Genomic DNA, 57,671 nt, shown 5'->3' with positions numbered 1-57,671 from the left:
TACGATCTGGTGCTGGCCTCTAACCTGATCGATCGTCTGCGTCAGCCAAAACGTTTCCTGCAGGATGTCACTCCGATGATCCGCGCCGGTGGTTTGCTGGTGCTGTCATCGCCGTATACCTGGCTGGAAGATTTCACGCCGAAAGAGAACTGGCTGGGCGGTGTTCGCGAAAATGGTGAAGCCCTGACAACCTATCAGGCGCTGCAGCGTCTGTTACGTGATGCCTTTGACGAAGTGGCACCGCCGCAGGATGTACCCTTTGTGATCCGCGAAACGGCGCGCAAATTCCAGCACACGCAGGCGCAAGTGACCTTCTGGCGTAAGCGCTAAAAAGCAGGCAGACAACGGCATGGCTGTTGTCTGCACCTTGCCTGCACCGCTAATTTGCTGCACATTCTCCTCTATTCATAGAAGAAGAACTCAACGAGGATGGACAATGGCGGAACACCTTCAGCTGGATAACCTGGATCGCGGCATTCTGAATGCGCTGCTACAGAATGCGCGTACCGCCTATGCCGAGCTCGCCAAGCAGTTCAACGTCAGCCCCGGCACCATTCATGTGCGGGTGGAGAAGATGCGTCAGGCGGGTATTATTTTGGGCACGCGCGTGGAGATCGATCCGCGTCAGCTCGGCTTCGACGTGTGCTGCTTTATCGGCATTATCCTTAAAAGCGCGCGCGATTATCCGGCGGCTCTGAGCAAACTCGACGCGCTGGATGAAGTGGTGGAAGCCTGGTACACCACCGGCCACTACAGCATCTTTATCAAAGTGATGTGCCGATCAATCGATGCCTTGCAACAGGTGTTGATCAATAAGATCCAGACCATCGACGAAATTCAGTCCACCGAAACCCTGATCTCCCTGCAAAACCCGATCATGCGCACCATTAAGCCGTGATCCCTCTCTAATCTGTGCACAAACTTATCCCCAGCAGATCGCGCGTATGGCGCGACTTGCCGCCTGATGCTTTCTACTATTAACCCTGTTTTCCACAGGTGGATCACGGCTTGATCACAGCGTACAATGCTCGCCTTTAGTGCGGGAGAGCATCATGGCCGATATTACGTTAATCAGTGGAAGTACCCTTGGCAGCGCCGAATATGTTGCTGAACATCTGGAAGAAAAACTGCAGGAAGCGGGCTTCTCAACCGAGGTGCTGCATGGCCCAGAGCTGGATGAGCTGCAACCGGAAGGGATTTGGCTGATCGTTACCTCCACGCACGGTGCCGGTGAACTGCCTGATAATTTGCTTCCTTTATATGAAGCACTGCAGGAAACAAAACCGGACCTCTCTGGTTTACGTTATGGCGCAGTCGGCATTGGTAATCATGAATACGATCTTTTCTGCGGCGCGATCAAGCTGCTGGAAGAGCAATTGAACCAACTGGGCGCCAAACGCATTGGCGATCGACTGGAGATCGACGTGCTGGAGCATGAGATCCCGGAAGACGCGGCCGAAGTGTGGGTCGCCACATGGAAAACGCAGATTTAAAACGATCTTTAGTGGCTGGGGATCGGGAAAATAGAATGATCCCCAGTTGATTGCGCTGTTTTTTTACCTTAAACCCGCGATCGACTGTGGATAACATGGCCTGTTTCATGCGTATAACCAGTAGTTATCCAAAGAACAACGCCTGTTTCTTTTTTAGGCTGTGCATAAGTAGCCATTTTGATCCCAGCTTATACGGATCAGGATCACCGATCATTCACAGCTAATGATCCTCGCTAATTTGCTGTTTAGCATGAACTTTTTGGGGTTATCAACAGCCGGATGCGATCCTAATAGTAGATCTAACAGAAAGATCATATAAAAGACTTAAGATCCTTTCTTTTAAACCTCGGGATCCCGCGACTTTCGCCGCCGACATTATTTCAGTAGAATCCACCGCCCAGGGCAACGATCCCTGTCCGAAACACTAACGAGGACCCACTTCATGTTTTATCCAGATCCTTTTGACGTCATCGTAATCGGTGGTGGTCATGCGGGCACAGAGGCCGCGATGGCCGCAGCCCGAATGGGTCAGCAAACCCTGTTACTCACCCATAACATTGATACGCTTGGACAAATGTCCTGTAACCCGGCGATCGGTGGCATCGGGAAAGGACATCTGGTGAAGGAAGTGGATGCCTTAGGCGGTTTGATGGCCACGGCAATTGACCAGGCAGGTATCCAGTTTAGGATACTAAACGCGAGTAAAGGCCCCGCCGTTCGCGCCACTCGCGCTCAGGCTGACCGTGTACTGTATCGCCAGGCGGTACGCACCGCATTAGAGAACCAGCCAAACCTGATGATCTTCCAGCAGGCGGTTGACGATCTGATTGTGGAAAACGATCGTGTCGTCGGTGCTGTGACGCAAATGGGCCTGAAGTTCCGCGCCAAAAACGTGGTGCTGACCGTCGGGACCTTCCTCGATGGCAAAATCCACATCGGCCTGGATAACTACAGCGGTGGCCGTGCAGGCGATCCGCCATCAATCCCATTGGCAAAACGCCTGCGTGCACTGCCGCTGCGAGTAAACCGTCTGAAAACCGGTACGCCGCCACGTATCGACGCACGCTCGATTGATTTTTCGGTGCTGACACCGCAGCACGGTGATAATCCGATGCCGGTGTTCTCGTTCATGGGCAAGGTTTCACAGCATCCACAACAAGTGCCATGCTGGATCACTTACACCAACGAACAGACGCATGACGTGATCCGCAATAACCTCGATCGCAGCCCGATGTATGCCGGGATCATCGAAGGTATTGGTCCACGTTATTGCCCATCGATCGAAGACAAAGTGATGCGTTTTGCCGATCGTAATGCGCACCAGATCTTCCTGGAGCCGGAAGGCCTGACCAGCAACGAGATCTACCCGAATGGTATCTCCACCAGCCTGCCGTTTGACGTACAGATGCAGATTGTACGTTCGATGAAAGGACTGGAAAACGCGAAGATCATCCGTCCGGGTTACGCCATCGAGTATGATTTCTTCGATCCACGCGATCTCAAACCGACGCTGGAAAGCAAATTTATCCACGGTCTGTTCTTTGCCGGCCAGATCAACGGCACCACTGGCTACGAAGAAGCGGCAGCGCAAGGTTTGCTGGCCGGCCTCAACGCAGCACGCGCTTCCGCCGACAAAGAGGGCTGGGCGCCACGTCGCGATCAGGCTTACCTTGGTGTGCTGGTTGATGATTTGTGCACGTTGGGCACGAAAGAGCCGTACCGCATGTTTACATCACGCGCGGAATACCGCCTGATGCTGCGCGAAGACAACGCCGATCTACGTTTGACCGAAGCCGGTCGCGAGCTCGGTCTGGTTGATGATGCCCGCTGGGCGCGCTACAACCAGAAACTGGAGGCGATTGAGCAGGAGCGTCAACGCCTGCGCGATCTGTGGGTGCATCCAAAATCGGATAACGTGGCGGAAGTGAACGCGGTGATCAGTGCGCCTCTCACCAAAGAAGCCAGCGGTGAAGATCTGCTGCGTCGTCCAGAGATGACCTATCCGCTGCTGACGTCACTCGCCAGCTACGGTCCGGCACTGTCAGATGAGCAAGCTGCTGAGCAGGTGGAGATTCAGGTGAAATATGAAGGGTACATTGCGCGTCAGCAGGAAGAGATCGATCGCCAGCTGCGCAATGAAAACACCTTGTTGCCTGTCGAGCTCGACTATCGTCAGGTAAATGGCTTGTCGAATGAAGTGATCGCCAAACTCAACGATCACAAACCGACTTCCATCGGCCAGGCTTCTCGTATTTCGGGCATCACGCCTGCGGCCATCTCAATTCTGCTGATTTACCTGAAAAAACAGGGCTTGCTGCGTAAAAGCGCCTGATCGACTTTGGGGCGAGGCAACTCGCCCCCGTTAATGGAATTCTCGTTGTGATCAACAAACTCTCCTCGCTGCTAAAAGCGGCAAACATTTCCCTTACCGATCAACAAAAACAGCAGTTGGTTGGCTATGTTGAGTTGCTGCATAAGTGGAATAAGGCCTATAACCTGACATCAGTGCGCGACCCGCAGCAGATGCTGGTACGCCATATTCTCGACAGCGTGGTGGTTGAGCCACATTTGCAGGGCGAACGCTTTATTGATGTCGGCACCGGTCCGGGCTTGCCAGGCATTCCGCTGGCCATTGTGCGCCCGCAATCGCATTTCACCTTGCTGGATAGCCTCGGCAAACGCGTGCGATTCCTGCGTCAGGTACAACATGAGTTAGCACTTACTAATGTTACGCCGGTGCAGAGCCGCGTTGAAGAGTATCCGTCTGAGCCGCCATTCGACGGTGTTATCAGTCGTGCATTTGCTTCACTCGAGGATATGCTGACCTGGTGTCATCATCTGCCGGGTCCTGAAGGTCGCTTTTATGCCCTGAAAGGTGTGCGTCCGGATGATGAGATTGCTGCATTACCCGCTGGCTTTACGGTGGAAAAAATTCAACCTCTGCAGGTACCCGAGCTGGATGGTGAACGTCATCTGGTGGTGATTACCCGCCAATAGGCTTTTAAACGGTATGGATTTAAGCTGCTTCATGCCGTTTGTCTTAGTTATTGCCCTGAACGAAAAAGCAGCGATTGAACACTTTTAGGTAAAAGCTTTTATTTCGCAGGGCAGGGTGCGCGAGTTAACATCCCCGGCGGAAATTATCCGAAAATCTCTGTTACATTTAACGAATAATTCACATTTCATTATCACGGAGATCACTTTTTTGGGTGTATTTACCCAACCAAATAATCACTGGTGAAAATATAACTTTGCAATAAATTGGCGTACGTAATATCAGTTTTGCGTTTTTATTGCAGCGCATGATGTCAATAGAGTGTTTTTCTCGAAAATCGAAGTGCGACAGTTAAATAAAAAATCTAAATCTCTGATTTATTAGTGTTTTAGTCGATTTTGAAATTCTATAAATCTTGTCTGAAACAAATTCAGTCAGGCATTCCTTGTTTATTATGTGATCTAAAGCACGCTTTAAAAGCAAGTCGGTCGGGCATTTTCAGACTTAAAGTCAGACATTGCCTGAAGACGATGTTTTGAAAAATAGCCCTTCAGAAAGAAATTTAAATAATTGTTCACCTTTTCGCTACTTACCGATTGAAATCGCAGGTGGCGCCCGTATAATTTGCACGGCTTTTGCTGCTTGACTCAAATGAGTAAAGGCAGTCTTATACGACACGCGACATACCCCGTTCGGGGCAGGAGAGTTCAGCGTCATGTCAGTGTCTCTTTACAGTGTGAAATTAGCCCGGGCCGTGCTGATCATTCAGCTGGTGACCTTTGTCATCATCGGTGCGCTCTTTACCCTGAAAGAGGTTACCTGGGGCGCCTCCGCCATCGCGGGTGGCGTGGCAGCCTGGCTGCCGAACGTGTTGTTTATGTTTTTGGCCTGGCGCCTGCAGGATCAAACGCCTGCGAAAGGACGTGTTGCCTGGAGCTTCGCCCTCGGTGAAGTGTTGAAGGTTTTCACAACCGTCATTTTCCTCGCGGTGGCGTTGGGTGTGTTTGGAGCGGTCTTCTGGCCACTCGCAATCACGTGGTTATCGGTGCTGGTGGTGCAGATCGTCGCTCCGGCTGTAATTAACAACAAAGGGTAAGAGGCATCATGGCTGCTGGAGAAATCTCTACTCCGCAAGAATACATAGGTCACCACCTGAATAACCTTCAGTTGGACCTGCGTACTTTCGAGTTGGTGAATCCGCACGACGCTCCCGCGACGTTCTGGGTATTAAATATCGATTCCATGTTTTTCTCTGTGGTGCTGGGACTGATTTTCCTGGTGTTGTTCCGCAAAGTGGCGAAAAGCGCTACCAGCGGTGTTCCAGGGAAATTACAAGCGGCTATCGAACTGGTTGTCGGCTTCGTTGATAACAACGTGCGCGACATGTACCACGGTAAAAGCAAACTTATCGCCCCGCTGGCTCTGACGATTTTCGTCTGGGTCTTCCTGATGAACTTCATGGATCTGCTGCCTATCGATTTGCTGCCGTTTATCGGCGAGCACTATTTAGGCCTGCCGGCGCTGCGCGTCGTGCCGTCTGCAGACGTGAACATCACGCTGTCTATGGCGCTGGGCGTATTTATTTTGATTCTGTTCTACAGCATCAAAATGAAAGGCATTGGCGGCTTCACCAAAGAGTTGACGCTGCAGCCTTTTAATCACCCGATCTTCATCCCCATTAACCTGATTCTTGAAGGTGTTAGCCTGCTGTCTAAGCCTGTTTCACTGGGTCTGCGACTGTTCGGCAACATGTATGCGGGTGAGTTGATCTTTATCCTGATTGCCGGCTTGCTGCCGTGGTGGTCGCAGTGGTTGTTGAATGTGCCTTGGGCCATTTTCCACATCCTGATCATTTCGCTGCAGGCTTTCATTTTCATGGTCCTCACGATCGTCTATCTGTCGATGGCATCTGAAGAACATTGATTTTTATCTCAACACTTAAGCTTTTAACTGAAACAAACTGGAGACTGTCATGGAAAACCTGAATATGGATCTGCTGTACATGGCTGCCGCTGTGATGATGGGCCTGGCGGCAATCGGTGCTGCGATCGGTATCGGCATCCTCGGAGGTAAATTCCTGGAAGGCGCCGCGCGTCAACCGGATCTGATCCCTCTGCTGCGTACGCAGTTCTTTGTTGTAATGGGTCTGGTGGATGCAATCCCGATGATCGCTGTAGGTCTGGGTCTCTACGTGATGTTTGCTGTCGCTTAAACCTGGTAGCCTTGTTCACTCATGGCACCTGGTGTGATGAGGGACGGATTCTGCCGTTTATCTCTGATAGCGGCAGAGCAAGTTAACTTAATAAGAGGCATTGTGCTGTGAACATTAATGCAACAATCCTCGGCCAGGCCATCGCGTTCATTCTGTTTGTCGCGTTCTGCATGAAGTACGTATGGCCGCCGATTATGGCTGCCATCGAAAAGCGCCAGAAAGAAATTGCTGAAGGCCTTGCTTCTGCTGAGCGCGCGAAGAAAGATTTAGATCTCGCGCAGGCCAATGCGACCGACCAGCTGAAAAAAGCGAAAGAAGACGCTCAGGTCATTATCGAGCAGGCGAACAAACGCCGTGCCCAGATTCTGGACGAAGCGAAAACCGAAGCTGAGACTGAACGTAACCGCATCGTGGCGCAGGCGCAGGCAGAAATTGATGCCGAGCGTTCGCGTGCCCGTGAAGAGCTGCGTAAGCAAGTCGCGTTGCTGGCATTAGCTGGCGCCGAGAAAATCATCGAACGTTCCGTGGATGAAGCTGCTAACAGCGACATCGTTGATAAACTGGTCGCTGAACTGTAAGGAGGGAGGGGCTGATGTCTGATCTGATTACTGTAGCTCGCCCCTACGCCAAAGCAGCTTTTGACTTTGCTGTTGAGCATCAAAGCATCGATCGCTGGCAATCCATGCTGGCGTTTGCCGCAGAAGTGGCTCGCAACGAACAGATCGCAGATCTTCTTTCCGGTGCGCTCGCACCGGAAGCTTTGTCTGCTTCTTTCATTGCAGTTTGTGGCGATCAACTTGATGAAAACGCCCAGAACCTGATTAAGGTAATGGCCGAAAACGGACGTTTGACAGCGCTTCCAGCCGTACTGGCTCAGTACATTCAACTGCGTGACGCTTATGAAGCGACAGCCGAAGTTGATGTGATTTCTGCCAGCACGCTGAGTGACAGTCAGCTGACTAAAATCAGCGTCGCGATGGAAAAACGTCTGTCACGTAAAGTTAAGCTGAATTGCAAAATTGATAAGTCTGTAATGGCAGGTGTGGTTATCCGTGCGGGTGACCTGGTCATTGATGGCAGCGTACGCGGCCGTCTTGATCGTCTGGCAGACGTCTTGCAGTCTTAAGGGGACTGGAGCATATGCAACTGAATTCCACCGAAATCAGCGAACTGATCAAGCAGCGCATTGCTCAGTTCAATGTCGTGAGTGAAGCTCACAACGAAGGTACTATTGTTTCTGTAAGTGACGGTATCATCCGCGTACACGGCCTGGCCGATGTCATGCAGGGTGAGATGATTGCCCTGCCGGGCAACCGTTACGCTATCGCACTGAACCTCGAGCGTGACTCGGTTGGTGCAGTAGTGATGGGCCCGTATGCTGACCTCGCGGAAGGCATGAAAGTAAAATGTACGGGTCGTATTTTAGAAGTTCCAGTTGGCCGTGGCCTGCTGGGCCGTGTGGTGAACACCCTGGGTGCACCGATCGACGGTAAAGGCGCAATCGAAAACGACGGCTTCTCGCCTGTTGAAGTGATTGCACCGGGCGTTATCGACCGTCAGTCTGTAGACCAGCCTGTTCAGACCGGTTACAAATCTGTCGATGCGATGATTCCAATCGGCCGTGGCCAGCGTGAGCTGATCATCGGTGACCGTCAGACCGGTAAAACTGCAATGGCAATCGACGCCATCATCAACCAGCGCGATTCAGGCATCAAGTGTGTCTACGTTGCGATTGGTCAGAAAGCGTCAACCATTTCTAACGTAGTTCGCAAACTAGAAGAGCACGGCGCGCTGGCTAACACCATAGTGGTTGTCGCTTCTGCTTCTGAATCTGCAGCACTGCAGTACCTGTCACCGTACGCCGGTTGTGCAATGGGTGAGTACTTCCGTGACCGCGGTGAAGATGCACTGATCGTGTACGATGACCTGTCTAAGCAGGCTGTTGCTTACCGTCAGATTTCTCTGCTGCTGCGCCGTCCACCAGGTCGTGAAGCATTCCCTGGTGACGTGTTCTATCTCCACTCTCGTCTGCTGGAGCGTGCATCACGCGTTAGCGCTGACTACGTTGAGCGCTTCACCAACGGTGAAGTGAAAGGCCAGACCGGTTCTCTGACCGCACTGCCAATCATCGAAACTCAGGCGGGTGACGTTTCTGCGTTCGTTCCGACCAACGTAATCTCGATTACTGATGGTCAGATCTTCCTGGAATCTAACCTGTTCAACTCCGGTATTCGTCCAGCCGTTAACCCGGGTATTTCGGTATCCCGTGTTGGTGGTGCTGCACAGACTAAGATCATCAAGAAACTGTCCGGTGGTATTCGTACCGCGCTGGCACAGTATCGTGAACTGGCTGCGTTCTCTCAGTTCGCTTCCGATCTGGACGATGCAACGCGTAAACAGCTGAGCCACGGTCAGAAAGTGACCGAGCTGCTGAAACAGAAACAGTATGCGCCGATGTCAGTCGCGCAACAGGGTCTGGTGCTGTTTGCTGCTGAGCGCGGCTATCTGAACGATGTTGAACTGGCGAAAGTCGGCAGCTTCGAAGCCGCTCTGCTGGCGTTCGCGGATCGCGATCACGCTGAGCTGATGGCTGAAATCAACCAAGCGGGTAACTTCAATAACGAAATCGAAGAGAAGCTGAAAGGCCTCCTCGAAACGTTTAAAGCAACCCAGTCCTGGTAATGTCTGGCGGCTTGTCTGAAAAGGCAGGCCGCAAGGCTTTGAGGAGAAGCTAATGGCCGGCGCAAAAGAAATACGTAGTAAGATCGGAAGCGTAAAAAATACGCAGAAGATCACCAAAGCGATGGAAATGGTCGCCGCCTCCAAAATGCGTAAAACGCAGGAACGCATGGCGGCCAGCCGTCCGTATGCAGATACCATGCGCAAAGTGATTGGTCACCTTGCCTTGGGTAATCTGGAATACAAGCACCCTTACCTGGATGAGCGTGACGTTAAGCGCGTCGGCTACCTGGTCGTTTCGACTGACCGCGGGCTTTGTGGTGGTTTGAACATTAACCTGTTCAAAAAATTGCTGGCAGATATGAAAAGCTGGGCGGATAAAGGCGTACAGAGCGATCTGGCTGTTATCGGTTCGAAAGGCAATTCATTCTTCGGCTCTGTAGGTGGCAACATCGTGGCACAAGTCACCGGTATGGGCGATAAGCCTGCACTGTCTGATTTGATCGGCCCGGTAAAAGTGATGTTGCAGGCCTACGATGAAGGTCGCATCGACAAGCTGTATATCGTTGCCAACAAGTTTAATAACACCATGTCTCAGACTCCGACCATTACCCAACTGCTGCCGTTACCGCCAGCGGAAGGTGAAGAAGAGATGAAGGCGAAGACCTGGGATTACCTGTACGAACCCGATCCGAAAGCGCTGCTGGATACTCTGCTGCGTCGTTACGTCGAATCGCAGGTTTATCAGGGTGTGGTGGAAAACCTGGCCAGTGAGCAGGCCGCACGTATGGTTGCAATGAAAGCTGCAACCGACAACGGCGGAAACCTGATCAAAGAGCTGCAGTTGGTTTACAACAAAGCTCGTCAGGCCAGCATCACCCAGGAACTTACCGAGATCGTCTCGGGAGCCTCCGCGGTTTAACCAGGCATATATCCTGTCGCGCGAGCGCGGCTGGGTATTTTCGTATTAGGTAGAGGATTCAAGATGGCAGCTGGAAAGATTGTCCAGATTATCGGCGCCGTAGTTGACGTCGAATTCCCTCAGGACGCGGTACCGCAGGTATACAGCGCTCTCGAGGTGAAAAATGGTGATGCTCGTCTGGTGCTGGAAGTTCAGCAGCAGCTGGGTGGTGGCGTGGTTCGTACCATCGCCATGGGTACTTCTGACGGCCTGAAGCGCGGTCTGGAAGTTACCGACCTGAAAAAACCTATCCAGGTTCCGGTTGGTAAAGCAACCCTCGGCCGTATCATGAACGTATTGGGTGAGCCAATCGACATGAAAGGCGACCTGCAGAATGACGACGGCACTGTAGTAGAGGTTTCCTCTATTCACCGTGCAGCACCTTCGTATGAAGATCAGTCTAACTCGCAGGAACTGCTGGAAACCGGCATCAAGGTTATCGACCTGATGTGTCCGTTCGCTAAGGGCGGTAAAGTCGGTCTGTTCGGTGGTGCGGGCGTAGGTAAAACCGTAAACATGATGGAGCTGATCCGTAACATCGCGGCTGAGCACTCAGGTTATTCGGTATTTGCTGGTGTGGGTGAGCGTACTCGTGAGGGTAACGACTTCTACCACGAAATGACTGACTCCAACGTTATCGATAAAGTAGCGCTGGTGTATGGCCAGATGAACGAGCCGCCGGGTAACCGTCTGCGCGTAGCACTGACCGGTTTGACCATGGCGGAAAAATTCCGTGATGAAGGCCGTGACGTTCTGCTGTTCATCGACAACATCTATCGTTACACCCTGGCCGGTACTGAAGTATCAGCACTGCTGGGTCGTATGCCATCTGCGGTAGGCTATCAGCCAACGCTGGCAGAAGAGATGGGTGTGTTGCAGGAGCGTATTACCTCCACGAAGACCGGTTCAATCACCTCTGTACAGGCCGTTTACGTTCCTGCGGATGACTTGACTGACCCGTCACCAGCAACCACCTTTGCTCACTTAGACTCAACCGTTACGCTGAGCCGTCAGATCGCCTCTCTGGGTATCTACCCAGCCGTTGACCCGCTGGATTCTACCAGCCGTCAGCTGGATCCACTGATCGTGGGTCAGGAGCACTATGACGTTGCGCGTGGCGTGCAGTCTCTGCTGCAGCGTTACCAGGAACTGAAAGACATCATCGCCATCCTGGGTATGGACGAGTTGTCTGAAGAAGACAAACTGTTGGTGGCACGTGCGCGTAAGATTCAGCGCTTCCTGTCTCAGCCGTTCTTCGTTGCTGAAGTCTTCACCGGTTCTCCAGGTAAGTACGTCACCCTGAAAGACACCATCCGTGGCTTCAAAGGCATCATGGAAGGCGAATTCGACCACCTGCCAGAGCAGGCGTTCTACATGGTCGGCGCTATCGAAGAAGCCGTAGAAAAAGCGAAGAAACTGTAATTTAGGTTTCCCAGGAGGAATGGTATGGCTATGACTTATCATCTGGACGTGGTCAGCGCGGAGCAACAAATGTTCTCCGGTCTGGTCGAGCGTATCCAGGTGTCAGGTAGCGAAGGTGAGCTGGGGATTCGTCCTGGCCACGCCCCGCTGCTGACAGCCATCAAGCCTGGTATGATTCACATCGTGAAACAGCACGGCGAAGAGGAGTTTATTTACCTCTCTGGCGGCGTGCTGGAAGTTCAGCCTGGCAGCACCACCGTTCTGGCCGACACCGCGATTCGCGGTGAAGACCTCGACGAAGCGCGCGCGCTGGAAGCGAAACGTAAAGCGGAAGAGCACATGAACAGCAGCCACGGCGACGTGGACTATGCTCAGGCTTCTGCGGAACTGGCGAAAGCCATCGCGAAACTGCGTGTCATCGAGCTGACCAAAAAAGCGATGTAATCAGGCTTTATGCGTCACGAAATGCCAGCCCTTTGGGTTGGCATTTTTTTTGCCCAAAATTTGCCGCCTGGCGCTGACCTCGGCTAATTTCGACCCGAGAAAAATGTAGTAATCTCGGGGCTAAACCTTACACTTTCGAAAGTTGAAGAGAATCAGGATAGTTATGTCTACGAACGCGATGAGTGTGGTGATCTTAGCCGCTGGCAAAGGCACCCGAATGTATTCCGACCTGCCCAAAGTTCTGCATACTCTTGCAGGTAAACCAATGGTTCAGCACGTTATTGATGCCGCAACCGGTTTGGGCGCCCAGCAGATCCATCTGGTTTATGGCCACGGCGGAGATTTACTGCAGTCAACGTTAGCGCATAACGCACTCAACTGGGTGCTGCAGGCAGAGCAACTGGGTACTGGTCATGCGATGCAGCAGGCGGCACCCTTCTTTGCCGATGACGAAGATATTCTGATGCTGTACGGCGACGTGCCGCTGATCTCGCAGGCCAGCTTGCAACGTCTGCGCGACGCGAAACCCGCGGGTGGCATTGGCTTACTCACCGTAGTTCTGGATAACCCCACCGGCTACGGTCGTATCGTGCGTGAAAACGGCACGGTGATCGGCATCATTGAGCAGAAAGATGCCTCGCCAGAACAGCTAAATATTCAGGAAATTAACACCGGCATCCTGATTGCCAACGGTGGCGACCTCAAGCGCTGGCTGGCACAACTTAACAACAACAATGCGCAGGGCGAATTCTATATCACCGATATCATCGCCATGGCGCACCACGAAGGCCGCGTGATCAATGCGGTGCATCCGGCGCGCATCAGCGAAACCGATGGCGTCAACAATCGCCTGCAGCTGGCAACGCTTGAGCGTGTCTACCAAAGCGAGCAGGCAGAAAAGTTACTGCTGGCAGGTGTGATGCTGCGCGATCCGGCGCGTTTCGATCTGCGCGGTGCGTTGCAACACGGCCGCGATGTGGAGATCGACACCAACGTGATCATCCAAGGCAAAGTCACGCTCGGCAACCGCGTCAAAATCGGTGCCGGCTGCATCATCAAAAACAGCGTGATTGCTGACGACTGTGAAATCAGCCCTTATTCGGTGATCGAAGATGCCACGTTAGCCGCTGCTTGTACGGTTGGGCCTTTTGCGCGTCTGCGTCCGGGCAGCGAGTTGGCGGAAGCGGCGCACGTGGGCAACTTTGTAGAGATGAAGAAAGCCACGCTCGGCAAAGGCTCTAAAGCTGGTCATCTCTCTTATCTCGGCGATGCGGAAATTGGCGCGGGCGTGAATATCGGTGCGGGTACCATTACCTGTAACTATGATGGCGCCAACAAATCCAAAACCATCATTGGCGACAACGTGTTTATCGGTTCGGATACCCAGCTGGTGGCACCGGTCAGCGTGGCGAGCGGTGCCACCATCGCCGCGGGCACCACGATAATGAAAGATGTGTTAGCTGCGGATCTGGTCTACAACCGTAAAGAACAGAATCAAAAATCGGGCTGGCAGCGTCCTGTTAAGAAAAAATAAATTTTAAAGGCCGACAATGATCGGCCTGTTAGCAGTGCCATAAAAAAATATCCCCACTCACTACAAGGCTCGGGGAAATCAGGTCGTATGACAACGCAATGGCCGAAAGCCATGAAGTCAGGAAATTACTATGTGTGGAATTGTTGGTGCAGTAGCGCAGCGTGACATCGCAGAAATTCTGCTGGAAGGTTTGCGTCGTCTTGAGTATCGCGGTTATGACTCCGCGGGATTAGCCGTCGTCGATCGTCAGGGCCATATGACGCGCCTGCGTCGTCTGGGTAAAGTGCAGAACCTGGCGGAAGCCGCAGAGCAGCAGCCGCTGATTGGCGGCACCGGTATCGCACACACGCGCTGGGCGACACACGGTGAACCGTCGGAGGCCAATGCGCATCCGCACGTTTCCGAGCACATCATCATCGTGCACAACGGCATCATTGAGAACCATGAGCCGCTGCGCGCGCAGTTGCTTGAGCGCGGCTATCACTTTGCTTCAGAAACCGACACCGAAGTGGTGGCGCATCTGGTTCATTGGGAGCAGAAGCAGGGCGGCACGCTGCGTGAAGTGGTGCTGCGCGTCATTCCGCAGCTGCGCGGTGCGTATGGCATGGTGATCATGGACAGCCGCGATCCTTCGCTGCTGGTGGCGGCGCGTTCCGGTAGCCCGCTGGTGATTGGCCGTGGCGTGGGTGAAAACTTTATTGCTTCCGATCAGCTGGCTCTGCTGCCGGTGACGCGTCGCTTCATCTATCTGGAAGAGGGCGATATTGCCGAGATCAGCCGCCGCGAAGTCACCATTATCGATCGTGACGGTAAAACGGCTAAGCGCGCTGAAATCGAATCGACCGCGCAATACGATGCCGGCGACAAAGGCATCTATCGTCACTACATGCAGAAAGAGATTTACGAGCAGCCGAACGCGATCAAAAACACCATCACCGGTCGTTTTAATCACGGCGAAGTCGATCTCAGCGAGCTGGGCCCGGATGCTGAGAAGCTGTTGAGCCAGGTCGAACATATTCAGATCATTGCCTGCGGTACGTCATACAACTCCGGCATGGTTTCGCGTTACTGGTTTGAGTCGCTGGCTAACCTGCCTTGTGATGTGGAAATTGCTTCAGAATTCCGTTATCGCAAATCTGCAGTGCGTAAAAATAGCCTGCTGATCACGCTGTCACAATCGGGTGAAACCGCCGATACGCTGGCGGCGCTGCGCCTGTCGAAAGAGCTGGGTTATCTCGGTTCGCTGGCCATCTGTAACGTGGCCGGTTCATCGCTGGTGCGTGAATCCGATTTAGCGCTGATGACCAAAGCCGGCACTGAAATTGGCGTGGCATCCACCAAAGCCTTCACCACGCAGCTGGCAGTATTGCTGATGCTGGTGGCGAAACTCGGTCGTCTGCACGGCATGAAAGCCGAAACCGAGCACGAGATTGTGCACGCGCTGCAGGCCTTGCCGAGCCGCATCGAACAGATGCTGGCGCAGGACAAAGTGATCGAAAACCTGGCGGAAGGTTTCTCTGATAAGCATCACGCGCTGTTCCTTGGCCGTGGCGATCAGTATCCGATCGCGATGGAAGGCGCGCTGAAGCTGAAAGAGATCTCCTATATCCACGCCGAAGCCTATGCGGCGGGTGAGCTGAAGCACGGCCCGCTGGCGCTGATTGATGCGGATATGCCAGTGATCGTGGTTGCGCCCAACAACGAACTGCTGGAGAAGCTGAAATCCAATATTGAAGAGGTACGCGCGCGCGGCGGTTTGCTGTATGTGTTTGCCGATCAGGATGCCGGTTTCAGCGACAGCGATGGCATGAAAATCATCTCCCTGCCGCACGTAGAAGAGGTGATTGCACCGATCTTCTACACCGTGCCGTTACAGCTGCTCTCGTACCATGTGGCGCTGATTAAAGGTACCGATGTTGACCAGCCGCGTAACCTGGCGAAATCGGTTACCGTTGAATAATCAGTAACAAGAGTGGGCCCGCAACGGGCCCGCTTCATTTCTGCGCGCTGTCATATAACTGTCACATTTCGTACATTTCACTGTCATCAAACTGTCCTATTTTCCCTCCAGCAGCAATCACTGACTCCTACTAAAAAGGCATTGAGCCTGACTTTTTTGAATCCCCTGGAGGGAACATGACACTGATGCGTAGCACCGTAGCCCGAATCCTCGCCGCCACCTTCGCAGTAAGCGCGGTTTCTGCTTTTGCAGCCACCGATCTGACGGGCGCAGGCGGGACATTCCCGGCGCCGGTTTATGCCAAGTGGGCAGCCGAGTACCAGCAAGCCACCGGTAGCAAAATCAACTATCAGGGTATTGGTTCTTCCGGCGGCGTGAAGCAAATCATCGCGAAAACCGTCGATTTCGGTGCGTCTGATGCGCCAATGAAAGAAGAAGATCTGCAGAAAAACGGGCTGTTCCAGTTCCCTACCGTCATTGGTGGTGTGGTGCTGGCGGTTAACATCCCAGGTGTGAAATCTGGCGAACTGACTCTTGACGGTAAAACCGTGGGCGACATCTACCTCGGCACCATCAAAAAGTGGAACGACCCGGCGATCACTAAACTGAACCCAGGCGTGAAACTGCCAGATTCCAACATCAACGTGGTTCGCCGCGCTGACGGTTCCGGTACTTCCTTCGTCTTCACCAGCTACCTGGCAAAAGTGAACGAAGAGTGGAACAGCAAAATCGGTAAAGGTAACACCGTTAACTGGCCAACCGGTCTGGGCGGTAAAGGTAACGACGGCGTGGCCGCGTTTGTACAGCGTCTGCCGGGTTCAATTGGCTATGTGGAATACGCTTACGCCAAGCAAAACAACCTGACCTACACCAAACTGGTTGATGCCGACGGTAAAGCGGTTGCACCAAGTGAAGAGAGCTTTGCTAACGCCGCGAAAGGCGCAGACTGGAGCAAAACCTTTGCTCAGGATCTGACCTTCCAGAAAGGCAACGATGCATGGCCGATCACCTCAACCACCTTCATCCTGATTTACAAAGATCAGGCGAATGCGGAGAAAGGTAGCGAAGTGCTGAAGTTCTTCGACTGGGCATACAAAGGTGGCAGCAAAACCGCAACCGACCTGGATTACGCCGCGCTGCCAGAAAGCGTAGCTAACCAGATTCGTGCAGCGTGGAAAGCGAACATCAAAGATAGCTCCGGTAAAGCGCTGTACCAGTAACAGATTGACCCGGCCAGCCGAGACGGTTGGCCAACCCCAATGGGCGGCCTGCGTGCCGCCCTGACATCCCCCTGAGAACAGAGAATTCTATGGCTGCCACTAAGCCGACGTTCAAAGCCCCCGGTAAACAAGGCGACATGATTTTCGGCGCGCTGGTGAAGCTATCCGCGCTTATCGTGTTGCTGTTGATGGGCGGCATTATCGTCTCCCTGATTTTCTCCTCCTGGCCAAGCATCCAAAAATTTGGTTTCTCTTTCCTGTGGAACAAAACCTGGGATGCGCCAAACGAACAATTTGGTGCGCTGGTACCGATTTACGGCACCCTCGTCACCTCGATTATTGCCTTGATCATTGCCGTGCCGGTGAGCTTCGGCATCGCGCTGTTCCTGACCGAACTGGCGCCAGGCTGGCTGCGTCGCCCGTTGGGCACCGCCATTGAGCTGCTGGCGGCCATCCCCAGCATCGTGTACGGCATGTGGGGCCTGTTTGTTTTCGCGCCGCTGTTCGCCGAATATTTCCAGACGCCAGTTGGCAACGTGATGGCGAATATCCCGATTGTCGGCACGCTATTCTCTGGCCCGGCATTCGGTATCGGTATTCTGGCGGCGGGCGTGATTCTCGCCATCATGATCATTCCGTACATCGCCTCGGTGATGCGCGACGTATTTGAACAAACGCCGGTGATGATGAAAGAGTCGGCTTACGGTATCGGCTGCACCACGTGGGAAGTGATCTGGCGCATCGTGCTGCCGTTCACCAAAAACGGCGTGATCGGCGGCGTGATGCTTGGCCTGGGCCGCGCGTTGGGTGAAACCATGGCGGTGACCTTTATCATCGGTAACACCTACCAGCTCGACAGCGCCTCGCTGTTTATGCCGGGCAACAGCATCACCTCCGCGTTGGCCAACGAATTCGCCGAAGCGGAATCCGGTGTTCACGTTGCGGCTCTGATGGAGCTGGGTCTGATTCTGTTCGTGATTACCTTTATTGTGCTGGCGATCTCCAAACTGATGATCCTGCGTTTGGCGAAGAGTGAAGGAGCCCGTTCATGACCGCTATTGAAGTTCAGGCTCGCGCTGAGCTGGAAGCCTCGCGCCGCAAAATGCAGGCATGGCGCAGTACCAAAAACAAAATTGCCCTGACGCTGTCGCTGATGACCATGGCATTCGGTCTGTTCTGGCTGGTGTGGATTCTGTTCACCACCGTTACGCGCGGCGTTGATGGGTTGAGCTGGGAGCTGTTTACCGAATCGACACCGCCGCCCAACACCGCAGGCGGTGGTTTAGCCAATGCCTTACTCGGCAGCGGTTTACTGATTTTCTGGTCAACGATCATCGGAACGCCGCTCGGCATCATGGCTGGGATTTATCTGGCGGAATATGGCCGTAAACACTGGCTGGCGGAAGTGATTCGCTTCATCAACGACATTCTGCTGTCAGCACCGTCGATTGTGGTGGGCCTGTTTGTTTACACCATTGTGGTATCGCAGATGCAGCACTTCTCCGGTTGGGCCGGCGTAGTAGCGCTGGCGCTGCTGCAAATCCCGATTGTGATTCGTACCTCCGAAAATATGCTGCGTCTGGTACCCGACAGCATGCGTGAAGCGGCTTATGCGCTGGGTACGCCGAAGTGGAAGATGATTTCGGCGATTACGCTGAAAGCCTCGGTTTCCGGCATCATCACCGGTGTGCTGTTGGCCGTGGCGCGTATCGCCGGTGAAACCGCACCGCTGCTGTTTACTGCGCTGTCGAACCAGTTCTGGAGCACCGACATGATGCAGCCGATCGCTAACCTGCCGGTCACCATCTTTAAATTCGCCATGAGCCCGTTTGCCGAGTGGCAAAGCCTGGCGTGGGCGGGTGTGCTGATTATTACCGTGTGCGTGCTGCTGCTGAACATTGTGGCGCGTGTGGTTTTCGCCAAGGGTAAACACTAATTTCCCGGCGCGGCTTCGGCGGCGCTGCTTATGAGAGACGAGAATGAGTAACGTGACTTCATCAGCCGGTAAAATTCAGGTCCGTAATCTGAACTTCTATTACGGTAAGTTTCACGCGCTGAAAAACATCAATCTGGATATCACCAAAAACCAGGTGACCGCGTTTATCGGCCCATCAGGCTGCGGTAAATCCACTTTGCTGCGCACCTTCAACAAAATGTACTCGCTCTATCCGGAGCAGCGTGCTGAAGGTGACATCCTGCTGGATGGCGATAACATTCTGGCTTCCAATCAGGATATCGCCCTGCTGCGCGCACGCGTCGGTATGGTGTTCCAGAAGCCTACGCCATTCCCGATGTCGATTTATGACAACATCGCCTTCGGCGTGCGGCTGTTTGAGAAGCTGTCGCGTGCCGATATGGATGAGCGCGTGCAGTGGGCGCTGACCAAAGCCGCGTTGTGGAATGAAACCAAAGACAAGCTGCATCAGAGCGGTTACAGTCTTTCCGGCGGTCAGCAGCAGCGTTTGTGCATCGCCCGCGGCATCGCGATTCGCCCGGAAGTGCTGTTGCTGGATGAGCCTTGCTCCGCGCTGGATCCGATCTCAACCGGTCGTATTGAAGAGCTGATCACCGAACTGAAGCAGGATTACACTGTGGTGATCGTGACTCACAACATGCAGCAGGCTGCGCGTTGTTCTGACCACACCGCTTTTATGTATCTGGGCGAGCTGATTGAGTTCAGCGATACCGATACCTTGTTCACTAAGCCCGCAAAGAAGCAGACCGAAGATTACATCACCGGTCGTTACGGCTGATTCAGGAGACGCACATGGATAATTTAAATCTGAACAAACACATCTCCGGTCAGTTCAACGCGGAGCTGGAGCACATTCGCACGCAAGTTATGATCATGGGCGGCATGGTTGAGAAGCAGCTGATGGACGCCATCACCGCGATGCACAACCAGGATGGCGAGCTGGCGCGTCACGTCATCGACGGCGACCAGAAGGTCAACATGATGGAAGTGGAGATTGATGAAGCCTGCGTACGGATCATCGCCAAACGCCAACCGACCGCCAGCGATTTGCGCCTGGTAATGGCGATCATCAAGACCATTTCTGAGCTGGAACGCATTGGCGACGTGGCGGAAAAAATCAGCCGCACCGCGCTGGAGAAGTTCAGCCAGCAGCACCTGCCACTACTGGTGAGCCTTGAAGCGCTTGGTCATCACACCGTGCAGATGCTGCACGACGTGTTGGATGCGTTCGCGCGCATGGATCTCAACGAAGCCATCAAAATCTACCGCGAAGATAAGAAGGTGGATAAAGAGTACGAAGGCATCGTGCGTCAGCTGATGACCTACATGATGGAAGATCCGCGCACTATCCCAAGCGTGCTGACCGCGCTGTTCTGCGCGCGCGCCATCGAGCGTATCGGCGATCGCTGCCAGAACATTTGCGAAATTATCTTCTATTTCGTCAAAGGTCAGGATTTCCGTCATGTGGGCGGCGACAAGCTGGATGAACTGCTGTCGGGCGATGACGGCAGCAATAAACCCTCTTGATTGATGCGTCGGCGGCCCGTTGCCACTGTGGCTAACGGGCTGCCTGCTTAAATTCTGTCTGTTCTCATCGATTCCCTCTCTTTATACTTGGCGCACTTTTTTCTGCCAGGTGCTGTTACATGTCTTCCCCAACTCCTCAAAAACAAGCCATTACACCGGCGAAAGCCATGGTGGCGGCTATCAGCGGCTACGCGATGGACGGATTTGATCTGCTGATTCTTGGCTTTATGCTGCCGGCGATCAGCGTCTCGCTGGCGCTCGATCCGTCTCAGGCCGGTTCGCTGGTCACCTGGACACTGATTGGCGCGGTGATCGGCGGCATCGTGTTTGGCCATCTCAGCGATCGTTATGGCCGCATCCGTATCCTTACCGTTACTATTCTGGTGTTCTCGGTATTCACTGGCCTGTGCGCCGTGGCGCAGGGTTATTGGGATCTGCTGGTGTACCGCACGCTGGCGGGCGTGGGATTGGGCGGCGAGTTCGGCATCGGCATGGCGCTGATTGCCGAAGCCTGGCCGAAAGAGAAGCGCAACCGCGCCTCGGCGTGGGTGGGCATTGGCTGGCAGCTCGGTGTGCTGCTGGCGGCCTTTATCACGCCGCCGCTGCTGAGCGTGATTGGCTGGCGCGGCATGTTCCTCGTCGGTTTGCTGCCGGCGCTGGTCTCCTTTGTGATTCGCCGCAGCATGGGCGAGCCGGAGAGCTTTACCCGCCACGTGGAGAAAACGCCGCAGCTCTCGTTTGGCGCACGTCTTAAATTGCTGTTTGCCGATCGCGCCACCAGCAAAGCCAGCCTGGGGATTTTCATTCTCTGCTCGGTGCAGAACTTTGGTTACTACGGATTGATGATTTGGATGCCGAGCTATCTGTCGTCCAGCTTCGGTTTCAGCCTGACCAAATCAGGCTTGTGGACCGCGGTGACGGTGGTGGGCATGACGTTCGGCATCTGGCTGTTTGGCGTGCTGGCCGATCGCTTCGCGCGCTGGAAAATCTTCCTGCTGTATCAGTTTGGCGCGGTGGTGATGGTGGTGGTGTATGCGCAGCTGCGCGATCCTACGGTGATGCTGTTTACCGGCGCGCTGATGGGGATGTTTGTGAACGGCATGATCGGCGGCTACGGCGCGCTGATTTCCGATACTTTCCCACCGCAGGCGCGCGCAACAGCGCAGAACGTGTTGTTTAATTTGGGGCGTGGCGTGGGCGGATTTGGTCCATTGGTGATTGGCCTGCTGGCGACCAATATCTCTTTCACCGCGGCGATCACGCTGCTGGCGCTGATTTATCTGCTGGATATCGCCGCCACGCTGTTCCTGCTACCGAAGAAGCAGAGCAACGAGGATTCGTTAGGGGCGATTGGCTGATTTGGATTGTGCTGGCTGTCCCCCTCCTCGGTCCTCCCCCATGAATGGGGGAGGAAGATGCTGCAATATGTGGGTTGGGAGTTGCATGTGGCAGCATCTCCTTCCCCCATTCATGGGGGAAGGCCGGGATGGGGGACAGCCAGCACGAACCGAGGAGGGGGAAAACGAGCTCTACCCCACCAAATCCCAGCCACGCGCGCGCCACAAATCCGGCAACTGCGCCATATCATCAAAGCGCGTCACCAGCGGATGATCGAGTTCGGGATTGTGCGCATCGGCGCAGTAGTAAAACACCGGAATCCCGGCCGCGATCCCGGCACGCGCGCCCGCTTCGGAATCATCCACCAGAATGCACTTCTCAATCGGCACCTGCATCTGCTCGGCGGCGTGATACATCAATTCCGGATCCGGCTTCCAGTGGTTAATGTCATACCCGCTGTACAGCTTGCCATCGAGATACGGCAGCATGCCGGTCAATCCCAGCGAATGCTGCATCTTCTTCACCGTGCCGTTTGAAACCACACACATTGGTACTTTCACGCGCTCCACCAGCGCTTTGGCACCGGCAATCGGCTTCAAATCGAGATCAAACAATCTCGCCACTTCGGCGCGATAGGCGGTTTCCACTTCTTCGAGTGGCAGTTCAACCTGATGTTCGGCTGCCACATCGCGGATGATGTCGTAGAGCTTTACCCCTTTATACTGCTCAAACATTTGCTGCAGAGAGCGTTCAATACCGTAGCGGGCAAAGGTGTTGACGTAAGCTTGCGTACAGATCACTTCGCTGTCGACCAGCGTGCCGTCGCAATCAAAAAAAATACATTCCACCGACATCGCACATCATCCTTTTGTTAAACAATAAGCTGACACTCTAGCGCACTGAGCGTAGAAAGCGACCCTGAGCAACCGGTTGCGAAAAATCAGTGTTTTGCCGCGCTAAACTCTATAGGATACGCGGCGATAAATTTTTTAGCGGAACAGTGGAATGACTAATCAGGGCCTTTTGCAGCGCATCTTCAAACTGCAGGAACACGGAACCACCGTGCGTACCGAAGTGATTGCCGGTTGCACGACTTTCCTGACGATGGTGTACATCGTTTTCGTTAACCCGCAAATTCTCGGTGTAGCGGGCATGGATACGCAGGCAGTGTTTGTTACTACCTGCTTGATTGCCGCGTTCGGCAGTATTCTGATGGGGCTGGTGGCGAATCTGCCGGTAGCTCTGGCACCGGCGATGGGCCTGAACGCCTTCTTCGCCTTTGTGGTGGTCGGGGCCATGGGATACTCGTGGCAGATTGGTATGGGCGCGATTTTCTGGGGCGCGCTGGGTCTGCTGATCCTCACGCTGCTGCGCGTGCGTTACTGGATGATTGCTAACATTCCGCTCAGCCTGCGTGTTGGCATCACTGCCGGTATTGGTCTGTTTATCGCCATGATGGGGCTGAAAAACGCCGGAATTATCGTGCCAAACGCCGATACCATTGTAGCTGTGGGTAATCTGACCTCACACAGCGTGCTGCTTGGGGCGCTGGGTTTCTTCATCATCGCAATTCTGGCTTCCCGCAATATCCATGCGGCGGTGCTGGTGTCGATTGTGGTGACGACCGCGCTGGGCTTGATCATTGGCGATGTGAAATTCAGCGGCGTGTTCGCCGCTCCGCCAGCGATCACTTCTGTTGTGGGCCAGGTTGATATCAAAGGCGCGTTCAACATCGGCATGGCCGGGGTGATCTTCTCCTTTATGCTGGTGAATCTGTTCGACTCCTCCGGCACGCTGATTGGCGTGACCGATAAAGCCGGGCTGACTGACGAGAAAGGCACTTTCCCGCGCATGAAGCAGGCGCTGTACGTCGATAGCATCAGTTCGGTGACCGGTTCGCTGATTGGTACCTCATCGGTAACCGCCTACATTGAAAGTTCGTCCGGTGTGGCGATCGGCGGTCGTACTGGCTTGATGGCGGTGATCACCGGGATTCTGTTCCTGCTGGTGATGTTCCTGTCACCGCTGGCGGCGATGGTGCCCTCTTATGCGGCGGCGGGTGCGCTGATTTACGTTGGCGTATTGATGACGGCGTCGCTGTCACGCGTGCAGTGGGACGATCTCACCGAAGCGGTGCCAGCGTTTGTTACTGCGGCGATGATGCCGTTCAGCTTCTCGATCACGGAAGGTATCGCGCTGGGCTTTATCTCTTACTGCGTGATGAAGTTGGGAACCGGCCGCTGGCGTGAAATCAGCCCGTGCGTGGTGGTGGTCGCGCTACTGTTCGTGCTGAAAATCGTCTTTATCGATGCCCACTAAACAGTAAAGGCCGCTGATGCGGCCTTTTTTACGGATGTCCCATCTCATGCGGCGTGACCAAACTGGTCAGGCGCAGCGTATGCGGCCCGATATTGGGTTTACTCATCTCGACATCGCGCAGTGCTTGCCACTGCTGCGCGCCATCAATCTCCCACAGATGTAAGCGTTCGGTGCCGGGCGACAGCGCGCACGACCACACCAGCGTGGGCTCAGCATCACACACCGCCTGAATATCGGGGAACACGGTGGAACGCAGCCGACCGGCCGCAGGATGCAAACGCAGTGAATCAATACCGCTATCGGTTTCGCCGGTGAGCTTGAGAATGCTTTGGCGCAGCGTCCAGATTTGCGTCAGCGCTTCCATGAAATCCTGCTGCGCGTTGATCCATGCTTTTTCGCCGGAGGAGAGATCCTGCGTCAGCATATCCTGTGTTTGACGACTGTGAGCGCGCACAATTTCCATATCCAGTCCGGCGCGGCCGCCTTCTTCGGCCAGCAGCACTCCGATAGTGTTTCCGGCGTAGGAGATGCTGAAATCGGGCAGGTTGGCATCGGCAAAACAGGGACGTCCGCTGCTGCTGGTCGTTAGCGTGGGGAGTTCGCGGATACCGTAGACGCGTAACATCAGCTGAGCCAGCAGTTCGCGTGCGGCGAGAAAGCGTCCGCGACGCTTGTCAGCGAAGCGCTGAGCGCTGTTGATTACTTCTTGTGGCACCCGCATGTTCTCAGAAGAAAAGGGCGGATTACCTATCCAACGTACAAAATGACTAGCCATCTGTCGCTCCATGAAAATGGTCGAATAATCATCAGTGCTATTGTAAGAATTTTCTCATGGGTTTGCATCCGGCTTAAGATGGAATAGGCGATATTTCAGATAAGGACGAAGCTATGCGGCAATCCCATTTGGCAACTTTGCATAGAACGCTTTTGCAGAAACCTGCCGGATTGAGTGCCTAACTGTGTGATGTGGTGTAGGATTTGGGCAGTAAAACAGCACATCAAAGTGCGCTAACTCTTCATTCATCTGCCCATTGTGCGCATTGTTAAAACAGGCACGTCGGAGTTTTTTATGTCAGATACCGCTATTTCTCGCCAGGAATCGATCTCGCTTGATGAGTTTCGTCACGGCATGCGTCGCTTAACCGCGGGTGTTTCTCTGGTTACCACCGAATTTCAGGGCGAAAAGCTGGGGCTGATTGCCACGTCGGTCAGTTCGCTGGCGGCTGAGCCACCCAGCCTGCTGGTGTGCGTGAATCGTAGCGCGTCCAGTCATGATGCTTTTATCGCAGCCGGCCATTTTGCCGTTAACGTGCTGCGTGAACAGCATGATGACTTATGTGCCCAGTTCAGCCAATCCTCACGCCGCGCCGAGCGTTTTCAAAACGGTACGTGGCAGACGCTGAATACCGGCGCGCCGATTCTGGCTGATGCGCTGGTGAGTTTTGATTGCCAGCTGGAGAAGGTAGTGGAGTGGAACACGCACAGCGTGCTGCTGGCGCGTATCGTGGGCATTGCTCTGCCAGGTGAAGCGGCAGAGCCGATGATCTACTTCAACAGCGGCTTCCATTCACTGGGATAACCGCTTGAAACGGGCGTCGTGGGCTAAGCCCGACGCCTTTTCTCAATCAGGCAAAGGTGCTGGCTTCATCAAAGCCGAGACGTGGCAGACGCGCGTGCAGTTTGCTGGCTTCGCCATAGCCGAGATTGATCAGTAAGTTCACCTGCCATTTGCTCTCGCTAAAGAAGGCGTCGTTCACTTTTGACGGATCGAAACCGGACATCGGGCCGGCATCCAGGCCCAGCGAACGCGCGGCCAGAATCAAATAACCTGCCTGCAAGCTGCTGTTACGGAACGCGGTCTCTTTCGCCAGATCCGGGCTGCTGGTAAACCAGCTGCGCGCATCACCATGCGGGAACAGCTTCGGCAGCGCTTCGTAGAACTCAGGATCCCACGCCACGATCACCGTTACCGGAGCGGACATGGTTTTGTCGACGTTGCCGGAGGAGAGCGCGGGTTTCAGCTTCTCTTTACCTTCCTGCGATGTCACAAACACAAAACGGCCCGGCGAGCAGTTAGCCGAGGTTGGACCCAGCGCGGTCAGGTGATAGAGCTGCTCCAGCACCTCCCGAGAAACCGGTTTGTCCTGCCAATAGCTGTGGGTGCGGGCTTCAATGAACAGCGTGTTCAGCGCCACGCTGTCGAGCGATGTACTCATGTTTCTCTCCTGTGCAGGCAGCAACTTGCGCCCAATATTTAGCATGAATAATGAATGTACCCAGCAGGACCTGTTCGCCGGGCAATGATCGTTATACTGCAAAGGCGTGGGAGAGCCAAATAACAAAGACGCATGTCTACCGGGCGCCAGATGCGCGTGAATGCGCACCCGACATGAGAACGCCGCAGGCCATTACTTACCAATACAGAAACTGGAGAAAATTCTGCCCAGCAAATCGTCGGAGGTGAATTCACCGGTGATTTCGCTCAGCGCCTGCTGCGCTAACCGTAACTCTTCTGCCAGTAATTCGCCGGCCCACGCACCTAACAGCTGATGCTTGCCCTGCTGCAAGTGGGTTGCGGCTAACTCCAGTGCTTGCAGATGGCGGCGGCGGGCGAGGAATCCGCCTTCCATATTGCCGGCAAATCCCATGCTCTGTTTCAGGTGATCGCGCAGCGCTTCCACACCTTCACCGGTGCGCGCCGAGAGACGAATCAGTGAGTGACCGTTCACTTCAGTGAGACCCAGCACTTCGCCGGTCATATCCGCTTTGTTACGCACCACGGTAATTGGCAGCGCTTCCGGCAAACGGGCAACAAAATCTGGCCAGATGGCGGCGGCTTCAGTCGCGTCTGTGGTGGTGCCATCGACCATAAACAGCACGCGGTCGGCCTGCTCGATCTCCTGCCACGCGCGTTCAATACCAATGCGCTCGACCTCGTCGCTGGCTTCACGTAAACCGGCAGTATCGATGATGTGCAGCGGCATGCCGTCAATATGGATATGCTCGCGCAGGACGTCGCGCGTGGTGCCAGCGATATCAGTCACAATCGCCGCTTCGCGTCCGGCTAAGGCATTCAGCAGGCTCGATTTTCCGGCATTGGGACGACCGGCAATCACCACTTTCATCCCTTCACGTAGCAGGCTGCCCTGACGCGCTTCGGCACGCACGCCGTCGAGGTCGCCGATCACCACATTGAGCTGTGCTTCAATTTTTCCGTCGGAAAGGAAATCGATCTCCTCATCCGGGAAGTCGATGGCCGCTTCCACATAGATGCGCAGGTGAGTAAGTGCTTCCACAAGTGCGTTGATGCGCAGGGAAAACGCGCCCTGCAGCGAGTTTACCGCCGAGCGGGCGGCTTGCTCTGAGCTGGCATCGATCAGATCGGCAATCGCTTCGGCTTGCGCCAAATCGAGCTTGTCGTTAAGGAAGGCGCGTTCGGAGAATTCACCTGGTTGCGCAATGCGTAAGCCGGGCAGCGCCACGATGCGCTTGAGCAGCAGGTCGAGAATCACCGGGCCGCCATGGCCTTGCAGCTCCAGCACATCTTCACCGGTGAAGGAGTTCGGGCCAGGAAACCACAGCGCAATGCCCTGATCCAGCACGCTGCCATCGGCGTCGGTAAAGGGCAGATAGTCGGCATAGCGCGGCTTTGGCAGCTTGCCAAGCACGGCTTGCGCTACCTCAGCGGCTTTGGCGCCGGAGATACGCAGAATGCCAACGCCGCCACGGCCGGGAGGCGTCGCCTGGGCAACGATAGTGTCGCTGTGGCTCATGATTCCACCTTAAACTTTTAGGGTATTAATAAATAAAAATAGGGCGACATAAATGTCGCCCTTTGATTATACGCTGCTGCTGGTCGCAGTCAGGCGTTACGCTTTCTTCTTGTCGCGGCTATGCAGACCACGTTTTTCCAGGCCGCGATAAATCAGCTGCTGCTGGAGAATGGTCACCAGGTTGCTGACGATGTAGTACAGCACCAGACCTGATGGGAACCACAGGAAGAACACGGTGAAGATCACCGGCATGTAGGTCATGATCTTCTGCTGCATCGGATCGGTCACGGTGGTCGGTGACATCTTCTGAATGAAGAACATGGTGATACCCATGATGATCGGCAGAATGTAGTACGGATCCTGCGCTGACAGGTCATGAATCCATAGAATAAACGGCGCATGACGCAGTTCAACCGAGCCTGACAGCATGTAGTACAAGGCCAGGAAGATTGGCATCTGGATAACCAGTGGCAGACAGCCGCCCAGCGGGTTCACTTTCTCCGCCTTATACAGCGCCATCATTTCCTGGCTCTGCTTCTGCTTATCATCGCCCAGACGTTCACGCATCGCCTGAATCTTCGGCTGCAGCATACGCATCTTCGCCATCGAGGTGTACTGCGCTTTAGTCAGCGGGTACATGATGCCACGTACGATGAAGGTGATAACGATAATGGAGAAGCCCCAGTTACCGATAAAGCTGTGGATGAACTTCAGCAGTTTAAACAGCGGCTGCGAGATGAACCACAACCAGCCGTAATCCACGGTCAGATCCAGGTGAGGCGCGATGGCTGCCATCTGGTCCTGAATTTCCGGGCCTACCCACAGCGTTGCGCCGAGATCTTGCTGTGCGCCTGCGCCAACGGTCACAGGAGCAGATTTGTAGCCAATTGCCGCTACGCCATTGCCGAGGTTAGTGGTGTACAGCGTGTTATTACCCTGCGTGCGCGGCACCCAGGCGGTAGCAAAGTACTGCTGCAGCATCGCCACCCAACCATTGCTGGTGGTGGTGTTCAGGTTCTCGTTATCCGCGATGGTGTCGAATTTATATTTTTCGTATTTCGCATCGCTGGTTGAGTACGCTGCGCCACGGAAGGTGTGCAGAGCAAAGTTGTTGCTGCCGGTATCGCGGTGCTTAGGCACGTCGATGGTCTGCTTCAACTGACCAAACATCGACACTTCCAGCGGCTGCTGAGTGGTGTTGTTGATGTTGTAGTCAACGTTTACCGCATACTCACCGCGCTTGAAGACGAAAGTCTTGGTGTAAACCACGCCGTTTTCACCGGTCCAGGTCAACGGTACGCGCAGTTCGCTCTGGCCATCTGCCATCACGAAGCTATCTTGCGAAGTGGTATACAGCGGACGTGCGCCATTGTTCGGGTTATCCGGGCCGTTGCGGCCAGTTAAGCCACTCTGCGCCTGATAAACGAAGGCCGGTGTAGTTTCAAGCAGCTGGAACGGTGCATCTGAACCCAGTTTGTCCGGGTAAGTCAGCAGCTGAGCCTGCTCAATATCGCCACCACGCGTATTGATGTTGAGTGACAGGACATCTGTCTTAACGGTGATCGTTTTGCCCTGTCCGCTAGCCGGCACGCCGGAAGTGGCGGCATCACCCGCTGCGCTGTTTGTGTTTTGCGTGGTCTGGGTTTGCTGTGGCTGCGGAGCGTGGTCCGTCTGCCAGGCTTGCCAGATCATAAAAGACACGAACAGAAAAGCGATGAGAAAGAGATTGCGTTGCGAATCCATCGTTAATGTTCTCTGGTATCAAAGGTTTTTGGCGGCACAGGATCGTCACCACCCGGGTTCAAAGGGTGGCATTTTAATACGCGTTTTATCGTCAACCAACTGCCTTTTACAACGCCAAAGCGGCGCAAGGCCTCAATCCCATACTGCGAACAGGTGGGATGGAACCGGCAATGAGGTCCCAGCAGTGGGCTGATGGCGCGTTGATAAACGCGTATCAGGGCAATCAGGAGCCGCGAGCCAGGCGACAGTGACGACGCCATAGTTTCTCCAACGCTTCCGTCAGCGCACGGTTATCCAGGTCAGCAATCCCTTTTTTAGCCACGATCACAAAATCCATTGCAGGGAGCTCATGTTGACGCAGACGAAAGCTTTCGCGGGTCAATCGCTTGATCCGGTTGCGTTCATGGGCGCGTTTTACATGTTTTTTTGCGACGGTGAGACCGATGCGGGGATGCCCCAGCGCGTTAAGTCGGCCGAGTATGGTGATTTGCGGCGTACCGGCTCGTTGTGGCTGCTGGAAGACGAAAGTGAAATGAGTGGGAGTTAACAAACGTAACTCCCTGGGAAATGCGAGCTTAACCACGAGGGTTAGCTTTATTACTTAGAAACGGTCAGACGAGAACGGCCTTTAGCACGACGACGTGCCAGAACCTGACGACCATTTTTTGTTGCCATACGAGCACGGAAACCGTGTGAACGGTTGCGCTTCAGTACGGACGGTTGAAAAGTGCGTTTCATGGCGATTTCTACCTAAACTTGAAAATTTTCACTGGGTGACGCGTTTTCGGGCCAGTAAATCGACCAACGCCTCAATGTGTCTTTAATAAAGAGGCGGGATTGTAATAATTGTACAGTCCAGAGTCAATTCACTTCGCTGGTCGCGGCACCTGGAAACCCAGATACAGCCCGCTGATTCCGGGCATCAAGGCTTCACGCAATAATGCCGGGTGGGGAATTATACGGGCTGTGGGTTAAAGCGCAAGGATCGCGCAGGATCTTCTTGCGATCAGTTTGCAGATTTGCTGCACGGAAACGAGAGCTTGCCAGAAAAATTAACGCTTTCAGCCACATTAACGCTGGCTTTTTTCGCAGAAAGCGTAAACTCATTATCACTTCAGTAGCCTGTGGATAAATTGGATCAAAACTGTGTAGAAAGGGAAGATCTCTGTGCAGCTTTACGTTATGATCCGCCCTTCCGCTGACGATCCTCGCTGCGATCGCCGGGGAAGACTACCGCGAATAGCGGTCGCAGGCGCTTTCCAACCGTCTGTGTCTAAAAATTACGTTTCTATTTATTAGCGCCTAAAATTCTTATCGATTTTGTACGAGTGGAGTCCGCCGTGTCACTTACGCTTTGGCAACAGTGTCTTGCCCGTTTGCAGGATGAGCTTCCTGCCACCGAATTCAGCATGTGGATTCGTCCGCTGCAAGCTGAATTAAACGACAATACGCTGACCTTGTATGCACCAAATCGGTTTGTACTCGACTGGGTTAGAGATAAATATCTCAATAGTATCAATGGGCTGCTGAATGAATTCTGCGGTGCAAATGTGCCTTTACTGCGTTTCGAAGTCGGTACGCGCCCTGCAGCACAGGTCACCACTAACCAACCGGCGATGGCCAGTTACAATGCGCCCGCGCCGATCGAAAATCGTCCGGCACCCGCGCAAATTTTGCGTCCAAGTTGGGATTCCGTTCCCGCACCGGCCGATGTGACTTACCGCTCCAATGTGAATAACCGTCATAACTTCGACAACTTCGTTGAAGGTAAATCGAACCAGCTGGCGCGCGCGGCGGCACGTCAGGTGGCGGATAATCCTGGCGGCGCTTATAACCCACTGTTCCTTTATGGCGGCACCGGCCTGGGTAAAACTCACCTGTTGCACGCGGTGGGTAACGGCATTATTGCGCGCAAGCCTAATGCCAAAGTGGTGTACATGCACTCTGAGCGTTTTGTGCAGGACATGGTTAAAGCCTTGCAGAACAACGCCATTGAAGAGTTTAAGCGTTACTACCGCTCGGTTGATGCGCTGCTGATCGATGACATTCAATTCTTTGCCAATAAAGAGCGCTCGCAGGAAGAGTTCTTCCATACCTTCAACGCGCTGCTGGAAGGCAATCAACAGATCATCCTGACCTCGGATCGCTATCCAAAAGAGATCAACGGCGTAGAAGATCGCCTGAAATCACGTTTTGGTTGGGGATTAACGGTGGCGATCGAGCCGCCTGAACTGGAAACGCGTGTCGCGATCCTGATGAAGAAAGCCGATGAAAACGATATTCGCCTGCCGGGTGAAGTCGCCTTCTTTATTGCTAAGCGTTTGCGTTCTAATGTCCGCGAGCTGGAAGGCGCGCTGAACCGCGTGATTGCCAACGCGAACTTTACCGGTCGCGCGATTACCATCGATTTCGTGCGCGAAGCGCTGCGCGATCTGCTGGCGCTGCAGGAAAAGCTGGTCACCATCGATAATATTCAGAAAACGGTGGCCGAGTATTACAAAATTAAAGTGGCGGATTTGCTGTCGAAACGCCGTTCGCGTTCGGTAGCGCGTCCGCGCCAGATGGCGATGGCGATGGCGAAAGAGCTCACCAATCACAGCTTGCCGGAGATTGGCGATGCGTTTGGTGGTCGCGACCATACTACCGTGCTTCACGCTTGCCGTAAAATCGAGCAGCTGCGTGAAGAAAGCCACGACATTAAAGAAGATTTCTCTAACCTCATTCGAACACTATCTTCCTGACGCATATGAAATTTATTGTAGAACGTGAGCAGTTACTGAAGCCACTGCAACAGGTTAGCGGTCCACTTGGCGGACGCCCGACGCTGCCAATCCTCGGAAATTTACTGCTGCAAGTAAGCGAAGGCTCGCTGCGCTTGACCGGTACCGATCTGGAAATGGAAATGGTAGCCCGTGTTGCGCTGACGCAGCCACACGAGCCGGGCGCCACCACGGTTCCTGCGCGTAAATTCCTCGATATTTGCCGCGGTTTGCCGGAAGGCGCTGAGATCAGCCTGACGCTGGAAGGCGACAGAATGCTGGTGCGTTCTGGCCGCAGCCGTTTCTCGCTGTCAACGCTGCCCGCCAGCGACTTCCCGAATCTGGATGACTGGCAGAGCGAGGTGGAATTCACCTTGCCGCAGGCGACGCTGAAACGCCTGATTGAAGCCACGCAGTTCTCAATGGCGCATCAGGATGTGCGTTATTACCTCAACGGTATGCTGTTCGAAACCGAAGGCGAAGAGTTGCGTACCGTCGCTACCGATGGTCACCGCCTTGCCGTATGCTCCATGCCGATTGGTCAGGCGCTGCCAAACCATTCGGTGATCGTGCCGCGTAAAGGGGTGATTGAGTTGATGCGTTTGCTCGACGGTGGCGAAACGCCGCTGCAGGTGCAAATCGGCAGCAGCAACATCCGCGCACACGTTGGCGACTTTATTTTTACGTCGAAGCTGGTTGATGGCCGTTTCCCGGATTATCGCCGCGTATTGCCGAAGAATCCCGACAAAGCGCTGGAAGCCGGCTGTGATATTTTAAAACAGGCGTTTGCGCGTGCGGCGATTCTCTCGAATGAGAAATTCCGCGGTGTTCGCATCTATATCACCGAAAATCAGCTTAAAATTACGGCGAATAACCCAGAGCAGGAAGAAGCGGAAGAGATGCTGGATGTCTCTTACAACGGCACCGATCTGGAGATTGGCTTCAACGTCAGTTACGTGCTGGATGTGTTGAATGCGCTCAAGTGCGAGAACGTGCGTTTGCTGCTGACCGATGGCGTATCGAGCGTGCAGATTGAGGATGTGGCCAGTCCGGCTGCAGCCTACGTCGTGATGCCAATGCGCTTGTGATCCTTATCGGGCTAACTTACTCGCTATTTTGCGCCCGGGCAGTGCTCGTCCCTGGTCACATACTTCAGTATGCTCCCAGGGCCTGCGCGCTGGCCGTGCACAAACTAGCTTCGACGTTAACGCCCTTGATTGTTGATGTTAGGTAAAACCCTCTCCTACCGTTCTCGCTGGATTGTTTATGGCTTTAACCCGCCTCCTGATTAAAGATTTTCGCAATATCGAGCAGGCCGATCTGGCTTTGGCGCCGGGATTTAATTTCCTTGTCGGTGCCAACGGCAGCGGTAAAACCAGCGTGCTGGAGGCGATTTACACGCTGGGGCACGGTCGCGCATTTCGCAGTTTGCAAGCGGGCCGTGTGATTCGTCACGATCAGGACGCCTTTGTGCTGCACGGCCGCATTGAAGGCAGCGAACGTGAAATGTCGGTCGGTCTGACCAAGAATCGCGCTGGCGACAGCAAAGTGCGTATTGATGGCAGCGATGGTCACAAAGTCGCCGAGTTGGCGCAGCTGCTGCCGATGCAGCTGATTACGCCGGAAGGATTTACCCTGCTCAATGGCGGTCCAAAATACCGTCGTGCCTACATCGATTGGGGCTGCTTTCACGCCTCGCCTGGTTTTTTCCATGCCTGGAGCAATTTGCGTCGCCTGCTGAAACAGCGCAATGCGGCGCTGCGTCAGGTTTCGCGCTACAGCCAGATTCGTCCCTGGGATCAGGAACTGGTGCCGCTGGCCGAACAGATCAGCGCCTGGCGCGCCGAATACAGCGCGGCGATTTCCCGCGAGATCATCGCCACCTGCGGTCAGTTTTTACCGGAGTTTGCGTTGACGTTCTCTTTCCAGCGCGGCTGGGATAAAGAGAGCGACTACGCCGAACTGCTGGAACGCAATTTCGAGCGCGACCGCGCGCTCACGTATACCGCCAGCGGCCCGCATAAAGCCGATTTTCGCATTCGTGCTGAGGGCACGCCGGTGGAAGACTTACTCTCACGCGGCCAGTTAAAACTGCTGATGTGCGCGCTGCGCTTAGCGCAGGGCGAATACCTGACGCGCAGCAGCGGACAACGCTGTTTGTATTTGATTGATGACTTTGCCTCAGAGCTGGATGACACCCGTCGTCGGCTGTTAGCTGAACGCCTAAAAGCCACGCAGGCTCAAGTATTTGTCAGCGCCATTGGTGTCGAGCATGTAATCGACATGAGTGATGAAAAGGGCAAGATGTTCCGCGTGGAACAGGGTAAAATAGTGGTTCAACCTGAAGATTAAATGAGCGAGAAACGTTGATGTCGAATTCTTATGACTCCTCAAGTATCAAAGTCCTGAAAGGGCTTGATGCGGTACGCAAACGCCCGGGTATGTACATCGGCGATACGGATGACGGCACCGGTCTGCATCACATGGTATTCGAAGTCGTGGATAACGCAATCGACGAAGCGCTCGCCGGTCACTGTAGTGATATTACCGTTACTATTCATGCAGATAACTCTGTCTCGGTGCAAGATGATGGCCGTGGTATTCCTACCGGCATTCACCCGGAAGAGGGAGTCTCTGCTGCTGAAGTGATCATGACCGTCCTGCACGCAGGCGGTAAATTTGATGATAACTCATATAAAGTTTCCGGTGGTCTACATGGCGTTGGCGTTTCAGTCGTAAACGCCCTGTCACAGAAGCTGGAGCTGACCATTCGCCGTGAAGGCAAAGTGCATCAGCAGGTTTATCAGCACGGCGTGCCGCAGGCACCGCTGGCGGTGTCCGGTGATACCGATGCAACCGGTACTCGCGTGCGTTTCTGGCCGAGCTACGAAACCTTCACCAATGTGATTGAGTTTGAGTACGAAATCCTGGCGAAACGCCTGCGTGAACTGTCGTTCCTGAACTCTGGCGTTTCGATTCGTCTGGAAGACAAACGCGACGGCAAGAACGATCACTTCCACTACGAAGGCGGCATCAAGGCGTTCGTTGAGTATCTCAACAAGAACAAAACCCCGATTCACCCAACGGTGTTCTACTTCTCGACGGAGAAAGATGGCATTGGCGTGGAAGTGGCGCTGCAGTGGAACGATGGTTTCCAGGAAAACATCTACTGCTTCACCAACAACATTCCACAGCGCGACGGCGGTACGCACCTGGCGGGCTTCCGTGCGGCAATGACGCGTACGCTGAATGCCTACATGGATAAAGAAGGCTACAGCAAAAAAGCCAAAGTCAGTGCGACCGGTGACGATGCGCGTGAAGGCCTGATTGCAGTGGTTTCCGTGAAAGTGCCGGATCCGAAATTCTCTTCTCAGACCAAAGATAAGCTGGTCTCTTCTGAAGTGAAATCGGCGGTTGAGCAGCAGATGAACGAACTGCTGGCGGAATACCTGCTGGAAAACCCGTCTGACGCGAAAATCGTGGTTGGCAAAATCATCGATGCAGCGCGTGCGCGTGAAGCTGCCCGCCGTGCTCGTGAGATGACGCGCCGCAAAGGCGCGCTGGATTTGGCCGGTCTGCCGGGCAAACTGGCCGACTGTCAGGAGCGCGATCCGGCGCTGTCTGAAATCTACCTGGTGGAGGGTGACTCTGCAGGCGGATCAGCCAAACAGGGTCGTAACCGTAAGAATCAGGCGATTCTGCCGCTGAAGGGTAAAATCCTGAACGTGGAGAAAGCGCGTTTCGACAAGATGCTCGCTTCGCAGGAAGTAGCCACGCTGATCACCGCGCTGGGCTGTGGTATCGGTCGTGACGAATACAATCCGGACAAACTGCGTTATCACAGCATCATCATCATGACCGATGCGGACGTCGACGGCTCGCACATTCGTACGCTGCTGTTGACCTTCTTCTACCGTCAGATGCCAGAAATCGTCGAACGTGGTCACGTCTATATTGCGCAGCCGCCACTGTACAAAGTGAAGAAAGGCAAGCAAGAACAGTATATTAAAGACGACGAAGCGATGGATCAGTATCAGATTTCCATCGCCCTCGACGGCGCAACGCTGCACACCAACGCCAGCGCACCGGCGTTAGGCGGCCAGCCGCTGGAAACGCTGGTGGCGGATTTCAACGGCACGCAGCGCATGATCAAACGTATGGAGCGCCGTTTCCCTACGGCTCTGCTGCGCGGCCTGATCTACCATCCAACCTTGAGCGACCTCAGCGATGAAGCCGCTGTGAAAGGCTGGATCGACGGTTTAGTGGCGTATCTGACCGAACGTGAAGCACACGGAAGCAGCTATCTGGCCCATGTCCGCGCCAACCATGAGCAGAAGTTTGAACCGGTGCTGCGTGTGCGCACGCACGGCGTTGATACCGATTATCCGCTGGATAGCGAATTCATCGATGGACCGGAATACCGCAAAATCTGTGCGCTGGGCGAGCAGCTGCGCGGCCTGATCGAAGAAGATGCCTATATCGAACGTGGCGAACGTCGTCAGCCGGTCACCAGCTTCGAGCAGGCGATTGAGTGGCTGGTGAAAGAGTCGCGTCGCGGTCTGTCAGTCCAGCGTTATAAAGGTTTGGGTGAGATGAACCCAGAGCAGCTGTGGGAAACCACCATGGATCCCGATAGCCGCCGCATGTTGCGCGTGACCATCAAGGATGCGATTGCTGCCGATCAGCTGTTCACCACCTTGATGGGCGATGCGGTAGAACCGCGCCGCGCCTTCATCGAAGAGAATGCGCTGAAAGCCGCCAACATCGATATCTGATCGACACGGCAACACGTAAAAACCCTTCCCTGGTGGAAGGGTTTTTTGTTTTCCGCCCGGCAAAACGCGCAAAGCCCGCTGCGGTAAAAAATCTGAATGGGGCGCGAAACTGGTCAATGTGAGCTGAATCGCGCTAGCATTGATCAAAACCCTGACTCAATGAGGACGTTATGGCTATAAAACTGGTTGCAATCGATATGGACGGCACGCTACTCAATCCGCAGCACGAGATCACGCCTGCCGTTAAATCGGCCATTGAACGCGCGCATAAAAAAGGTGTGATGGTGGTGCTCACCACCGGCCGTCCGTTTGTCGGTATTCAGCGCTATCTGATGGAGCTGAATCTGGTTGATGAAGGCCAATATTGCATCAGCTATAACGGTGCGCTGGTGCATCGCGCTAATGATGGCGAGTGCGTCGCGGAAATCACCTTGGGTTTCGACGACTATCTGTATATCGAACAGCTGGCGCGCGATCTTGGCGTCCACTTCCAGGCCTTCGATAAATCTTTCCTTTATACGCCGAACAAAGACATCAGTGAGTTCACCATCCACGAAGCGAGCCTGACCGGCATTCCGGTGCGCTATCGTTCTGTGGAAGAGATGGATCGCGCTACGCGTTTCCCTAAGCTGATGATGATCGATAAGCCCGATCTGCTGGATTCTGCCATTCAGCGCTTGCCGCAGCAGGCGCGTGACAACTACACCATCCTCAAAAGCGCACCTTATTATCTCGAAATCCTCGATGCCCGCGTGAATAAAGGGCAAGGCGTGAAAATGCTGGCTGAGAAGCTCGGCCTGGCGCGTGAAGAGGTGATGGCGATTGGCGATCAGGAAAACGATCTGGCGATGATTGAGTATGCAGGAACCGGCGTAGCAATGGGCAATGCGATTGATTCCGTGAAGAAAATCGCGCAGTTCATTACCAAAACCAACATGGAACACGGCGTAGCGCACGCCATTGAAGAGCTGGTGCTGTAAACCCTCGTTATTCCTCGTCACGCTGTTTTTAGGTCGCCATACATGGCGACACTTCAAATCTCACCAAGCCTTCATAAGGTCGCCATTTATGGCGACCTTATCGCGTTATGACACATGACTTGTCTATTTTGTGATCCACATTGTAGTACAACTTGGATTAATGGTACTACAATCGACAGCGCAGGCCAGGGCGGCCGTTAGGCTTCGCTACGCGAAAGCAGTAATCTGATGCGTACCTGCCTTTCACTGAATGGAACATCATGACGCAAGAACAACTAAGCAAAACAGAGCGCATCATCCTGACGCTGGGTGAAGAGATTGTGGCCGGCAAGTTTGTGCCGGGCGCGGCGTTACCCGCGGAAGCTGAGCTGTGTGAACGCTTCGGCACCTCGCGCAATATCATCCGCGAAGTGTTTCGCTCGCTGATGGCGAAACGCTTGATGGAGATGAAACGCTATCGTGGCGCGTTCGTCACGCCGCGCAATCACTGGAACTATCTGGATAGCGACGTATTGCAGTGGGCGCTGGCGCACGATCAGGACCCGCGTCTGATTGCCGCCATGAACGAAGTGCGTGTGCTGGTCGAGCCGCAGATTGCACGCTGGTCTGCCGAGCGCGCCACCTCAAGCGATCTGGCTGCGATTGAACTGGCGTACAACGACATGGTGGCCAACCATCTCAATCGTGATGCCTTTAATGAAGCGGATATCCGCTATCACGAAGCGGTGCTGAATTCGGTACACAATCCGGTGCTGCAGCAGCTCAACGTGGCGATCAGCCAGCTGCAAAAAGCGGTGTTCGCGCAAACTTACATGGCGGACGAAGGCAACATGCCGCGTACGCTTGCCGAACATAAAGCGCTGTTTGATGCCATTCGTCATCAGGATGGCGATGCTGCCGAGCAGGCGGCGAAAGCGATGATTGCCAGCTCAACGGCGCGACTCAAGGAGATTATGTGACCAGCTATATCGCGATTGATTGGGGCTCAACCAACCTGCGCGCCTGGCATTACCAAGCCGGCGTTTGCATCGATGAGCGTCGTTCGGAAGCCGGCGTCACGCGCCTGGGCGATCGCACACCCGCCGAAGTGTTTGCCAGCGTCACCGCAGGTTGGCCAGTCAATGACGTGCCGGTGGTGATGGCGGGCATGGTAGGCAGCAATGCCGGCTGGCTGTCGGTGCCCTATCTCTCCTGTCCGGTGGCGCTGGGCGACATCGCTAGCCGCCTGACGCGCGTCGAGGATAAAGCGTGGATCGTGCCGGGATTGAGCGTCGAACGTGCCGACAATTATAACGTGATGCGCGGTGAAGAGACGCAGCTGCTTGGCGCGCTGGAGCTGCAATCTGCGCCGCTCTATGTGATGCCAGGCACGCACGCCAAATGGGTGCAGATGGAACAGGATCGCGTGCTGGATTTTCGCACCGTGATGACCGGCGAACTGCATCATCTGCTGCTCAAACAGTCGCTGGTTGGCGCAGGTTTACCCGAACAGCAAGAGAACGCGGCGGCTTTCCGCGCAGGTGTGCAAGTCGGCAGCAACGATGCCTCGATTCTGGCGCGCCTGTTTGAAGTGCGTGCTTCACACGTACTCGGCGCGCGCGATCGCCGCCATATCAGCGACTTTCTTTCAGGCTTGCTGATTGGTCACGAAGTGGCGCTGATGACGCAACAGGCCGACGCCGCAAGCCAACCGATCACCATTATTGCCGGTAGTGCGCTGGCGCAACGTTATCAGCAGGCGCTGCAGTTTATCGGTATGGATTCAGTCACGCTGGAAGGCGATCGTGCTTTCCAGCACGGAATAAGGAGTATTGCGAATGTCCTGGCAAACTAAAGTCCCGCTGATCGCCATTCTGCGCGGCATCACGCCGGATGAAGCCGAAGCGCATGTCGGCGCGCTGATTGAAGCGGGTTTCGATGCGATTGAAATCCCGCTCAACTCACCGGAGTGGGCGAAAAGCATCGGCGCGATGGTGAAAACCTTCGGCGATAAAGCGCTGATTGGTGCCGGTACGGTGCTGAATCCGGCGCAGGTCGATGAGCTGGCAACGCTGAACAGCAAATTGGTCGTCACGCCGAATACCGATGCTGCGGTGATCCGCCAGGCGGTCGCCAAAGGGATGATCGTTGCCGCCGGTTGCGCTACCGCGACGGAAGCGTTCACCGCCTTACAGGCCGGTGCGCAGGCGCTGAAAATTTTCCCATCGTCAGCCTTTGGTCCGGGCTACATCAAAGCGCTGAAAGCGGTGCTGCCGCCAGAGGTGCCGGTGTTTGCCGTGGGCGGCGTGACGCCGGAAAACCTGCATGAATTTATGGCCGCAGGCTGCATTGGCGCGGGCTTAGGCAGCGATCTCTATCGCGCCGGTCAACCGCTGTCACGCACTGTGGAACAAGCTCGCGCATTTATTGCTGCATATAAGGACGCTGTACGATGAAAATTACCAAACTGACCACTTATCGCCTGCCGCCGCGCTGGATGTTCCTGAAAATCGAAACTGACGAAGGCATCGTTGGCTGGGGCGAACCGGTGATTGAAGGCCGCGCGCGCAGCGTGGAAGCGGCGGTGCATGAGCTGTCGGAATACCTGATTGGTCAGGATCCAGCACGCATCAACGACTTATGGCAGGTGATGTATCGCGGCGGCTTCTATCGTGGCGGCCCGATTCTGATGAGCGCCATCGCCGGTATCGATCAGGCGTTGTGGGATATCAAAGGCAAAGCGCTGGGTGTTCCGGTTTATCAACTGCTTGGCGGATTAGTGCGTAACAGCATCAAAGCCTACAGCTGGGTGGGCGGCGATCGTCCGGCCGATGTGATTGATGGCATCAAGAAACTGCGCACCATCGGTTTTGATACCTTCAAACTCAACGGCTGCGAAGAGATGGGCATTATCGATAACGCGCGCAAAGTCGATGAGGCGGTGAATACCGTAGCGCAAATTCGTGAAGCCTTCGGTAAAGAGATCGAATTTGGCCTCGATTTCCACGGCCGCGTCAGCGCGCCAATGGCAAAAGTGCTGATCAAAGAGCTGGAGCCGTATCGCCCGCTGTTTATCGAAGAGCCGGTGCTGGCGGAGCAGGCGGAATATTATCCGCGTCTGGCGGCGCAGACTCATATTCCGATCGCCGCTGGCGAACGCATGTTCTCGCGCTTCGAGTTCAAACGCGTGCTGGAAGCGGGTGGACTGGCGATTCTGCAACCGGATCTGTCACACGCGGGCGGTATCACCGAGTGTTACAAAATTGCCGCGATGGCCGAATCTTACGATGTGGCGCTGGCGCCTCACTGTCCGCTCGGCCCAATTGCGCTGGCTGCGTGCCTGCACGTTGACTTCGTGTCACGCAATGCGGTGTTCCAGGAGCAAAGCATGGGGATTCACTATAATCAGGGCGCTGAACTGCTCGATTACGTGATCAATAAAGACGATTTTAAAATGGATGATGGTCATTTCTATCCGTTAAATAAACCGGGCCTCGGCGTGGAAATTAACGAAGAGCTGGTGATTGAACGCAGTAAAAATGCCCCCGACTGGCGTAATCCACTATGGCGATTCCCGGACGGTTCAGTCGCTGAATGGTAAATACCCGTCATAATTCAAGCTGCAGATGCGTTGGCTGCGCTCATTCACCCCAGTCACTTACTAGTGTAAGCTCCGGGGGATTCATTCGTTTGCCGCCTTTCTGCAACTCGAATTCTTTAGGGTATTAAATTTTATTAAATCTCGATAATTATATGCCGGTGAAATAAGGCATTGGGCTGCGTTCAGCCTGTTTCCCGGCACAGCTTATTTACCGCTGACGCGGTTTTACCTTTGATATCGCTACCCTACATTTGCCGGGGCGTGCTCTGTCGTGCCCAAACGGCAAAACCGATTACGGAGAAACACCATGGATCTCTCTGCTGTTCACGCCAAACCGACGCGCCGTCGTTATATCACGCTGCTGATGATATTTATTACGGTGGTCATTTGTTATGTCGATCGCGCTAATTTAGCCGTCGCTTCCGCGCATATTCAGGAAGAGTTCGGTATTACTAAAGCGCAAATGGGTTATGTATTTTCGGCCTTTGCCTGGTTATATACGTTATGCCAGATTCCCGGCGGCTGGTTCCTTGATCGCGTGGGTTCACGCTTAACCTATTTTATTGCCATCTTTGGCTGGTCGGTTGCGACGTTATTGCAGGGTTTTGCCACCGGCTTATTATCATTAATTGGTCTGCGTGCGATTACCGGCATATTTGAAGCGCCGGCTTTCCCGACCAATAACCGGCTGGTGACCAGCTGGTTCCCGGAGCAAGAGCGCGCTTCCGCCGTCGGCTTCTACACGTCCGGTCAGTTTGTTGGTCTGGCGTTCCTCACGCCCTTGCTGATCTGGATTCAGGAACTGCTGAGCTGGCATTGGGTCTTCATTATTACCGGCGGCATCGGCATCATCTGGTCGTTCATCTGGATTAAGTTCTATCAGGCACCCAGCCAAAGCAAAGGCATCAATAAAGCCGAGCTGGATTACATCCGTGAAGGTGGCGCGATGGTGGATGGTGATGCGCCGAGCGAAAAGAAAGCCCGCACCAAACTTACCGCCGCCGACTGGAAACTGGTGTTCCACCGCAAGCTGTGCGGCGTCTATCTTGGCCAGTTCGCCGTCACATCCACGCTGTGGTTCTTCCTGACCTGGTTCCCGAACTATCTGACGCAGGAAAAACATATCGCGGCGCTCACCGCGGGCTTCATGACCACCGTGCCCTTCCTCGCGGCATTCGTTGGCGTGATTCTCTCGGGTATCGTCGCCGATCGTCTGGTGCGCAGTGGCCGTTCGCTCGGCTTTGCGCGCAAAACGCCGATCATCTGCGGTCTGCTGATCTCCACCTGCATCATGGGCGCGAACTACACCAACGATCCGATATGGATTATGACGCTGATGGCGATCGCCTTCTTCGGCAACGGCTTCGCCTCAATTACCTGGTCGCTGGTCTCCTCGCTGGCACCGGTGCGCCTGATTGGTTTGACCGGCGGCATGTTTAACTTTGTTGGCGGCTTGGGTGGCATCACCGTGCCGCTGGTGGTGGGTTATCTGGCGCAGGACTACGGCTTTGCACCGGCGCTGGTGTATATCTCGGCGGTGGCGCTGATTGGCGCGCTCTCCTACATCCTGCTGGTCGGTGATGTAAAACGCGTAGGTGAATAAATTCGCGCGATGAATCGCGCCGCTACAAATACGGGCACAATCCGTAGCGGCGCCGTTCATTGCGCAATCAACCGCGGCGAAATTGCTGCTTCTCACTGCAGAATCACGTAATTTATCCGGCAACTGTTAGATGGAAGGTTGCCTCATGTCAGAAAAACAAATCACCTTTGCCGCGCGTCATCATCAACTTACCAACATCAACGTCTGGACCGGCGACAGCCAGTGGCTGGCATTTGATGTGCGACCTTCCGGCGCCTCTTTTACCAGCCTGACTATCGAGCGCGTCAACGTGGCGAGCGGTGCCGTTGAAGTGTTGTATCAGGCTCGCGATGGCGCGCACGTTGGCGTGGTCACCGTCAGTCCGGATTTGCCGCCGCGTTACGTTTGCATTCATGGTCCGGAACATCCGGATGCGCACTGGCGCTACGATTTTCATCACCGACGCGGCGTGATCGTGCAGCAAGGCATCGCTGAGAACCTCGATGCCTGCGACATCACCGCGCCCTACACGCCCGGCGCGCTGCGCGGTGGCTCGCATGTCCACGTCTTCAGCCCGGATGGTTCGCGCCTGAGCTTTACCTACAACGATCATGTGATGCATGAAAAGGAGGCTGGCGACGACCTGCGTAACGTCGGCGTGGCCGTGCCGCTGCATCCGGTGTGTCCGCCTAAACAGCATCCGCGTGAATATGAGGGCAGCCATTATTGCGTGCTGGTCAGCCAGACGCAGCGCGATCCTCAGCCGGGCAGCGACCAGATTGACCGCGCCTATGAAGAGTGCTGGATCGGGAATCAAGGCTATCAGAAAGCGGATGGCAGCTGGCAGCGCTGGGCTATCGCCTTTATCGGCGATACGCGCGCCGCCAACGGCGACAAAGTGCCGGAAGTGTTTGTGGTGGATCTGCCCGCCGCGTTAGCCGATTACGCCAAAGCGGGCGCTTCGCCCTTACAGGGCACGGCGGATAAATTGCCTGCGCCGCCAGCTGGCGTGCAGCAGCGACGCATCACGCACACCCATGGCCTGGCACTGCAACCGCGCCACTGGCTGCGCGCCTCCGCGGATGGCAGCGCCATCGCCTTTTTGCTGGCGGACGAACAGGGCGTGATTCAGCTGTGGACGGTTTCACCGAATGGCGGCCAGCCACGCCAGGTGACGCAGCTGGCGAGCAGCATTCAGTCGGCCTTTAGCTGGCATCCACAAGGCGGCGCGATATGCTTTATCTGTGATAACAGTGTGATGCGCTGTGAAATGGCGACGGGAGCCTGTACGCGCTTAACGCCACGCAGCGATCATGCGCCATCCGGTGATGCAGTGGTCTGGTCGCCGGATGGAGAAAAGATCGCTTATATGCGGGAAGTGGACGGCTGGCGGCAGCTGTTTTGCGTCAGTGCGGCTGCGCGGGCATAGACGCGGCGGTCGCCAGGCTGGCTTGCGTGCCGGCCATTTTTTCGCTCTGCATCACGCGCTCGTGAATCGAATCCTTACTTTTATCGTCGTCAGAACGGAAGTAATCCCACGGCAGCAGCACGGTGTCCATCACCGCTGAGAACGGGAGATCGATCAGCGCCAGCGGCTTGATCGCCCAGCTGGTGTTGTCGTCAGTGATCATCTCTGCGCTGGCGCGCGTGCCGGGATAGTAGCCCTGACTGGCGCCAGTGTGAGACATAACGCTGGAGCAACCTGAAGTAACAAAGGTACTGCAAACCAGCACAGCTGTGAGTGGAAAGCGTTTCATCATATTCATCATCATCATCCCTTCAGTCATGGCATGGCCCTGGCTGGAGTGTGTCACCTGACGTTAAGCAAAGCTCTGTGGCTGCGTCTTGGATCTCAGGCGATTGGTCCCCTGAGTGTATGTCATATCGTCAGATTTGCTTTAAAAAAATACGCATCAGCCCTTGAAAGCGACCAGGCTGCACCCACTTTTAAGGAACGGTCTTGTTGCTGTTGCCGGAAGGGACAGCAACGGACTGCACAACCTGTCCATGGTGGAAGGTTGCCTAAACTTGCTGAATATCAGGAGTCTTATTATGCGTAACTTTGATCTCACCCCACTTTATCGTTCTGCCATTGGTTTCGATCGCCTGTTTAACCTGCTTGAGTCCAACCAAAACCAGGCCAATGGTGGCTACCCTCCGTATAACGTTGAGCTGGTGGATGAGAATTTCTACCGTATCACCATTGCCGTGGCGGGCTTTGCCCAGAGCGAGTTAGATATCACCTCGCATGACAACGTGCTGGTGGTGCGTGGCGCACATCCTGAAGAGCAGCCGGAGCGTAAATACCTGTATCAGGGTATCGCCGAGCGCAACTTCGAGCGCAAATTCCAGCTGGCCGATCACATCACGGTGCGCGATGCGCGTCTGGAAAATGGTCTGCTGAGCATCGATCTGATTCGCATTGTCCCGGAAGAGGCGAAACCGCGTCGTATCGAAATTCTGTAATCAGGATGTGAGTTAAAAAAACGCCGCTGAAAAGCGGCGTTTTTGTTTAGGTGCGCACCAATAATCGCTGACTCACCATGCCGCCAAACACATTCACCAGCAGGCCGAGGATGATCACTGAAACGCCGATCATCTGCTGAATCGACAAGGTTTCACCGAGAATCAGCGCCGCACTGAGAATCCCCACCACCGGCACCAGCAGCGACAGCGGTGCCACGCGCCAGGTTTCATAGCGGCTCAGCAAATTACCCCATATCGCGTAGCCGACAATGGTGGCGATAAAGGCGAGATAGATCAGCGCCAACACCGTTTGCAGTGAAATGTGCAGCAGGCTGGTGACAATCGCCGCTTCGCCATCGAACAGCCATGAGCAGGCAAAGAACGGCACGATCGGCACCAGCGCACTCCACACCACCAGCGACATCACCGGCACTTTGCGGTTACGCAAAATGATTTTGTTGGTGATATTGCCGAGGCCCCACGACAGCGCCGCAGCCAGCGTCAGCATCATGGTAGTGAGCGTAATGCCCGCTGTGGTTTGGCCTGCCATGCCTGCGGTTGCCAGCATAAACATGCCGAGCGTCGCCACCAAAATGCCGACTACATGATTCCAGCGTAACTTCTCCGCCAGGAACAGCGCCCCCAACAGCAGCGTGAAGAAGGCCTGCGCCTGTAACACCAGCGACGCCAATCCTGCCGGCATGCCCAGCTTGATGGCGAGGAACAGAAAGGCGAACTGGCCAAAGCTGATGGTCATGCCGTAGACGATCAGCCAGCGCAGCGGAATCGCCGGACGCTTCACAAACAAGATTGCCGGAAACGCCACCAGGCTAAACCGCAATCCCGCCAGTAAAAAAGGCGGCATATCCTGCAGGCCCAGCTTAATCACCACAAAATTCACGCCCCACGCCACCACAACCAGCAGGGCTAACAACATATCTTTCACTGACATACACAGTCCTTACTGCCGCGATCAGGCGGTTGCCGTCACCGGTGTTGCGATCTCGGCACAACATTCATCACCGACAACCTTAAAGAAGTCATCCACCTGTAAAGCCACGGAGCGATCCAGTGCCCCGGCGTTAAACCACAGCGTGCCGACGTCGCGCAGGCGCACATCGACGCGCAGCGCCAGCCGATCATCAAAACTAAACGGCGGCACCGCGCCCATCACGCACTGGGTTAACTCCTGCGCTTTCTCTGGCGCCGCAAAGCTCGACTTCTTGCCGCCAATGGCGCGTGCGGCGCTTTTGAAGTTGATCTTGCAGTCGCCCGGCACAATCGCCAGCAGATAGCGCGCATCCGCGCCATCCGGCATCGTCACCTCCAGCACCATCGCTTTGGCCGCCTGATTGAGATCGTTACCGCGAATCTCGCTAATCAGGTCGGTCTGGCCGATGGCTTCATGCTCCACCACACGATAACGCGCCTGATGGTGATCCAGCAGGGCCGCTACTTTTTCATAGGTATTCATGTTCGTCTCCTCGTCGAAAACCTGGCGTTAACTCCAGGCGATGGCGTGTTTCATTTTTTTGTCGGTCAGGCCAAAGAAGAAGCCCATGGTGATGCGCGTGTCGCCTTCCACGCGATCAATTTCGTGATAAAACGCCGGGTTAAACAGATAGATATCGCCACTGCGCGGTGAGAACTCGCACACCTCGCTGTGCTCGATGACGCCGGTTTGATAACCCAATTCGCCCGGCGTTTTGTACCATTCATCCACCGGCTGCCACTTCTTGTTGAAGATGCGCAGCGCGCCGCCGGCGTTGCACTCCTGCAAACAAACCACGCAACTCAGCTGGTGCAAGATGCGGGTCACCGCCAATCCGCTGCCGGCGGCATCGCGCACGATGTTGTCGTTATGCAGGGGATTGGCGACGCCGTCAGCGTGGAAGCGCACAATCGAACCGGCGTAATCGCCCAGCTCGGGCTCATTAGCGGTTTGCAGGCTTTCCAGGCGCAGCGCGTGCTGCACCCAGTTGTAGATCTGATCGCGCAGGCAGTGCAGCGACGACGGCAGCGCGTGCTGAATATCGCGCAGCTCGGTGAAGTAGTTTTCCGGCGCGGCGGTGTGCTTCGCCAGATAAGGGCCGAGCGTGGTCAGCGCGCCGTTTGGATAGTGCGATACCCGCACCTGTTCGCGGCACTGCTGCAAATCCTCCACCACCGCTGCGCGCACGTCCGGCTTGAGGAAGTTACGTAACACCAGCAGCGGCACGCGCGCCGTCACGATGTCATCCAGCCAGGTGCTCTCCACAAACATGTTTGGATGAATAACGCGGATCTGATTGAATATCGCCATGTTGATCACTCCCCAATTGGAAATTCATGAAGTTCATGGTTGTTCATACGACGCCATTCAGACGCCGTGCCCAGTGCTGAAATAGGTTCAGAAGAGATGAAAGTGGTGTCGTTTTTCTGTAAGCGGTGCAGCGTGAAATAGTTGGGATAGGGCGTGTCGTCGGGATGCCATTGCCACGCCCAGGCTTTATCGCGGGTGACAAAAATGGCGTTGGCCGAACTGCCGCCCGGCGCGACCTGCGCCATCTTGTCGCGCAGATAATCGCGGGTGAAATCGGCGGGCGTGGCGCGATCCACCATATATTCGAGATACTCCGCGGAATCGAAACGCGACTCCGCCATGCCCAATTGCTGATAAACGGTGGGCAAAAAACCGTTATGCATCATGTACCACTGCGTGTCGCCGCTGGTGCGCCACAGCGGATGGGAAAATTCGATACCGTGATTTTTGCTCAGCGTGGCGTGGCGCACATGTACCGCCAGAAAGCGGCCGCGCAGGCGATCAACATCAATGGTCGGCAGCGCATCGGCGAACGTGCCGGTGCCGTGCAGCGTGCGAATGTGCCCTTGCTCCAGCCATAAACAGCCCCAACCGTTGGGATGCTGTTTAATCGGACCTTCGTGCGTGGCGGTTTCGCCGCAGCTCATGGCACGCGCGGCGTCCAGCACTGCGGCGGCATCAAATTGGCCGTGCGCCACAATCATTCTGCACATAGTAAATCTCTCCGAATGGTGAGCGATGAGGCCTCAAGGATCTGATGGAACACCGCCAGAATGTCGTCGCGGCTGGTCGCTGCGAGGCGCAAGGTGGCGAGAATGCCGGCGTGGCGGGTTAAATCGGCATACAGCGAAGAGCGTGGCGAAACTGCTAGCGCGGGCAGATTGAGCGGCGGCAACAGCTGACCGCGCTGGTGCTGTGCGATCCAGCGCTCAGCTGCGTCATACTGCAGGCGCTGACGCAAACGCACGCGGCCCACTGCCTGCGGCTGCGCCGGAAAATGCAGCGGCGGCATGCCGTGACCGGCTTCGATGTGGAACGCCACTTCCGCCCAGTTGATGTCGGTGACTTCCTGCACCAGATTCACCACGCCCATGCCGGAAAGGCGGAAGCCCATTTCAAGGAAATGCGGTTCGCCGTTGACCAAAATGAAGTCGATGTGAAATGCGCCCTGACGATAGCCGAAGGTTTCACAGCAGAAGCTCATCAGGCTGCTAAAGCTGGCGGGCAGTTGCTGCGCGGCGACCGCCACATGGCCGGATTCGTAAAAACTGACGCAGCCGTCGGCATCGCTATGGTGTTCGATCACCTTTTGGCAGCAGGTCAGCGCCACCGCATGGCCGTTCGCCACCACGCCTTGCAGCGAATACTCATCGCCCGCCAGCCAGCTCTCGACGATAAAACCGCTGAAGCTGCGCCCGCCGTAATTCATGGTGTCGACCAGCTTGCCGATCACCGCATCAAGCTGGCTGGCCTGTTTCACCAGCCAGACGCCAAGACCGCCGCCGCCGTCAACCGGCTTGATCACGCAGGGATAGAGCAACGCGTCTCGCGCATCCCGAATGCTGAGCGGCGAGGCAAAAAAGCGAAACTCCGGCTGCGGAAAGCGCTGCCAGGCTTTGCGCAACGCCATACGCTGCGCGTACTTATCCGGCGGAATAAAGCTGGCACCGGCGTCGGGCCCCGCCAGCAGTTCGCGTACGCGACCGGCGCTGGCGTTGTAAGCTTCAAAGCCCGCCAGCACCACGTGAGGATGCTCCATCAACCCGGCATGCAAACAGGCTTGCAGTACATCCCACGGATTTTCCGGGCGATCGAGCCGCACAATCAGATCGAACGGCAACGGGATGCTCAGCGATTGGTAATCGACGAAATCGCCCATCTCCGCCAGTACGGTAAAGTAGCCGTCGCGTTTGGCCACCGCGCAGTAAGGATTTTGTCCGTCGCGGGTGGCACCAATCTGCAGGAAAATCTTTCTCATCGCGTTGCCTTACCGGGTTAACGCCCGGAGATCACTTCAGTGACGACGTCGTGCATGACCCCGTTATTCACCTGAATCACTGCTTTGTGCGGGTCAAAACGCAGCACGCGCGAAAGCGCATCGCCGCGCTGATCGTCCAGCAGTGAACTCACCTGCTTGCTACGCCAGCAGTGACGCATCTGCGCCACGGTCAAACCAGAGCGTTGCTCCAGCTGCTGCGCCAGCCCCAGGTCGTCGCTTTCGCCGCGCAGCAAGGCGCGCACCGCCGCTTCGTCCGGCGCATCGACTAGCTGCTGCAGCCAGCTTTTCAGCTGATTGCCTTCGGCGATAAACGGCGAATAGATCATGCAAACCAGTTGGGTTTCATTGAGGCCAAATGCCTGTTCGGCGAACTGCGCGGCACGCTGGCGGGCGCGCTTAATCGCTTCATCGTCCTGATAACGTGCCGCCATCTCATCAATCAGCTGCGGCGGGAAATCTTTTTTCACCATCAGCCCGAGCGCAAAGCGCACATATTCGCGAATGCCTTCGGCGTAGCTGCGCTGCAACAGCGTCTCCGCACGCAGACCGCGAATATGTGCCATTAACGTCGGGTTCCCGCAGTCCGATTCGGAGAAGCTGAACATCAGTTCATCAAAGCGGAAATGCATAAATTCAGTCAGCAGCGCCCAGTGCGCGCCCGCTTCATAGGCGGTGTCCTGATAGATATTGAAGAACAGCGGATCGCGTTCCAGCTGCCAGGTAATGCGGTGCGCGGGCGTCACCTGATCGGCACCGTAGATATCGGCGAAATAGCGCTCGGCCACGCCATCCAGCGTCTGCAGGAAGCCGCTAAAGCCGCGCGATTTATCCGCCACCGGAGCCGTAAACAGCCGTGAAAGGTGGCGCGCCCACGCCAGATAAGCGGTTTGTTCCTGCGGCGAATCGCCGGTGATGATCACATCAACGCCGCCGTCGTAATGCGCCGCCAGGCCAAACGAGTTCACCATGCTGAGATTACAGGCGTTACAAAACGTCGAGCGCGCATCGGCGCGGAAGCGATGGCCATTCATCAGCACATCGTTGCGATTCTGCTGGCGCACGCTGTCTGGCATCGGTAAATGGCGATCGAAGTGGCGGATTTGCAGGCCGTCAGTCACCAGACATTCGGTAAAGTCATCATCGTGGATGTGCAACGCGCGATACACGCGATCGATATTCTCCATTACGCTGTCGTTCATTGCTGCATGGCGATTGGTGCTGATGCGCAGCTGAAAGGTGCTGCCATGTTGCTGCCAGATCAGCCCCTGAATGTAGCGCACGTACGCCACCATATAGCTGCTGTCTTTGCCGCCGCCGTAGGCCAGCAGCACGCGGTTATTCTCCGGGTGAGTGGCATCCGGGAGCGCGGCAAGTAAACGGCGTGAACAGTGTTGCGCGGAATCAATAATCGTGGGGGTGAGATATCCACTAATCTCTCGCATCAGGGTGGACAGATTATTCATTTTTCACTTCATCCTTTGGCTAAAAAGTCGCTGCTGCCGTGCTGGCGGCATCAGACGGGAAATGGGCCACGAAGGTGCTACGGAATGAATGCCTTAAAGACGATTGCGCGGGTTATCAATTAACTAATGCAGCCTAAAGTACTTTGAATGTAATCTGGTGAAAACGCACAGATCCGGACGAAATAGGGTGGAACAGATGGCGGGTGAAACGGAACAGGGCAGTCGTTACCGTCAAATCGCAGAGCAGATAAAACAAGCCATTCACAGCGGCTCGCTGCCGCCCGACAGCCGTTTACCGTCGGTGCGCACGCTGGCGACGCAGTACAGCGTCAGCATGACCACCGCGCTGAAAACATTACGCACGCTTGAGGATGAGCACTACGCGGTGGCGCGTCCCAAGTCCGGTTTTTTTGTCGCACCGCGGCCTGTTAATAAAACCTTTCCCACGCTCATTAACGAGCAAGCGCGCGAAGTGGCGCCGCTCGACGAGCAGACCGAGCTGCATCTGGCGATGCTCGGTTCAGACTGCCGCGTGCGGCTGGATCTGGCCAACGGCGACCTTTCACTCTATCCGGTGAAGAAGATTGGTTTGCTGATGCGCCAGATGGGTTACAGCAAACCGGCGCTGCTGGGGAATACCGTAAAAGGCACCGGCTACGCGCCGCTGAAAAATGAAATTGCACGCCGCGCGGTGGATTATGGCTGCAATATCAATGCGGATGACATCCTGATCACCAACGGCTGCATCGAAGCGATTTCGCTGGCGCTACGCGCCACCACGCGGCCCGGCGATATCGTCGCGGTGGAATCGCCGTGCTATTTCGTGTTGCTGCAGATGCTGCATAACCTCAATCTGCGGGTGATTGAGGTGGAAGCGGGGCCGGAAGGTTACGTCAATGTGGAGAAACTCACTTCACTGTTCCAGCGCAAAGCGGTGCAGGCGTATCTCACCATCAACAACATCAATAATCCGCTCGGCAAAAGCATTCCCAACGAGCAGAAAGCCTATATCGCGCGTCAGGCCGACGAGAACGATGTGGTGATCATTGAGGATGATATCTTCGGTGATACCGCGTTTGGCGAGCGCCGTCCGTTCCCGATGCGTGCCTTCAGCCCGAACGCTATTTTGTGCAGCGGCTTCTCGAAAACGGTTGCGCCGGGCATTCGCATTGGCTGGGTGCACAGCAGCAACTACATGCGCAAAATCGCCTCGCTGAAATACACCACCAGCATGGGCACGTCGGTGTTGTCTCAAGCAGCGATTGCCGAACTGCTGCGCAGCGGCGGCTATGATGCGCATCTGCGTAAGCTACGGCGCGAGTTGAAGAATCAAATCCAGCATATGCGTCAGGCGGTGCTGCGCTACTTCCCGCCGGGCACGCGGGTGTCTGATCCTGAAGGCGGCTATGTGTTATGGGTGGAAATGCCGATCGGTGCGCTGAATGTGCGCGCGCTGTTTCTCAAGGCGCGCAACGCGGGTATCGGTATCGCGCCGGGCCACATTTTCGCTACCGATCACCGCTACGATCACTGTTTTCGACTCAATGCCGGTTTTGGCTGGAATGCCGAAGTGGAGCAGGCGATTCAGCAGCTGGCGCAGTGGTGCCAGCTATCTATAACGCAGGGATAACGTAATAAATTGCGCCGCTACGGAATGTGCACACAATCGTAGCGGCGCGATTCATCGCGCGACGTTGAAGCTTTAATTCTTAAACGCGGCTTCCAGCTCTTCCGCCAATATCTGCACCGCGCGCTCAATCTTCTCTGCATCCGGCACATAGTTCATGCGCATGCATTGATGGGTGTGTGGCCATTCATGTTCCAGCCCGGGGAAGAAGAAGTGGCCGGGCACCATCAGCACGCCGCGCGCTTTCAGGCGCTGATACAGCATTTCGGTGCTGATCGGCAGATCGCGGAACCACAGCCAGAGGAAAATCGCGCCTTCAGGTTTATGAATCAGGCAGCGATCTTCCGGCAAATAGCGGCGCAGAATCGCAATCGTCTCGCTGACTTTGGCCTGATAGAACGGCTTAATCACCTCTTGCGATAGTCGCAGCAAATCGCCGCGTACAATCATCTCATTAGCAATCGCAGGACCGATGCTGCCCGGTGCCAGGCTAATTATGCCGTTCATGTTGCCAATGGCGGTGATAGTGCTCTCATCGGCGACGATAATGCCGCAACGTGCGCCGGGCAGGCCGAGTTTCGACAGGCTCATGCACAGAATGGTATTGGGATTCCACAGCGGGCGCGCTTCGCTAAAGATGATGCCGGGGAACGGCACGCCGTACGCGTTATCAATCAGCAGCGGTACGCCGTGCTGCTGCGCCAGCGCATCCAGCTGCAGCAGTTCATCATCGGTGATCACGTTGCCGGTTGGGTTGGTCGGGCGTGAAACGCAGATCAGGCCGACATCGTCATTCAGCGGCAAATGGTCGAAATCAACGTGATATTTGAACTGGCCTTCCGGCAGCAGCTCAATGTTTGGCTTGGCGGAGACAAACAGATCCTCTTCCAGGCCGGCATCGGCGTAGCCGAGATATTCCGGTGCCAGCGGGAACAGCACGCGCTTTTTGCTGCCGTCGGCGCGACGTCCGGCGAACAAGTTGAAGAGATAGAAAAACGCACTCTGGCTGCCGTTGGTCAGCGCGATGTTTTGCGCGGTTAATGGCCAGCCAAGTTCCTCACGCAGCATCTTCGCCAGCGCATCCAGCAGCAGCGCTTTGCCGCGCGGACCATCGTAGTTGCACAGCGCTTCGCTCAGTTTGCCGTCCTGATGCATCTGCATCAGCAACTGGTTGAAATAGTCATTCATCGCCGGGATCTGCGCCGGATTACCGCCGCCAAGCATGATGGTGCCGGGCGTGCGCAGGCCTTCACCCATGTCTTCCATCAGACGTGAGATGCCGGAGTGTTGAGTAAATTTGTCGCCGAACTGAGAAAAGGACATAGGAAGTTAAAACGTTGTGAAATCGAATGGGGAACCACCATAGCGCCCGCCGCTGGCAGGCGCAATGGATAAAGCAGCAAGCTTAGCCTTGTATCTGCGGGTTAACGCAGTTTTTCTCGACTTTACCGCTCAGGGCGGCGATCAGGTTATCTACCGCGTCGCGCGCCATGCCGTAACGGGTTTCATGGGTGGCGGAACCGATGTGCGGCAGCGCGACCACGTTCGGCAGCGTCAAAATTTCGGCATCGGCAGGCACCGGCTCAACTTCGAACACATCCAGACCGGCGGCGTGGATAGTGCCGTCTTTCAGCGCCGCCGTCAGCGCCTGCTCATCCACCACCGGACCGCGACCGGCGTTGATCAGAATTGCACTTGGCTTCATCAACTTGAGCTGCGCCGCGCCAATCATATGGTGTGTCTGTTCGGTCAGCGGCAGGCTGATGCAGACAAAATCACTCTCTTTCAGCAAGGTTTCCAAATCGCAGGCATGCGCACCAAAGCGGGTTTCCGCCTCTTCATGCTGACGACGCGCGTTATAGAGAATGTTCATGCCGAAGCCAAAGTGCGCACGCTGCGCCAGCGCGAGGCCGATGCGGCCCATGCCGAGAATGCCGAGGGTTTTGTGGTGCACATCGATGCCGAAATGATCCGGGCCGATGCTCTTTTTCCACTCGCCGTTTTTGACCCACTTATCCAGCTCGGTCACGCGACGTGCGGTGCTCAGAACCAGCGCCATCATGGTATCGGCGACAGTCTCGGTCAGCACAGTTGGTGTATGCATCAGCAGCACTTTGCGTTGATTCAGCGCATCAACGTTGAAGTTATCGTAACCCACCGACACGGTGGAGCAGGCGCGCAGCGCGGGCATTTTTGCCAGCAGCTCGCCATCCACTTTGCCGCCAGAGCCGAGCAAACCTTGCGCCTGTTCGAACTGCGCCGCGTGTTTTTCGATAGTTTCCGGGGAAATGTCGTGCACTTCAGTGACGGTGAAATGGGCATCCAGTTTGGTGCGCAGGTCATCTGGCAGGCTCTTATAAAGAATCACAGCAGGTTTCATCTTTTGCTCCCTTTAAAATGTAGGGGAGGCGTTAAGGCCTCCCGAATCGATTACGCGTGCTTCGCCCCGTGAACGGGCGGCGGCGTTTTGTTCTGGGCTGGTTTGACGATCAACGTCAGCCAAACCGAAGCCAGCAGCGCAGCACCCATGAAAATGTAGGAGGCGGCAGGCGAACCGGTCGCGCCATTAAGATAGCCTACAATCCACGATCCGACGAAGGAACCCAGTGCGCCCATGCTGTTGATTAATGCCATCGCACCACCGGCGACGTTGCGCGGCAACATCTCCGGAATGATGGCGAAGAACGGACCATAAGGCGCATACATCGCCCCACCGGCAATCACCAGCAGCGTATACGACAGCCAGAAGTTGCTGGAACCCACCAGATACGAACCGAGGAACGCCAGCGCGCCAATCAGCAGCAGCGGCCAGACAAACAGTTTACGGTTCTGAGTTTTATCCGACGCCCACGACACCACGATCATCGCAATGGTCGCCACCAGATACGGCACCGCAGACAGCCAACCGGCTTCCACCATGCCCATCTGCGAACCGTTACGCAGAATGGACGGCAGCCACAGCACGAAACCGTACACGCCGATGCTCCAGGCAAAATATTGCAGGCACAGCAGGATCACGTTGCGATTACGGAACGCTTCACCGTAGTTACGTACCGCTTTAATCCCTTCCTGCTCTTTTTGCAGTTGCGCCTGCAGCGCGGCTTTCTCGCTTTCGCTCATCCATTTGGCCTGGGCAGGTTTGTCCTGCACCAGGAACCACCAGGCCACCGCCCAGATCACTGCCGGGATGCCTTCAATGATAAACATCTCGCGCCAGCCAAAGGACTCAATCAGATAGCCGGAAACCACCGACATCCACAGCACCGTCACCGGATTACCGAGGATCAGGAAGGTATTGGCGCGCGAACGTTCGGATTTGGTAAACCAGTTGCTGATATAGATCAGCATCGCCGGCATCACCGCCGCTTCCACCACGCCGAGCACAAAGCGGATCGCCGCCAGCATCGGAATGTTGCTGACCACACCGGTCAGCGAGGCGCAGCCGCCCCATAAAATCAGGCACCAGAAAATCAGCTTCTTCACGCTGCGACGTTCGGCGTACAGCGCGCCGGGAATCTGGAAGAAGAAGTAGCCGAGGAAGAACAGGGCGCCCAGCAGCGATGACATGCCTTTGGTGATGCCGAGATCGTCATTTATCCCTGCGGCAGAGGCGAAGCTAAAGTTCGCCCGGTCCAGATACGCCAGACTGTAGGTGATAAACACGATGGGCATGATAAACCACCAGCGTTTTGGCGCGATTGTCTGCGATTTCATGGGTGACTCCTCTGGTTGAGGTGGACGCATTCAGTGGATGCGTCTCGCGATATTGTTGTAGTGGGTACAGCTATTGGGTTTCGTACGGACCCGTAGCGGCGCAATTTATTGCGCTTCGGGCAGCGAAGCCGCTGCGAAAAGCGCGCGATGCATCGCGCCGCTACAGGATTGTGCTGTTATCAGTAATCGCCCAATGCCGCGCGCGTCGGCAGGCCTTCGCTGTCGCCAGCGACCTGAATCGCCAGCGAGCCGATCTTATTACCGCGCAGAATCGCCTGCGGCAGGGATTTGCCTTCCAGCAGAGCGCTGATCAGCCCAACCGCAAAGCCGTCGCCGGCACCCACGGTATCGACCACATTCTCGACGCGAATCGGTGCGATCTGGCCTTGCTGGCCGTCGGCGGTTTTGTACCAGGCGCCGTCGCCACCGGTTTTGATCACCACCGCTTTCACCCCTTTATCGAGGTAGAAATCGGCGATGGCTTCCGGCTGGCGGTAGCCGGTGAGAATCAAACCCTCTTTCTCGCCCGGCAGCACCCAATCGGCGTATTCCGCCAGATGATTGAGTTGCTTGCGCATCTCCTCTTCGCTGCGCCATAACACCGGACGCAGATTAGGATCGAAGGAGATGGTTTTGCCTCGCGCGCGCATCTCTTTTGCCGCGTGTTGCGCCAGGGCAAGCGAGCTGTCAGAGATTGCCGCCGCCACGCCGCTTAAATGCAGATGGCGCGCGCTGCCAAAGTAGTCGTCGTTGAAATCGTCGGGCGACAGATGGCTGGCGGCGGAGCCTTTGCGGAAATATTCGACTTCCGGATCGGAGCCGTCATCGA

56 protein-coding genes (2 of these 56 running past the window's edge) are annotated in these 57,671 nt (G+C 55.3%); 37 read left to right on the top strand and 19 right to left on the bottom strand.

Annotated elements, in window-relative coordinates:
* From ovoA to MWH02_RS15625, 22 genes are all read left to right on the top strand, one after another.
* Positions 1-330 carry the 3' end of a 5-histidylcysteine sulfoxide synthase gene (gene ovoA / locus MWH02_RS15730; protein WP_271460984.1) on the top strand. Its footprint begins 1,797 nt before the window's first position, so 330 of the gene's 2,127 nt are visible here — the last part of the coding sequence; its start codon lies beyond the left edge, outside the window; the stop codon is at positions 328-330.
* Between the two features lie 106 nt (positions 331-436).
* Positions 437-898: a transcriptional regulator AsnC gene (gene asnC / locus MWH02_RS15725; RefSeq protein ID WP_008106733.1), complete on the top strand. Its 462-nt coding sequence runs from the start codon at positions 437-439 to the stop codon at positions 896-898.
* Positions 899-1,052: 154 nt separating this feature from the next.
* Positions 1,053-1,493: an FMN-binding protein MioC gene (gene mioC / locus MWH02_RS15720; protein WP_064738315.1), complete on the top strand. Its 441-nt coding sequence runs from the start codon at positions 1,053-1,055 to the stop codon at positions 1,491-1,493.
* Between the two features lie 442 nt (positions 1,494-1,935).
* Positions 1,936-3,825, top strand: coding sequence for a tRNA uridine-5-carboxymethylaminomethyl(34) synthesis enzyme MnmG (gene mnmG / locus MWH02_RS15715; protein WP_271460983.1), 1,890 nt, complete (start codon positions 1,936-1,938; stop codon positions 3,823-3,825).
* 47 nt (positions 3,826-3,872) lie between these two features.
* Entirely contained in the window at positions 3,873-4,490 is a 618-nt protein-coding gene (gene rsmG, locus MWH02_RS15710) for a 16S rRNA (guanine(527)-N(7))-methyltransferase RsmG (protein ID WP_271460982.1), read from the top strand.
* Between the two features lie 713 nt (positions 4,491-5,203).
* Positions 5,204-5,584 (top strand): F0F1 ATP synthase subunit I, encoded by a 381-nt coding sequence (atpI, locus tag MWH02_RS15705; protein WP_064738312.1) that lies wholly within the window; start codon positions 5,204-5,206, stop codon positions 5,582-5,584.
* 8 nt (positions 5,585-5,592) lie between these two features.
* Positions 5,593-6,411 (top strand): F0F1 ATP synthase subunit A, encoded by an 819-nt coding sequence (gene atpB / locus MWH02_RS15700; protein ID WP_007893608.1) that lies wholly within the window; start codon positions 5,593-5,595, stop codon positions 6,409-6,411.
* Between the two features lie 49 nt (positions 6,412-6,460).
* Positions 6,461-6,700, top strand: a complete 240-nt coding sequence (gene atpE / locus MWH02_RS15695; protein WP_003849523.1) for a F0F1 ATP synthase subunit C — start codon at positions 6,461-6,463, stop codon at positions 6,698-6,700.
* A gap of 107 nt (positions 6,701-6,807) precedes the next feature.
* Positions 6,808-7,278: a F0F1 ATP synthase subunit B gene (gene atpF, locus MWH02_RS15690; RefSeq protein ID WP_007893603.1), complete on the top strand. Its 471-nt coding sequence runs from the start codon at positions 6,808-6,810 to the stop codon at positions 7,276-7,278.
* A gap of 14 nt (positions 7,279-7,292) precedes the next feature.
* Positions 7,293-7,826: a F0F1 ATP synthase subunit delta gene (gene atpH, locus MWH02_RS15685; protein WP_101763911.1), complete on the top strand. Its 534-nt coding sequence runs from the start codon at positions 7,293-7,295 to the stop codon at positions 7,824-7,826.
* Positions 7,827-7,840: 14 nt separating this feature from the next.
* Positions 7,841-9,382 (top strand): F0F1 ATP synthase subunit alpha, encoded by a 1,542-nt coding sequence (gene atpA / locus MWH02_RS15680; protein WP_008106721.1) that lies wholly within the window; start codon positions 7,841-7,843, stop codon positions 9,380-9,382.
* A gap of 52 nt (positions 9,383-9,434) precedes the next feature.
* Positions 9,435-10,301 carry a F0F1 ATP synthase subunit gamma gene (gene atpG, locus MWH02_RS15675; protein ID WP_101763910.1) on the top strand — a complete coding sequence of 289 codons (867 nt, stop codon included), beginning with the start codon at positions 9,435-9,437 and terminating at the stop codon, positions 10,299-10,301.
* Between the two features lie 63 nt (positions 10,302-10,364).
* Entirely contained in the window at positions 10,365-11,762 is a 1,398-nt protein-coding gene (atpD, locus tag MWH02_RS15670; RefSeq protein ID WP_008106718.1) for a F0F1 ATP synthase subunit beta, read from the top strand.
* Positions 11,763-11,786: 24 nt separating this feature from the next.
* Positions 11,787-12,206, top strand: a complete 420-nt coding sequence (locus MWH02_RS15665) for a F0F1 ATP synthase subunit epsilon (RefSeq protein WP_008106717.1) — start codon at positions 11,787-11,789, stop codon at positions 12,204-12,206.
* 163 nt (positions 12,207-12,369) lie between these two features.
* Complete coding sequence (glmU, locus tag MWH02_RS15660; RefSeq protein ID WP_271460981.1) at positions 12,370-13,740, top strand: bifunctional UDP-N-acetylglucosamine diphosphorylase/glucosamine-1-phosphate N-acetyltransferase GlmU; 1,371 nt, start codon at positions 12,370-12,372, stop codon at positions 13,738-13,740.
* Positions 13,741-13,870: 130 nt separating this feature from the next.
* On the top strand, positions 13,871-15,700 hold the full coding sequence (gene glmS / locus MWH02_RS15655) for a glutamine--fructose-6-phosphate transaminase (isomerizing) (protein WP_271460980.1): 1,830 nt from the start codon (positions 13,871-13,873) through the stop codon (positions 15,698-15,700).
* A gap of 176 nt (positions 15,701-15,876) precedes the next feature.
* A complete protein-coding gene (gene pstS, locus MWH02_RS15650) occupies positions 15,877-16,920 on the top strand; it encodes a phosphate ABC transporter substrate-binding protein PstS (RefSeq protein WP_049852409.1) in 1,044 nt (347 codons plus the stop codon).
* An 89-nt stretch (positions 16,921-17,009) separates the two neighbouring features.
* Positions 17,010-17,972: a phosphate ABC transporter permease PstC gene (pstC, locus tag MWH02_RS15645; protein WP_101763907.1), complete on the top strand. Its 963-nt coding sequence runs from the start codon at positions 17,010-17,012 to the stop codon at positions 17,970-17,972.
* Complete coding sequence (gene pstA / locus MWH02_RS15640) at positions 17,969-18,856, top strand: phosphate ABC transporter permease PstA (protein ID WP_101763906.1); 888 nt, start codon at positions 17,969-17,971, stop codon at positions 18,854-18,856. Before pstC ends, pstA begins: the two co-directional genes overlap by 4 nt.
* A gap of 43 nt (positions 18,857-18,899) precedes the next feature.
* Positions 18,900-19,673 carry a phosphate ABC transporter ATP-binding protein PstB gene (gene pstB, locus MWH02_RS15635; RefSeq protein ID WP_101763905.1) on the top strand — a complete coding sequence of 258 codons (774 nt, stop codon included), beginning with the start codon at positions 18,900-18,902 and terminating at the stop codon, positions 19,671-19,673.
* A 14-nt stretch (positions 19,674-19,687) separates the two neighbouring features.
* Positions 19,688-20,422, top strand: coding sequence for a phosphate signaling complex protein PhoU (gene phoU, locus MWH02_RS15630; RefSeq protein ID WP_007893583.1), 735 nt, complete (start codon positions 19,688-19,690; stop codon positions 20,420-20,422).
* A gap of 119 nt (positions 20,423-20,541) precedes the next feature.
* Complete coding sequence (locus MWH02_RS15625) at positions 20,542-21,780, top strand: MFS transporter (protein ID WP_217549507.1); 1,239 nt, start codon at positions 20,542-20,544, stop codon at positions 21,778-21,780.
* A 171-nt stretch (positions 21,781-21,951) separates the two neighbouring features.
* On the opposite strand, the gene yieH is transcribed toward MWH02_RS15625, so the two are convergent.
* Entirely contained in the window at positions 21,952-22,614 is a 663-nt protein-coding gene (gene yieH, locus MWH02_RS15620) for a 6-phosphogluconate phosphatase (RefSeq protein WP_192414277.1), read from the bottom strand.
* A gap of 151 nt (positions 22,615-22,765) precedes the next feature.
* Here yieH and MWH02_RS15615 point away from each other — a divergent pair, with 151 nt between their 5' ends.
* Entirely contained in the window at positions 22,766-24,079 is a 1,314-nt protein-coding gene (locus MWH02_RS15615; protein WP_101763902.1) for an NCS2 family permease, read from the top strand.
* 28 nt (positions 24,080-24,107) lie between these two features.
* Here the strand turns inward: MWH02_RS15615 and MWH02_RS15610 are convergent, their stop codons facing one another.
* Positions 24,108-24,854 (bottom strand): 4'-phosphopantetheinyl transferase family protein, encoded by a 747-nt coding sequence (locus MWH02_RS15610; protein WP_271460979.1) that lies wholly within the window; start codon positions 24,852-24,854, stop codon positions 24,108-24,110.
* Positions 24,855-25,148: 294 nt separating this feature from the next.
* Between MWH02_RS15610 and MWH02_RS15605 the strand changes: the two genes are divergently transcribed.
* Positions 25,149-25,658: a flavin reductase family protein gene (locus MWH02_RS15605; RefSeq protein ID WP_101763900.1), complete on the top strand. Its 510-nt coding sequence runs from the start codon at positions 25,149-25,151 to the stop codon at positions 25,656-25,658.
* Positions 25,659-25,704: 46 nt separating this feature from the next.
* On the opposite strand, the gene MWH02_RS15600 is transcribed toward MWH02_RS15605, so the two are convergent.
* The 6 genes from MWH02_RS15600 to rpmH form a co-directional block, all read right to left on the bottom strand.
* Entirely contained in the window at positions 25,705-26,295 is a 591-nt protein-coding gene (locus MWH02_RS15600) for a malonic semialdehyde reductase (protein ID WP_101763899.1), read from the bottom strand.
* 192 nt (positions 26,296-26,487) lie between these two features.
* Entirely contained in the window at positions 26,488-27,852 is a 1,365-nt protein-coding gene (gene mnmE, locus MWH02_RS15595) for a tRNA uridine-5-carboxymethylaminomethyl(34) synthesis GTPase MnmE (protein WP_008105304.1), read from the bottom strand.
* Positions 27,853-27,948: 96 nt separating this feature from the next.
* Entirely contained in the window at positions 27,949-29,595 is a 1,647-nt protein-coding gene (yidC, locus tag MWH02_RS15590; RefSeq protein WP_137386829.1) for a membrane protein insertase YidC, read from the bottom strand.
* A gap of 2 nt (positions 29,596-29,597) precedes the next feature.
* Positions 29,598-29,855 (bottom strand): membrane protein insertion efficiency factor YidD, encoded by a 258-nt coding sequence (gene yidD, locus MWH02_RS15585; RefSeq protein WP_007893564.1) that lies wholly within the window; start codon positions 29,853-29,855, stop codon positions 29,598-29,600.
* Complete coding sequence (gene rnpA, locus MWH02_RS15580) at positions 29,819-30,178, bottom strand: ribonuclease P protein component (RefSeq protein WP_036648555.1); 360 nt, start codon at positions 30,176-30,178, stop codon at positions 29,819-29,821. Before rnpA ends, yidD begins: the two co-directional genes overlap by 37 nt.
* A gap of 14 nt (positions 30,179-30,192) precedes the next feature.
* The gene (rpmH, locus tag MWH02_RS15575) at positions 30,193-30,333 is read right to left on the bottom strand and encodes a 50S ribosomal protein L34 (RefSeq protein WP_003849659.1); all 141 of its coding nucleotides are present in this window, start codon (positions 30,331-30,333) and stop codon (positions 30,193-30,195) included.
* Between the two features lie 602 nt (positions 30,334-30,935).
* Here rpmH and dnaA point away from each other — a divergent pair.
* From dnaA to MWH02_RS15520, 11 genes are all read left to right on the top strand, one after another.
* A complete protein-coding gene (dnaA, locus tag MWH02_RS15570; protein ID WP_101763897.1) occupies positions 30,936-32,336 on the top strand; it encodes a chromosomal replication initiator protein DnaA in 1,401 nt (466 codons plus the stop codon).
* A 5-nt stretch (positions 32,337-32,341) separates the two neighbouring features.
* On the top strand, positions 32,342-33,442 hold the full coding sequence (gene dnaN / locus MWH02_RS15565; protein ID WP_008105300.1) for a DNA polymerase III subunit beta: 1,101 nt from the start codon (positions 32,342-32,344) through the stop codon (positions 33,440-33,442).
* Positions 33,443-33,620: 178 nt separating this feature from the next.
* Positions 33,621-34,706 (top strand): DNA replication/repair protein RecF, encoded by a 1,086-nt coding sequence (recF, locus tag MWH02_RS15560; RefSeq protein WP_101763896.1) that lies wholly within the window; start codon positions 33,621-33,623, stop codon positions 34,704-34,706.
* A 17-nt stretch (positions 34,707-34,723) separates the two neighbouring features.
* Complete coding sequence (gene gyrB / locus MWH02_RS15555) at positions 34,724-37,129, top strand: DNA topoisomerase (ATP-hydrolyzing) subunit B (RefSeq protein ID WP_101763895.1); 2,406 nt, start codon at positions 34,724-34,726, stop codon at positions 37,127-37,129.
* 170 nt (positions 37,130-37,299) lie between these two features.
* On the top strand, positions 37,300-38,109 hold the full coding sequence (gene yidA / locus MWH02_RS15550) for a sugar-phosphatase (protein ID WP_110868242.1): 810 nt from the start codon (positions 37,300-37,302) through the stop codon (positions 38,107-38,109).
* A gap of 260 nt (positions 38,110-38,369) precedes the next feature.
* Positions 38,370-39,068, top strand: a complete 699-nt coding sequence (locus tag MWH02_RS15545; protein ID WP_101763893.1) for a FadR/GntR family transcriptional regulator — start codon at positions 38,370-38,372, stop codon at positions 39,066-39,068.
* A complete protein-coding gene (locus tag MWH02_RS15540; RefSeq protein WP_271460978.1) occupies positions 39,065-39,943 on the top strand; it encodes a 2-dehydro-3-deoxygalactonokinase in 879 nt (292 codons plus the stop codon). Before MWH02_RS15545 ends, MWH02_RS15540 begins: the two co-directional genes overlap by 4 nt.
* Positions 39,927-40,544, top strand: coding sequence for a 2-dehydro-3-deoxy-6-phosphogalactonate aldolase (locus tag MWH02_RS15535; protein ID WP_061719996.1), 618 nt, complete (start codon positions 39,927-39,929; stop codon positions 40,542-40,544). The genes MWH02_RS15540 and MWH02_RS15535 overlap by 17 nt, the downstream gene beginning before the upstream one ends.
* On the top strand, positions 40,541-41,689 hold the full coding sequence (dgoD, locus tag MWH02_RS15530; protein ID WP_271460977.1) for a galactonate dehydratase: 1,149 nt from the start codon (positions 40,541-40,543) through the stop codon (positions 41,687-41,689). Before MWH02_RS15535 ends, dgoD begins: the two co-directional genes overlap by 4 nt.
* 307 nt (positions 41,690-41,996) lie before the next feature.
* Complete coding sequence (locus MWH02_RS15525) at positions 41,997-43,292, top strand: MFS transporter (RefSeq protein ID WP_101763891.1); 1,296 nt, start codon at positions 41,997-41,999, stop codon at positions 43,290-43,292.
* A 145-nt stretch (positions 43,293-43,437) separates the two neighbouring features.
* The gene (locus tag MWH02_RS15520) at positions 43,438-44,700 is read left to right on the top strand and encodes a YidR family protein (protein ID WP_271460976.1); all 1,263 of its coding nucleotides are present in this window, start codon (positions 43,438-43,440) and stop codon (positions 44,698-44,700) included.
* Here MWH02_RS15520 and MWH02_RS15515 read toward each other — a convergent pair.
* Positions 44,678-45,037 (bottom strand): YceK/YidQ family lipoprotein, encoded by a 360-nt coding sequence (locus MWH02_RS15515; RefSeq protein ID WP_304622225.1) that lies wholly within the window; start codon positions 45,035-45,037, stop codon positions 44,678-44,680. The genes MWH02_RS15520 and MWH02_RS15515 overlap by 23 nt on opposite strands.
* Positions 45,038-45,323: 286 nt before the next feature.
* On the opposite strand from MWH02_RS15515, the gene ibpA reads away from it, so the two are divergent.
* Complete coding sequence (gene ibpA, locus MWH02_RS15510; protein WP_101763888.1) at positions 45,324-45,737, top strand: small heat shock chaperone IbpA; 414 nt, start codon at positions 45,324-45,326, stop codon at positions 45,735-45,737.
* Positions 45,738-45,783: 46 nt separating this feature from the next.
* On the opposite strand, the gene MWH02_RS15505 is transcribed toward ibpA, so the two are convergent.
* From MWH02_RS15505 to MWH02_RS15480, 6 genes are read right to left on the bottom strand one after another with little or no spacing between them, the layout of a single operon-like run.
* Positions 45,784-46,689: an EamA family transporter gene (locus tag MWH02_RS15505; protein ID WP_101763887.1), complete on the bottom strand. Its 906-nt coding sequence runs from the start codon at positions 46,687-46,689 to the stop codon at positions 45,784-45,786.
* A 21-nt stretch (positions 46,690-46,710) separates the two neighbouring features.
* Positions 46,711-47,211 (bottom strand): YbaK/EbsC family protein, encoded by a 501-nt coding sequence (locus MWH02_RS15500; protein WP_101763886.1) that lies wholly within the window; start codon positions 47,209-47,211, stop codon positions 46,711-46,713.
* 27 nt (positions 47,212-47,238) lie between these two features.
* On the bottom strand, positions 47,239-48,039 hold the full coding sequence (locus tag MWH02_RS15495) for a 2OG-Fe(II)-dependent halogenase WelO5 family protein (RefSeq protein WP_192236807.1): 801 nt from the start codon (positions 48,037-48,039) through the stop codon (positions 47,239-47,241).
* A gap of 5 nt (positions 48,040-48,044) precedes the next feature.
* Complete coding sequence (locus MWH02_RS15490) at positions 48,045-48,752, bottom strand: class II glutamine amidotransferase (RefSeq protein WP_110868247.1); 708 nt, start codon at positions 48,750-48,752, stop codon at positions 48,045-48,047.
* Positions 48,740-50,017 carry an ATP-grasp domain-containing protein gene (locus tag MWH02_RS15485; protein WP_271460975.1) on the bottom strand — a complete coding sequence of 426 codons (1,278 nt, stop codon included), beginning with the start codon at positions 50,015-50,017 and terminating at the stop codon, positions 48,740-48,742. The genes MWH02_RS15490 and MWH02_RS15485 overlap by 13 nt, the downstream gene beginning before the upstream one ends.
* A gap of 17 nt (positions 50,018-50,034) precedes the next feature.
* A complete protein-coding gene (locus MWH02_RS15480) occupies positions 50,035-51,501 on the bottom strand; it encodes a hypothetical protein (RefSeq protein WP_271460974.1) in 1,467 nt (488 codons plus the stop codon).
* Between the two features lie 196 nt (positions 51,502-51,697).
* Here MWH02_RS15480 and MWH02_RS15475 point away from each other — a divergent pair, with 196 nt between their 5' ends.
* Positions 51,698-53,131: an aminotransferase-like domain-containing protein gene (locus MWH02_RS15475; protein WP_101763882.1), complete on the top strand. Its 1,434-nt coding sequence runs from the start codon at positions 51,698-51,700 to the stop codon at positions 53,129-53,131.
* A 72-nt stretch (positions 53,132-53,203) separates the two neighbouring features.
* Here the strand turns inward: MWH02_RS15475 and MWH02_RS15470 are convergent, their stop codons facing one another.
* The 4 genes from MWH02_RS15470 to MWH02_RS15455 form a co-directional block, all read right to left on the bottom strand.
* Positions 53,204-54,451, bottom strand: a complete 1,248-nt coding sequence (locus MWH02_RS15470; RefSeq protein ID WP_271460973.1) for a valine--pyruvate transaminase — start codon at positions 54,449-54,451, stop codon at positions 53,204-53,206.
* A gap of 82 nt (positions 54,452-54,533) precedes the next feature.
* Positions 54,534-55,508, bottom strand: a complete 975-nt coding sequence (ghrB, locus tag MWH02_RS15465; RefSeq protein ID WP_271460972.1) for a glyoxylate/hydroxypyruvate reductase GhrB — start codon at positions 55,506-55,508, stop codon at positions 54,534-54,536.
* A 50-nt stretch (positions 55,509-55,558) separates the two neighbouring features.
* Positions 55,559-56,842 carry an MFS transporter gene (locus MWH02_RS15460; protein WP_101763879.1) on the bottom strand — a complete coding sequence of 428 codons (1,284 nt, stop codon included), beginning with the start codon at positions 56,840-56,842 and terminating at the stop codon, positions 55,559-55,561.
* Between the two features lie 179 nt (positions 56,843-57,021).
* Positions 57,022-57,671 carry the 3' portion of a sugar kinase gene (locus MWH02_RS15455; RefSeq protein WP_137386830.1) on the bottom strand. It continues 295 nt past the right edge of the window, so 650 of the gene's 945 nt are visible here — the last part of the coding sequence; its start codon lies off the right edge, out of view — the gene reads right to left on this strand; the stop codon is at positions 57,022-57,024.

The organism is Pantoea leporis (genome assembly GCF_028048155.1).
GTDB lineage: Bacteria > Pseudomonadota > Gammaproteobacteria > Enterobacterales > Enterobacteriaceae > Pantoea > Pantoea leporis.
Note: the sequence above shows the minus strand (reverse complement) of the source record. Positions and strands in the feature narration are given on the sequence as shown.

Excerpts from the sequence above, each read along its gene's own strand:
- asnC (WP_008106733.1), top strand. The coding sequence starts at position 437 with ATGGCGGAACACCTTCAGCTGGATAACCTGGATCGCGGCATTCTGAAT.
- mioC (WP_064738315.1), top strand. The coding sequence starts at position 1,053 with ATGGCCGATATTACGTTAATCAGTGGAAGTACCCTTGGCAGCGCCGAA.
- mnmG (WP_271460983.1), top strand. The coding sequence starts at position 1,936 with ATGTTTTATCCAGATCCTTTTGACGTCATCGTAATCGGTGGTGGTCAT.
- atpI (WP_064738312.1), top strand. The coding sequence starts at position 5,204 with ATGTCAGTGTCTCTTTACAGTGTGAAATTAGCCCGGGCCGTGCTGATC.
- atpB (WP_007893608.1), top strand. The coding sequence starts at position 5,593 with ATGGCTGCTGGAGAAATCTCTACTCCGCAAGAATACATAGGTCACCAC.
- atpE (WP_003849523.1), top strand. The coding sequence starts at position 6,461 with ATGGAAAACCTGAATATGGATCTGCTGTACATGGCTGCCGCTGTGATG.
- atpH (WP_101763911.1), top strand. The coding sequence starts at position 7,293 with ATGTCTGATCTGATTACTGTAGCTCGCCCCTACGCCAAAGCAGCTTTT.
- atpA (WP_008106721.1), top strand. The coding sequence starts at position 7,841 with ATGCAACTGAATTCCACCGAAATCAGCGAACTGATCAAGCAGCGCATT.
- atpG (WP_101763910.1), top strand. The coding sequence starts at position 9,435 with ATGGCCGGCGCAAAAGAAATACGTAGTAAGATCGGAAGCGTAAAAAAT.
- atpD (WP_008106718.1), top strand. The coding sequence starts at position 10,365 with ATGGCAGCTGGAAAGATTGTCCAGATTATCGGCGCCGTAGTTGACGTC.
- MWH02_RS15665 (WP_008106717.1), top strand. The coding sequence starts at position 11,787 with ATGGCTATGACTTATCATCTGGACGTGGTCAGCGCGGAGCAACAAATG.
- glmU (WP_271460981.1), top strand. The coding sequence starts at position 12,370 with ATGTCTACGAACGCGATGAGTGTGGTGATCTTAGCCGCTGGCAAAGGC.
- glmS (WP_271460980.1), top strand. The coding sequence starts at position 13,871 with ATGTGTGGAATTGTTGGTGCAGTAGCGCAGCGTGACATCGCAGAAATT.
- pstS (WP_049852409.1), top strand. The coding sequence starts at position 15,877 with ATGACACTGATGCGTAGCACCGTAGCCCGAATCCTCGCCGCCACCTTC.
- pstC (WP_101763907.1), top strand. The coding sequence starts at position 17,010 with ATGGCTGCCACTAAGCCGACGTTCAAAGCCCCCGGTAAACAAGGCGAC.
- pstA (WP_101763906.1), top strand. The coding sequence starts at position 17,969 with ATGACCGCTATTGAAGTTCAGGCTCGCGCTGAGCTGGAAGCCTCGCGC.
- pstB (WP_101763905.1), top strand. The coding sequence starts at position 18,900 with ATGAGTAACGTGACTTCATCAGCCGGTAAAATTCAGGTCCGTAATCTG.
- phoU (WP_007893583.1), top strand. The coding sequence starts at position 19,688 with ATGGATAATTTAAATCTGAACAAACACATCTCCGGTCAGTTCAACGCG.
- MWH02_RS15625 (WP_217549507.1), top strand. The coding sequence starts at position 20,542 with ATGTCTTCCCCAACTCCTCAAAAACAAGCCATTACACCGGCGAAAGCC.
- yieH (WP_192414277.1), bottom strand. The coding sequence starts at position 22,614 with ATGTCGGTGGAATGTATTTTTTTTGATTGCGACGGCACGCTGGTCGAC.
- MWH02_RS15615 (WP_101763902.1), top strand. The coding sequence starts at position 22,766 with ATGACTAATCAGGGCCTTTTGCAGCGCATCTTCAAACTGCAGGAACAC.
- MWH02_RS15610 (WP_271460979.1), bottom strand. The coding sequence starts at position 24,854 with ATGGCTAGTCATTTTGTACGTTGGATAGGTAATCCGCCCTTTTCTTCT.
- MWH02_RS15605 (WP_101763900.1), top strand. The coding sequence starts at position 25,149 with ATGTCAGATACCGCTATTTCTCGCCAGGAATCGATCTCGCTTGATGAG.
- MWH02_RS15600 (WP_101763899.1), bottom strand. The coding sequence starts at position 26,295 with ATGAGTACATCGCTCGACAGCGTGGCGCTGAACACGCTGTTCATTGAA.
- mnmE (WP_008105304.1), bottom strand. The coding sequence starts at position 27,852 with ATGAGCCACAGCGACACTATCGTTGCCCAGGCGACGCCTCCCGGCCGT.
- yidC (WP_137386829.1), bottom strand. The coding sequence starts at position 29,595 with ATGGATTCGCAACGCAATCTCTTTCTCATCGCTTTTCTGTTCGTGTCT.
- yidD (WP_007893564.1), bottom strand. The coding sequence starts at position 29,855 with ATGGCGTCGTCACTGTCGCCTGGCTCGCGGCTCCTGATTGCCCTGATA.
- rpmH (WP_003849659.1), bottom strand. The coding sequence starts at position 30,333 with ATGAAACGCACTTTTCAACCGTCCGTACTGAAGCGCAACCGTTCACAC.
- dnaN (WP_008105300.1), top strand. The coding sequence starts at position 32,342 with ATGAAATTTATTGTAGAACGTGAGCAGTTACTGAAGCCACTGCAACAG.
- recF (WP_101763896.1), top strand. The coding sequence starts at position 33,621 with ATGGCTTTAACCCGCCTCCTGATTAAAGATTTTCGCAATATCGAGCAG.
- gyrB (WP_101763895.1), top strand. The coding sequence starts at position 34,724 with ATGTCGAATTCTTATGACTCCTCAAGTATCAAAGTCCTGAAAGGGCTT.
- yidA (WP_110868242.1), top strand. The coding sequence starts at position 37,300 with ATGGCTATAAAACTGGTTGCAATCGATATGGACGGCACGCTACTCAAT.
- MWH02_RS15545 (WP_101763893.1), top strand. The coding sequence starts at position 38,370 with ATGACGCAAGAACAACTAAGCAAAACAGAGCGCATCATCCTGACGCTG.
- MWH02_RS15535 (WP_061719996.1), top strand. The coding sequence starts at position 39,927 with ATGTCCTGGCAAACTAAAGTCCCGCTGATCGCCATTCTGCGCGGCATC.
- dgoD (WP_271460977.1), top strand. The coding sequence starts at position 40,541 with ATGAAAATTACCAAACTGACCACTTATCGCCTGCCGCCGCGCTGGATG.
- MWH02_RS15525 (WP_101763891.1), top strand. The coding sequence starts at position 41,997 with ATGGATCTCTCTGCTGTTCACGCCAAACCGACGCGCCGTCGTTATATC.
- MWH02_RS15520 (WP_271460976.1), top strand. The coding sequence starts at position 43,438 with ATGTCAGAAAAACAAATCACCTTTGCCGCGCGTCATCATCAACTTACC.
- MWH02_RS15515 (WP_304622225.1), bottom strand. The coding sequence starts at position 45,037 with ATGAATATGATGAAACGCTTTCCACTCACAGCTGTGCTGGTTTGCAGT.
- ibpA (WP_101763888.1), top strand. The coding sequence starts at position 45,324 with ATGCGTAACTTTGATCTCACCCCACTTTATCGTTCTGCCATTGGTTTC.
- MWH02_RS15505 (WP_101763887.1), bottom strand. The coding sequence starts at position 46,689 with ATGTCAGTGAAAGATATGTTGTTAGCCCTGCTGGTTGTGGTGGCGTGG.
- MWH02_RS15500 (WP_101763886.1), bottom strand. The coding sequence starts at position 47,211 with ATGAATACCTATGAAAAAGTAGCGGCCCTGCTGGATCACCATCAGGCG.
- MWH02_RS15495 (WP_192236807.1), bottom strand. The coding sequence starts at position 48,039 with ATGGCGATATTCAATCAGATCCGCGTTATTCATCCAAACATGTTTGTG.
- MWH02_RS15490 (WP_110868247.1), bottom strand. The coding sequence starts at position 48,752 with ATGTGCAGAATGATTGTGGCGCACGGCCAATTTGATGCCGCCGCAGTG.
- MWH02_RS15485 (WP_271460975.1), bottom strand. The coding sequence starts at position 50,017 with ATGAGAAAGATTTTCCTGCAGATTGGTGCCACCCGCGACGGACAAAAT.
- MWH02_RS15480 (WP_271460974.1), bottom strand. The coding sequence starts at position 51,501 with ATGAATAATCTGTCCACCCTGATGCGAGAGATTAGTGGATATCTCACC.
- MWH02_RS15475 (WP_101763882.1), top strand. The coding sequence starts at position 51,698 with ATGGCGGGTGAAACGGAACAGGGCAGTCGTTACCGTCAAATCGCAGAG.
- MWH02_RS15470 (WP_271460973.1), bottom strand. The coding sequence starts at position 54,451 with ATGTCCTTTTCTCAGTTCGGCGACAAATTTACTCAACACTCCGGCATC.
- ghrB (WP_271460972.1), bottom strand. The coding sequence starts at position 55,508 with ATGAAACCTGCTGTGATTCTTTATAAGAGCCTGCCAGATGACCTGCGC.
- MWH02_RS15460 (WP_101763879.1), bottom strand. The coding sequence starts at position 56,842 with ATGAAATCGCAGACAATCGCGCCAAAACGCTGGTGGTTTATCATGCCC.